This is a genomic window from Paraburkholderia sp. FT54, from assembly GCF_031585635.1.
Taxonomy (GTDB): domain Bacteria; phylum Pseudomonadota; class Gammaproteobacteria; order Burkholderiales; family Burkholderiaceae; genus Paraburkholderia.
This window is the reverse complement of the sequence record NZ_CP134195.1, coordinates 1367199-1424869: the sequence shown is the minus strand read 5'-3', so window position 1 is coordinate 1424869 and position 57671 is coordinate 1367199. Positions and strand designations below refer to the sequence as shown.

Here is a 57671-nt window from a genome sequence, read left to right as displayed (position 1 = left end):
CGCCGCTCGGCGACCGTTTCGACCGGCGTCGCCTGATCCTGTTGCAGATCGCGGCCATTTGCGTCGCGCTGGTCGTGGCGGCCGCGGCGCCGACGCTATCCGTGCTGATCCTCGCGAGTCTCGCGATCGGCGTGCTCGCCACCATCGCGCAACAAGCGGTGCCGTTCGCGGCGGAAATCGCACCGCCGTCGGAACGCGGCCATGCGGTCGGCACGGTGATGAGCGGTTTGCTGCTGGGGATTTTGCTGGCGCGGACGGCCTCGGGCGTGATCGCCGAATATTTCGGCTGGCGCACCGTCTTCGGCGCGTCCGTGGTCGCGTTGCTGGGGCTGGCGGTGGTCATCATTCTGCGTCTGCCGAAGAGCCAGCCGACGTCGACGCTGCCCTACGGCAAGCTGCTGATGTCGATGTGGCATCTGCTCGTCGAGCATCGCGAACTGCGCGAAGCGTCGCTCACCGGCGCCGGCATGTTCGCGGCGTTCAGCATTTTCTGGTCGGTACTGGCCTTGCTGCTGGCCGGCGCGCCGTTTCATCTCGGGCCGCAGGCGGCTGGGCTATTCGGCATCGTCGGCGCGGCGGGGGCGATGGCCGCGCCGCTCGCCGGCAAGTTTTCCGATCGGCGCGGACCGCGCGCGATCATTACCCTGTCGATCGCGCTAGTGGCGATTTCGTTTGTCGTATTCGGCGTATCGGCGCGGAGCATCGCCGGCCTCGTGGTCGGCGTGATCATTCTCGATATCGGCGTGCAGGCCGCGCAGATTTCCAATCAGTCGCGCATCTACGCCCTCAAGCCGGACGCGCGCAGCCGCGTGAATACGGTGTACATGGTGGCGTATTTCATTGGCGGAGCCATCGGCTCCGGCGTCGGCGCAGCGGTCTGGCCGGCGTTTGGATGGATCGGTGTGAGCGTGGCCGGAATCGTATTCGCGGGCCTCTCGGCGTGGAACCATCTGGGGCGTGCGGCACGCGCGAACAATTAACGCTCGCGTTGCGCGGAGTGCTTATTTGTTGCTTCGCGCAGATGCATAATCGTGCAGCGCATCGATCACGCGGTCGAATTCGAACGACTTGTCGTAAAAGTGGCGCACGCCATACTGCTCGCAACGCTCCCGATACGCGGGCAACGCATGATTGGTCAGCACCGCGGCGAACACCCGGTCGATCAATCCTTCACGCTGCAAGTAAGCGAGGACCGGCACGCCCGAGCCCTGCTTCAACTGCAAGTCGACGATCACCGCGTCGAACGACTCGTCGCTCAACAGGGCGATGGCCTGATCCGCGGAATCCGCATACGCGGCCACTTTGAGCAGACCGGAGGCGTCGATCGTTTCCACGAGGCTTCTGCGGATCAGCGGCGAATCCTCGATCAGCAACACACGCAACGGCGCGTGCTGGGCTGACGACTCGGCAACAGGGTTCGATTCGCTGTTCATCGGAATATCTCGATCGCGCACTATTCGATCAGGCCATTCTTGATCGCGTAATAAGTCAGATCGGCATTGTTCGCCAATCGCATTTTCTCCAGCACGCGAGCCCGGTAGGTACTCACCGTCTTCACGGACAAATGCAATTCCTCCGCGATCTCAGTGGGTATCTGCCCGGCCGCGAGCTTGCAGAAAATCTGGAACTCACGCTCGGAGAGCGCTTCGTGCGGACGCCCCGCCGCCGGCTTGTCGAGATTGTCGGCGAGCGTGTCGGCGACCGCCTCGGAGAGATAGCGATGCCCGCGCGCCACCGCGCGAATGGCCCGCACGATCTCTTCGGGCTCGCAGTCCTTGTTCAGATAGCCGTTCGCGCCCGCGCGCAGCAGATTGATGGCGTACTGACTCTCCGGATAGCCCGACAGAATCAGCACACCCTGCTCAGGACGCACCTGCTTGATCACGCGCAAGGTGTCGATGCCGTTCTTGTCCGGCATAGCGATGTCAAGCAGCACCACGTCGAAGGCCTGCGCGCGCACGAGGCTGATGGTTTCGTCGCCGGTGGCCGCTTCGGCCGCGACGCACATATCCGGCTCGTCGGCGACGAACTGTTTGAAGCCACCTCGGACGATCGCATGGTCGTCAGCTATCAACACTCGAATCATCGGTTTAGGTGTCCGTGCAATGGAATCGCTCCAGAGCAGACATTGTAATGATCTCCGGCGAGACTCCCGCCGGATTTGGAAAACCGGGCAGCGCATGCCGGCGCGGGAAACCTTCCAGACCCACCCGCGCCCGCTGCGTCGTCCGCCACGCTGCCTGAACCGGCTGAGCTGGCCGTGATGTATGGAGCCGCCGCTCGCCGTCGTGCTACGGTCCTTGCGTAAGCTGTTCGCTTCTACGCAGTGGCGCAAAAAAACGTAGAACGCTTACTCGCGGCCTGCGAGCAAATCCGCCATATCGTCGGCATGTTCTTCTTCGACGGCGAGAATCTCTTCGAACATACGGCGGGTCGTCACGTCCTTATCGCCGAGATAGCGGATGATCTCGCGGTACGTGTCGATCGCGATCCGCTCGGCGATCAGGTTCTCCTTGATCATGTCCGTGAGGTTCTCGCCTTCCTTGTATTCCGAATGCGAGCGCGTCTTCAAACCGTCGGGCGCGAAATCCGGCTCGCCCCCGAGTTGCACGATGCGCTCGGCGATGCTGTCGGCGTGTTCCTGCTCCTCCGCGGCATGTTGAGCGAACTCGGCCGCCACGGCCTCGGAGTTGATGCCCTTCGCCATGAAGTGATGCCGCTTGTAGCGCAGCACGCAGACGATTTCGGTGGCGAGAGCGTCGTTGCACAGCTTCAGCACTGTCTCGCGATCCGCCCCATACGTTTGCGTGACCGGACCGTCGGACATGTGCTTGCGTGCGTCTTCGCGGATCTTTTTAAGGTCCATCACGAACGGATCGCCAGATTGAGATGCCGCGCCCTGGGCGCCAGGTGACTTCGACATTGAATTTCTCCTTTATCCGGTATTGGGGGAACTGCGCATCACGCACGAATCGAGCCTGATGCGCTGGCACAAGGAACGATTGCTGCGAATGACAACCCGTCTACGTTCGGAATACGCCGAGCAACAGCGTGACCACGAATACGACGAGGAAAATGTAGAACAGGATCTTTGCAATTTCGGCCGCGCCCGCCGCAATGCCGGTAAAACCGAACACGGCGGCGATGATCGCAATGACGAAAAAGACAATGGCATAGTGAAGCATGGCGACTCTCCTTCTTGTTGTATCTGCGTGGCATTGGCGTACGACATCGACCGGCGAACCGTTCTTCCACCTTCGAAGCGCGGCTCGCGACTTCCTCACTGAGCAGCGCTAATCAACGATCTTTTTCGTCACCACGAAACCCAGCACGAGGAACACCACACACAGAATCACGAACACGATGAACAGGAACTTCGCGATCGCCGCCGCGCCTGCCGCGACACCGGTAAAGCCGAGAAGGCCGGCGATCACCGCGATGACGGCGAAGAACAACGCCCATTTCAGCATGATGGCTTCCTCCCGAAACATTGATTGAACGATCAGGTCCATCCTATCGACCAGCGAGGTCGGGCGCATTCCGACGCACGCCGGTTTTCGTGTGAGAATCCGCTTACATTGGATTACGGCAGCGTTACGGTGAGTGTGTTCGACGCGCCAGGCCGGCGTGCGGCACCGCGACCACCGCGCGAAGGCGGCCGCGTCGACACGGTGCCCGCAGCGTCGCCGGACGCGGCGGACGTTACACTAAAGCCCCATCCGAGGAGCCGAACGTGCCAAATGTGCAGAACATGCCGGACGCGGGCAATCCCGGGGCCACCGCCCGGCTGAGCGACTGGATGCGCAATCGCAGTTGGGCGATCGCCATGACGGTGGCGATCGTCATTACCGTGGGCGGCCTCGTGATTCTCGAGACCGCGCGCCAGCGCATTGCCGCCGAGTACGAGACCGCGCTCGAAGCGCGCGACGTCACCGTGCAACTGAGCACGCTCGCGAGCCAGCTATCGCGCCTGAGCGCCCAGCAAAGCGAGTTTCTTCTGACGAAGCAGGACGCCGCCGCGCACGACTTCTGCGCGACCGCCGCGGGCATTCGCCAGAGCGAGCAGCAGCTGAACCGCTTCTACCGCGGCGGCAAGGCGGACAGTGCCGAACTCGCCAGCTTCACCCAGATTCTTGCGCTGATCGAGGCGCGTATCGGCGCGGGCGCGTCCGCGCTGCAACGCGCGGCGCCGCATCCGCTCGACCTGTCCGCCTGCGGCGGCGCGAGCGAGGCCAGTCCGGCCGACGCGTCGCTGGTGGACAGCACGCTCACGCTGCTGCGCGACAACGAGGAGCGCCGCGCGCAACACGCGCTCGCCGCGAGCCGTGGCGATCAACGCATCTCCACGCTGTGCGCGGCCGGTCTGTCGGCGCTGAACATCGTGCTGTTCATTCTGCTGTTTCGCAATCTCGGCATTCAGATCGATCGTCAGGCGCGCGTGCAGCGTCAATTGATCACGCAACAGGAAGGCCTCGACCAGCTCGTCAACGAACGCACCCGTCAGCTCGAAGCGCTCGGCTGGCACTTGCAGGCGGTCAGCGAAAACGAGAAGACCCAGCTCGCCCGCGAGCTGCACGACGAACTCGGCGCGATTCTGACCGCGAGCAAAATGGACGTGACGTGGGCCAACCGCAAGCTGAAGGACAGCGAGCCGGACATCTCCGAGAAACTCAAACGGGCGCTCGCCAATCTGGACCAGGGGATCGCGCTCAAGCGCCGCATCATCGAAGACATGCGGCCTACTGTGCTGGCGAACTTCGGGCTGGTCACCGCCTTGCGCACGCTCGCCGACGAAGCCGCGCAGCGCAACAACTGGACGCTCGACCTGCATCTGCCCGCCGACGACATCAAGCTCGACGAGCAGACGGAAATCGCGCTGTTCCGCGTCGCGCAGGAGTCGCTCACCAACGCCGCGAAGTACGCGCGAGCCTCGAAGGTATCGATCGCCTTGCAGGTCGGCGACGGCCAGGTGGCATTGCATATCGCCGATAACGGCGTGGGCATCATGCCGGCCGATCTGAAGCGCACGCACACGCACGGGCTGCTGGGCATGCGCCAGCGCGTCGCCGCGCACGGCGGGCGCTTCGATATCCGGCGCGGCGTGCCGAACGGCACTGACATCCACGTGGAGATGCCGAGCGTCAGCACCGCGACGCCGTCGATCGATCTGCCGCCGGCGACGCCTTCGCGAACGTCCGCGTAGCAAGCCCGCGGAGAGCTTGTAGGAGTGCGCCGACGCAAACACCGGCGCATGCCTACAAGAAAATCGCAGCGCAGCCGACAGCGCCGCCCCCGCCCTTTTTTTACCATGCAATCAGACCGGATCGACTGGCGTAAGCCCCGGTCGGACGACAGCTGGCTCAGCTGGCGCGTGCCGGACAACATGGGCACGTCAACCGATGCATTCTCGACAAGGAGAACTCTCATGAATCGACTGATCGCTTTGCTTCTCATTGCAGGGACAGCTGCGCTCGCCGGTTGCAACACGATGGCGGGGGCTGGGCAAGATATTTCGAAGGGCGGAGACGCCATCACGAACTCGGCCGAAAAGGCCAAGTAAGAAGCAGCTAAGAGAAAGCAGACGCCCGGCGCTTTACGGCGCCCGGCTTACAGGATAGTGAGAGCCCGTCGCGGGTAACCGTGGCGGGTTTTTTTGCGCGCTCGATCTCGGCCTTCCTGGCGGATTCTTTAGCGATGCCCAAACAAAACGGCGACCCACTCGCGTGGATCGCCGCCCCGTCCTCCCCTGGACTTGCCGCCTGTTGCGTGCGCTTTGTTAGCGCCGCTGTTTGCGCTTCAGTTGGGGCTCATTGCCCGTTCAGCGTGTTAGTCAACTCGACGCTCGGCGTTTGCGTGTTGCCGTTCTGCGCAACCAGCAGATGGATCTGACCCGGCACGAGCTGGCTCAGCGCACCGGCGATCGGCACCGAGGTCACCAGCCAGTCGGCATTATTCGACAGCGTGAACGCCGGCGACTGGAAGATCGGCGTCTTGCTGCCGGCCGCGGTCGCAATCAGCACGTAGGTGCCGCCCGACACGTAGATCGAATCCTGGCCGCTTGCCGGCACCGCGTTCTTGAAGGCCACGCCGGCCATCGTCGGCGAGACGGTGGCGATGCTGGTGGACGTGGACTGGACCAGATACAGGTCGAGGTTGGTCGCGTTCGCCGACGCGTTGAAGCCGCGCAGACGCGCACTATTCGACAACAGGCCCTTGTCGAACGGATCGTCGATCAGACCGATGTCCGGCGCGGCCACACCCGGCAAGGCAAGCACGGTGTATTCGTGGCCCTTCGCGACATTCGGAAAGCTGCCGCTCGCGAGCGCCGTCGTCGTCGTGCCGGTCGCCGAGTAAGCGACGGTGGTCGCACCCGTGTTGATATTGGTGAAGTTCGTCACGCCCTTGTAGGCGATGTTCGTCTGTCCCGAGGGCGCGGTGCCGTTCACGAGAAAGTCGACGGCCGGGCCGCTGGGAATGGCATGGATGAAATGGATCTCCGGATTGGTCAGCCCGAGCTCCTTGCCCACGTCGTCCGAGCCGCCACCGCATGCGCTCAGAACGGATGCAACGGCAGCCATCGCCACCATGGTTCGGATCAATTTCATTATGTTCACCTGTATCGAATTGTCGGGCTCGCGGCCCATTGATTTTGTGGACGTCCCGCTTCGCACAACACGCCGTCTGACACCTTGTTCGTTGGTCATACGAACGGTTCAGGCCAGCTCGCGAAATGGAGCATCCCCTCCCTATCCCTGCTGCACATCGCGCCTCCTTGACGAACGGCGCTGTCCGTGTCGACGGACGCTCGCATCGAGCAATGCGTGTGCCGCGGACTTCGATATGGCCGGTGGCGGCTGAAAAATGTCTTGCGGAGCAACGAGTTGCGAGGATTAGAATTTTTCCTCGGAGGGTTGGCACGGCGGCCGGTGTATCGTTCGTGCGCGTCCAATACTTACACGGTCCTCCGCATGCCTTACCAACACCTGCTCGCCGAACTCGACCTCGGCTTCACTCGCTTGCGCAACCGCGTGGTGATGGGTTCGATGCACACGGGCATGGAGGACCGCTTCTGGAATTACCCGAAGCTGGCCGCGTATTTCCGCGAACGCGCGAAGGGCGGCGTCGGTCTGATCGTCACTGGCGGGATCTCGCCGAATCGCGAGGGTTGGCTGCTGCCTTTCGGCGGCACGCTGAATTCCGTGTTCGATCTGCGCAATCATCGGAAGTTGACCGAGGCCGTGCACGCCGAAGGCGGCAAGATCGCGCTGCAGATCCTGCATGCGGGCCGCTATGGCTATCAACCGTTCGTCGTCTCCGCGTCCGCGATCAAATCGCCGATCTCGAAGTTCAAGCCGCGCGCGCTGAGCATCGCCGGCATCGCGAAGACCGTGCGCGACTACGCGCGCTGCGCGCGCCTTGCTCAACGCGCGGGCTACGACGGCATCGAGATCATGGGCAGCGAAGGCTATCTGCTCAACCAGTTCCTGTGTCCGCGCACCAATCGGCGCACCGACGCCTACGGCGGCAGCGTCGAAAACCGTATGCGGCTCGCACGCGAGATCGTCGAGCGCGTACGCGCGGTGTGCGGCGAACGCTTTATCGTCATGTACCGCATCTCGTTGATCGATCTGGTGGAAGGCGGCAATACGTGGGACGAAACCGTGCAGGTCGCCCAGGCGCTCGAAGCCGCCGGCGTGACCATGTTCAACACTGGCATCGGCTGGCACGAAGCGCGGGTGCCGACCATCGTGACCTCGGTGCCGCGCGCCGCCTTCGCCGCGCTGAGCGCGCGATTGAAGTCCGCCGTCAAGGTGCCGGTGATCGTGTCGAACCGCATCAATACACCTGAGGTCGCCGAAGAATTGCTTGCACAGGGCGCAGGCGATCTGGTTTCCATGGCGCGGCCGCTGTTGGCCGATCCCGAGTTCGTCGTGAAGACTGCCGAGGGACGCACGCAGGAAATCAACACCTGTATCGCCTGTAATCAGGCCTGTCTCGATCATACGTTCAGGAACCAACGCGCGACCTGCCTCGTCAATCCGCGTGCGGGACGTGAAACCGAACTGGTGTACCGGCCGGTCGCCGGAGCGCGGGCCGCGCGTTCGGTCGCGGTCGTCGGTGCGGGTCCGGCCGGATTGTCGGCGGCGACCGTGGCGGCCGCGCGTGGGCATCGCGTGACGCTGTTCGATGCGAGCGCCACGATCGGCGGCCAGTTCAATCTGGCCATGCGCGTGCCGGGCAAGGAAGAGTTCAGCGAGACGATCCGTTATTTTCAGAGCCAGCTGCAGCGCCACCGCGTCGACGTGCGCCTCGACACGCGCGTCGATCCCGCGCTGCTCGCCGCCGGCGCTTACGACGACGTGGTCATCGCTACCGGCATCGTGCCGCGGCGGCTAGCAATTGCCGGCATCGACGGGCCGAACGTGCTCTCCTATGTCGACGTGCTGCGCGGTGCGCCGGTCGGCCAGCGCGTCGCCGTGATCGGCGCGGGTGGCATCGGCTTCGACGTCAGCGAGTTTCTGCTGCATCGCGCGGGCGAGCCGCTGCCCGTGCCCCGCGATGCGTGGCTCGACGAATGGGGTGTCGATCTTGCCGTGCGGGAACGCGGCGGCCTGAAACCACCCGCGCCGGCACAGCCGCCGCGGCAAATCTGGCTGTTGCAGCGCAAGGCCGGCAAGCTCGGCATGGGACTCGGCAAGACTTCTGGCTGGGTGCATCGCGCGACGCTGGCGAGGAACGGCGTGAAGATGCTCGGCGGCGTGTCGTATCGGGAGGTCAGCGCGCGCGGCTTGAAGATCGCGCGTGAAGGCGTCGAGGAGTGGCTGGAAGTGGACACGATCGTGGTGTGCGCGGGGCAGGAATCGCTGCGCGATCTGCATCCGCAGACAGCGACGCACGCGCAGTCGGGAAAAGCAATTCGGGCCAACGGTCCGCGTTATCACGTGATCGGCGGTGCGAAGGTCGCGACCGAACTGGACGCGAAGCGTGCGATTCGCGAAGGCGCGGAAGTGGCGGCGGCGCTGTAACCGGCCGTCGCCCGCTTCAGACGAAACTCAGAGGAAACTCAGGCGAGCCCCTTCTTCCGGTAATCGAACCAGAAAGACAGCCCGACGCTCGCCAGAATCACGATGGTCGCGATCACTGTCGAGTGAGTCACCGGCTCGCCGAGCAGCAGCGCGCCGAGCGCCACGGCCACCACCGGATTCACGTACATGCAGCTGCTGGCGATGATCGGGCTCGTGTGCCGGATCAGAAAACCGTACGCCACATAGGCGGCCATTGTCCCGATCAGCATCAGGTAGATGAACGCCAGCACCGGCAGAAAATGCACTTCGAGCATTCGCTCGCCCGAGAGCCACGCGACCAGCGTCGACATCGCGCCGCCCAGACCGATTTGCAGCGACGTCGAGAGAAACAGGTCCGAAGGCAGCTTCAGACGTCCGGCCAGATGCGCGCCGCCTGCCCAGAAAAGCGCGCCGCACAGAATCGCCAGGCTGCCGCTCGCCGAGCCGGGCGCGCTGTCGCCGTGGCTGAGAATCGCGATGCCGACCAGACCGAGGCCCACCGCGAACCACTCGCCGCGGCCGATCTTGCGCCCCGCCACGGCCGCGATCACGGTCGCGAACAGCGGCACGGTTGCGACCATGACCGCCGCGGTGCCGGTGCCGACCGTGCGCATCCCATAGGCGAGCATGCCGCTCGACAACCCGACCAGCATGGTGCCGACGAGCCCGGCGTTGCGGATCTCGGCGGCGCTCGGCCGAACCGGATTGCGGCGCGCCGCGAACACGAACAGCCCTACGCCGGCGAACAGATTGCGCAGCCCCGAGAGCAGCAGCGGCGGAAACGAACCCAGCGCGACGTGCACGGCGAGATACGTCGAACCCCACACGACATAGACGACGGCGAGCGCGAGCGCAATCTGCCCGTTGCGCGACTGCGGCAAACGGATCGGAAAACCACGCGAAAAACGGCTTGGAAGTTGCAGCGACATGCGTTCAATCCGCCCATGCCGCTCGAGGTGCTGCGCCCCCGCTGAAGACCCTGTGGCGGGATGGCGGACACCGCATCGGCGATGCGGTCTGACGGGCGAGGCTGGCGGACATGTCGGTGGAACGGAAGGACGATAGATGGCCACTGGGGCCACAATGCCGCGGCAATCGACAGGCATCGAGCCACGGCGAACACGCGCCAAACGTTTGGCGCGCATCGCATTATGCAGTAAGCGCCCACTGGGTCGCCTGAAAGAATCGTAACTTTTTGGCGTACTTGCAACAGAAAGCCGGGACGTCTCCCGGCTTTTCGTTGCGCCGGCCGCCGGCGCGTTCGAGCTATGCAGCTCGCATCGTCCGGACGGCTCAGTTGGCCATGGCGCCCGACGCTTCGTGCTTCATGCCCGTCGCATCGCCCTTTTTCATCTTGTCGTGCTTCATCGCGTCCTTCTTCGTGCCGCCCTTCGACATGCTGTCTTTGGACATGGAATCCTTCGACATCGAATCGTTGGACATGGCGCCGCTTGCCTGGGCGAAAGCGGTCCCGCCGCCGGTCAGGAGAGCGACGGCCAGTGCTGCGATTGCGAACTTCTTCATGAGATGACTCCTTGGTTGTGGGTGAAGCAGAACCGGCCATTCCGATAGCCGGCGTATTTCCGAAGCTTCTGCCGTCCGGGGTCGCACAGCCGTTCCAGCGGCGCCGACCCGCGCGCGTCAGGAGCCTCCGAACCAGTTGTAGCCCTGGTCGACCCAATAGCCGCCGGGATACGTGTTGGTGACGAACATCTCGACGATGTGCTTCGGATTCTTGTAGCCGAGCTTAGTCGGCATGCGCAGCTTCATCGGGAAGCCGTATTTCGCGGGCAGACGCTCGCCGTCGTACGAGAACGTGAGCAGCGTTTGCGGATGCAGCGCGGTCGGCATGTCGATGCTTTCGTAGTAGTCGTCGGCGCATTTGAAGCCGACGTACTTCGCGCTGGTGTCCGCGCCGATGCGCCGCAGAAAGTCGCTGAACGGCGTGCCGCCCCAGCGGCCGATCGCGCTCCACCCTTCCACGCAGATATGCCGCGTGATCTGCTCGGCGTGCGGCAGCGCGTACAACTCGGGCAAGGACCAGACGCGCTGGCCGGTCACGAGTCCGCTGATCTTCAGCCGGTAGTCGGCGCCGTTCACCTCGGGAACGTCGTCGATCCCGTAGAACGCGTTGAACGGAAACGGCCGCGTGAGCTGCGCTTCGGTGTAGGTCGGCGCGAGTTGCTTCGGATCGAACAGCGCGGCCTGCGCGCGGTCGTTCAGGCGCGAGACGGCGGTGAGAAACTGGTTGACCGAGTCGTCGTCGGTGAGCGAGCAGCCGGTCAGCAGCGACAGGCCGCCGAGCGTCAGAAGCCGCTTGCCGAACAGGCGCCGCGACGGCATCGCGAGTTCGCGGCGGGCGTCGATCAGGATCGATTCGCGGTCGAGTTTCGGGCCAATGGATCGAGTGGATTGTCGAGTAAGCTTGTTCATGATTCGGTATCCGTAACGTTCGCCTGGACGGTTGAGTGGCTCAGTGTCCGCGCAACATCGCGAGCAGCGAGCGCGGCACGAGCGCCACCATCACCAGATGCACGGCGATGAACGCGGCCATTAGCGACATCGCGCAGAAGTGGACGACGCGCGCGTTGTCGTAGCCGCCCATCAGTTCGCGCAGCAGCGGAAACTGCACCGACTTCCAGATCGCGAGACCCGAAAGCACCAGCACGATCAGATCGCAGACCACGAACAGATAGGCGAATTTCTGCACCGCGTTGTAGACGCGCAAGTCGGCGTGCGAGAGCTTGCCGGTTAACGCGGCGATGAAATCGTGCAGCACGGCGCGCGGCGACACCGGCAGAAACTTGCGCACGAAGCGTCCGCTCGCGAGATTCAACGCGAGATACAGCAGGCCGTTGAAGACCAGCAGCCACATCGCCGCGAAATGCCATTGCAGTGCACCGCCGAGCCAGCCGCCGAGCGTGATGGCAGGCGGAAAATGGAACGCCGGGAAGATCGGCGAGGCGTCGTAGATGCGCCAGCCCGAGAGCATCATCACGATGGCCGCGAGCGCGTTGAGCCAATGCGTGAGACGCACCCACAGTGGATGAATCGCACCGCTCTTCGGCATAGCCGGCGGCGCGCTGTCGCGAAGTGCATGATGGGTTGCCATGAGAATCTCCTGTGAACGAAGACGCGGCGATCAACGGCACGCGGCCAGTTCGGCCACCTGCAGGACATCGCCGGTCGCCGCGTTTTCGACGAAGGCGACCACGCCGAAGCGCTCGGCGGGCGCGTTGACGTTGGCATCCGCGGCGGCGTCCTGGATGCGGATATCGCGGCGAATCTGCGCGTTGCCCGCGACGAGCGGCACCGGGCCGATCCATTGCCGCACGACCCGTTCGTGATGCAGGGTGACGCCGCTGTTTTCGCCGGCGCCGACTTGCGAGCTCAGCGAGTTTTCATAAACGGCGAGGTAGGCGTCCAGTTGGTCTGCCGTGTCCGCCGCCTTGCTGGTGAATTGCGCCGCGACATTGAACGCGCCCGGCGTCTGCTGCGCTTTGAGCTCCAGCGCGACGTTCGCCTGTGCCGGTTCGGCGACGACCCTGCCGATGCGGTTCTGAAAACTGTCGCGCTGCGACCAGCTACGCAGTTCGCGTCCCGAGACAAAGATTTCCGGCGTGTAGATGGTGTGACCGCCTCCGAGATCGGTGAGCGCCTGCTGGCGTTCGGTGAAGCGATGTTGCGAGAAGCGGTCGGTCCAGCCGAGGCTGTTCCAATAGTCCACGTGCAGGGCCAACGGCACGATGCTTTGCGTCGCGCCGCTGTTTTTCCATTGGCTCAGCCAGTTATCGGCGGGCGGGCAGCTGTTGCAGCCTTCGCTGCTGTACAGCTCGACCAGCGCCACGCGATGCGCCGGGCTGTGCGCACTGCAGACGGCGCTGGCAGCGGTCGCGAGGCCGCTGGCCGCGAGCGTCGTCAGCGCGAGAGCCAGCGCGACGATGCGGGTGAAGGGCCGATAGCCTCGGCGGGGTCCGGCGGTTTGCATGACGTGCTCCGATCAGGATCTGCACGTTTGTCGAAGCGCGGGGCCAGTTATGACAGCCCGTTTGCAACTTTCTTCCTGAAACCCGAACAAGTCGAGAGACGTGCGACCCCGTGCTAACATTGAGCTTTCGATCGCGCCCATTCAGATTGATGGCGGCGCCCTCTTCACTCTCTTTCGTTACCTGCCGGCTACCTCGATGCGCTTTCCGACTTCCCGTGCCTTCTTCCGCTTGCGCCCCCGTCGCGCAACCGGCTGCGCGCGCGCGGAACGCATGCCGCGTCGCGCCGGCGAGCCGTCCCGAACGCTCCCGCTCCACGCCGCCCGGCGCCCGATCTAACGCTGCTCGCTCCATTTGCCTGAGCCGCGTCGTCGGGCTCCGGGCCGATCTCATCCGCACGCTGTTCCCTCAAATGCAGATCGAATTGGAGTACCCGTCGTGAAAAAGACGAAAACCTGTTACCTCACCGAACTCGACGTCACCCGTCTCGAGAAACACGCCGCCGCGCCCGGCGCCGACGCGCGTTTGCAGAACATGCTCGACGACGTGCTGGAACGCGCCGTGATCGTCGAGTCGCGCGAGATTCCGGCCAACGTCGTCACGATGAATTCACAAGCCACGCTGGTCGACGAAACCAGCGGCGAGCACATGACCTGGACCGTGGTCTATCCGCCCAACGCGGACTTCGCGCACGGCCGCCTGAATGTGTTCTCGCCGGCCGGCCTCGCGCTGCTCGGCGCCAAACGCGGCGAGCGCATCCGCTTCACGCCGCCGAGCGGCACGGAGAAAGTGCTCAAGCTGGAAAAGATCCTGTTTCAACCCGAAGCCGCCGACGATTTCACGCTGTAAGCAACGCTCGCGCGCAACACAAAACTTTTGCGCCGCTTCACGTTCTGCCGCCCTCTCAACAGAAGAATAGTACGTGGCGGCCCGCTGTTATCTCCGTCATCGGACTTTTCGAGATGGGTTGCCAAGCAGCGGGCGGCCGGTGTATCGTGTGCGCTGCTAACGCGGGGGTCCTGCGTCGCACGGAGGTTGGAGGTCCGTGCTGCGTGGGTGAGAAATACCCTTTGAACCTGATCTGGATAATGCCAGCGCAGGGAAGCGTACGGAATTCGCCACAGCAGCACCGTCTTATTCTCTCGGCGCATTCCGACAACTTCCGTCTCGTCTCCTGCTTAGCCGCCCCACATAGCTTTGCACTGGAGATACGATGAACGCCAATCCGAAGTTCCTTTCCGCCGACGCTCACGTCGATGAAGCCGCTGTCGCGCCGCTGCCGAATTCCCGCAAGGTCTACGTGACCGGCTCGCGTCCCGATATCCGTGTGCCGATGCGCGAAATCTCGCAGGCCGACACACCCGACAGCTTCGGCGGAGAAAAGAACCCGCCGGTCTATGTCTACGACACGTCGGGTCCTTACTCCGATCCGGACGCGAAGATCGACATTCGCGCCGGTCTGCCCGCACTGCGCCAGGCCTGGATCGAAGAGCGTGGCGACACCGAAGCGCTGACGGGCCTGTCGAGCGACTTCAGCCGCGAACGCGCCGCCGACACCGCCACCGCCGATCTGCGCTTCAAGGGCCTGCATCGCACGCCGCGCCGCGCGATCGCCGGCAAGAACGTCTCGCAGATGCACTACGCGCGCAAAGGCATCATCACGCCGGAAATGGAATACATCGCGATTCGCGAGAATCAGCGCCGCGCCGAGTATCTGGAAAGCCTGAAGACGAGCGGCCCGAACGGCGAAAAGCTCGCGGCGATGATGGGCCGCCAGCATCCGGGCCAGGCGTTCGGCGCGAGCGCGTTCGGTCCGAACGGACTCACGGCGATCACGCCGGAATTCGTGCGCGAGGAAGTGGCGCGCGGCCGGGCGATCATCCCGAACAACATCAATCACCCGGAAAGCGAACCGATGATCATCGGCCGCAACTTCCTCGTGAAGGTGAATGCGAATATCGGCAACTCGGCGGTGACGTCCTCCATCGGCGAGGAAGTCGACAAGATGACGTGGGCGATCCGCTGGGGCGGCGACACGGTGATGGATCTCTCCACCGGCAAGCACATCCACGAAACGCGCGAGTGGATCATCCGTAATTCGCCGGTGCCGATCGGCACGGTGCCGATCTATCAGGCGCTCGAAAAGGTCAACGGCAAGGCCGAGGACCTGACGTGGGAAATCTTCCGCGACACGCTGATCGAACAGGCCGAGCAGGGCGTCGACTACTTCACGATTCACGCAGGCGTGCGTCTGCAATACGTGCCGCTGACCGCCAAACGCATGACGGGCATCGTCTCGCGCGGTGGCTCGATCATGGCGAAGTGGTGTCTCGCGCACCACAAGGAAAGCTTTCTGTACGAGCACTTCGAAGACATCTGCGAAATCATGAAGGCCTATGACGTGGCCTTCTCGCTCGGCGACGGCCTGCGTCCCGGCTCGATCTACGACGCCAACGACGAAGCGCAGCTCGGCGAACTGAAGACGCTCGGCGAACTCACGCAGATCGCGTGGAAGCACGACGTGCAGACCATGATCGAAGGTCCGGGCCACGTGCCGATGCAGCTCATCAAGGAGAACATGGACCTGCAACTGGAATGGTGTGACGAAGCGCCGTTCTACACGCTCGGGCCGCTCACCACCGACATCGCTCCGGGCTACGACCACATCACCTCGGGCATTGGCGCGGCGATGATCGGCTGGTTCGGCACCGCCATGCTCTGCTACGTCACGCCGAAGGAACACCTCGGCTTGCCGAACAAGGACGACGTCAAGACCGGCATCATCACCTACAAGCTCGCCGCGCACGCCGCCGATCTGGCGAAGGGCCATCCGGGCGCGCAGGTGCGCGATAACGCGCTCTCCAAGGCGCGCTTCGAGTTCCGTTGGGAAGACCAGTTCAACCTCGGCCTCGATCCGGACAAGGCGCGCGAATTCCACGACGAAACGCTGCCGAAGGATTCGGCCAAGGTCGCGCATTTCTGCTCGATGTGCGGCCCGCACTTCTGCTCGATGAAAATCACCCAGGACGTGCGCGAGTTCGCCGCGCAACAAGGCGTCAGCGACGACGAGGCGCTGAAGAAAGGCATGGAAGTGAAGTCGATCGAGTTCATGAAGAAAGGCGCTGAGATTTATCAGCGGCAGTAAGGTTCGGCCTGCGGATCGAGCGTCGTGGTGACGCCACCCGATCCGCCAGATCACTACATTGCAGCATCGAAGCCCGCCACTGGCGGGCTTTTGCGTTCATGGCATCCAGGCACGCCGCATGCTGGGTGGAGGGAAACATTTGATTACGAAGCCGTCAGTTCGCTGACAAGCGCATACATCCTGATACGGGATGCGGCGATACCATCAAATGCAAGGACGGGAGTACTTCCAACCATAACTACTGGAGTCGACATCATGAAATCGATACGTCAAATCGGTACGTTCGCGGCCATCGTGGCAGTCGTGGTGAGCCTTTCCGCATGCGAAGGCATGAGCCGCCAGGGGCGCGATACGGCAATCGGCGCGGGCTTGGGTGGCGCGGCAGGCGCGGCCGTCGGAGGCAATGCGCTGTCGACGCTCGGCGGTGCGGCGGTGGGCGGCGTCGTGGGGCATGAGGTGGGCAAGTAAGACGTATGGCGGATCATCGCGCCATGTTTTTCGTGTTTGACGTGAGCGTTGGTCGGCCATTGTCCGACCAACGAATGACCCGCGAGGCTGCTCTCGCATGAGACCCGCGATAGCGCGTTCATCCAGGTCACGCAGTCCGCTTGCAATGAGGTGAAATAAGCCGTTACGGTTTTGCAATCCTGTTGGCAGCGCAGCGGCGTAAGCTGGTGCCGTGACGCCCCAATGGCGGCGTTCGATTCAACCAGGAGCGCGTCATGAAGTCCCGCCTCATCAACACGGTGTGCGCGATCGGCCAGCGGTTGCCGCTGCGCTTTGCCAGATCTCTCCCGCGTCTTTCGCACACAGGTATCGCGCTCGGTGGCGCGGTCTGCGTGCTTGCGCTGTCCGGTTGCTATTACCCATACGGTTACTATCCTGGCGGCTATTACCCGGTTTACGCCACGGTGCCCGCAGCCGGTACACAGCAGGCGGTGCCGGTCGGGCAAGACGATCCATCCGCGGCGCAACAGCAGCAACAAGGACAGACGGTGCAGCAAGGCTCGCCTCCGACCTACGCGGTCGCCGCCCCGCCTGTATATGTGGCGCCCGCGTATCCCGCTTACTATCCACCGCCGGTCTATCCGGCCTATTACGGCTATCCCGGCTGGTATGGACCGTCGGTCTCGATCGGCTTCGGTTTCGGCGGTTACTGTTGTGGCCACGGTGGAGGAGGCGGCCACGGGCATTGGCATTGACGCCTGCCGACACTGTTTGACTTCGTCGTTCTTCGCACGATGCGCCCGCACGGCAGGTTCGGCCGTGCAGTACCTGCGTGGCGCGCCACGCGCGGTGCCAGCCTCCATCTGCTGCGCCCGTAGTTTCCCTTCTTGACGCAGCCCGACGGGGCTCTATGCTTGCAGTACCTGTTTAAATAAGCGACCGGCCGTGTCCCCACGCGCCGCCGACGCCCATCCGTCATGCCATAGCGACGCGCTCCGTAGTGCGTAGTGCAGCGTCGAGTCCATACAACAACGAAGGAGACGTGATGTTTCACCAACTACTCACTCCGGTCGGCAATTCGCTATTGCCGTCGTTTCTCGTCGCGGCGTTGCCGATCATCGTCGTGCTGCTGCTGCTTGGCTGGGCGCGTCGGCCGGCATGGCAGGCGTCGCTAGCGGGGTTGATCGTCGGCTTGATCGTGGCGATTCTGGTCTGGCAATTTCCGGTGGGACTCGCCGTCGATTCGGTGGTCGCCGGCGCGGTGTTCGCCTGCTGGCCGGTCATGTGGATCGTGTTCACGGCGATCCTGCTTTACAACATCTCACAGCGCTCGGGCCGCTTCGCGGCCTTTCGGATGTGGATGATCGACAACCTGCCAAACGACCGGCGCGTCGTGCTGGTGGTGATCGGTTTTTCGTTCGGCGCGCTGCTCGAAGGGATTTCGGGCTTCGGCACGCCGGTCGCCATCACCAGTTCGCTGCTGATCCTGCTCGGCTTTCCCACGCTCGAAGCGCTCACCTTCACGCTCATCTTCAATACCGCGCCGGTGGCCTTCGGCGCGCTCGGCGTGCCGATCACCGTGCTCGGCGCGGTCACTCATTTGCCCGCCGATTCGCTCGCCAGGATGGTCGGCCGCCAGTTGCCGTTCTTCGCCTTCCTGCTGCCCTTCTATGTGATCAGCGTCTATGCGGGCTTTCGCAACATGCTGCGGGTGTGGCCGGTGCTGCTGGTGTCGGGCGCGAGCTTCGCGCTGACGCAGTTCGTCGCCTCGAACTACGTGAACTACAGCCTGACCGACGTGTTGTCGTCGATGGTCTCGCTCGTTCTGACAATCGCCTTCCTGCGCGTCTGGAAGCCCGCGGCGGACCCGAAGTTCGCGGTCAACATCGACCGTGTCGGCGAAGTGCGCGGCAAGATCGGCGGCGGCCAGGGCTGGTATCCGTGGATCATCGTGTCGGTGGTCGTGATCGTCTGGACTGTGGCGAAGATCTTCCTGGTCGGTGACGTCAAGGTGCCGTGGCCCGGACTCGACAAGGCCGTGTTCATCACGCTGTACAACACGCCGTACGGCGCGGTGTGGGACTTCCAGCCGCTCGCCACCGGCACGGCGATCCTCGTCGCCGCGCTCATCACCTCGTTCGTGGTCAAACTGAGCCCGCGCGAGTTCGGCGCGGCCATAGCCGACACGTGGGTGCAGACGCGCATCGCCATCCTGACGGTGGCGACCATCGTCGGCCTTGCGTATCTGATGAACTACTCGGGGCTCACGTACACGCTCGGCCTCGGCGTCGCCTCAGTCGGACCGTTCTTTCCGCTGGTGTCGGCGTTCCTCGGCTGGGTGGCGGTGTTTCTGTCCGGCAGCGACACGTCGGGCAATGCGCTGTTCGGTAACCTGCAGGTGGTGGCGGCCAATCAGCTGAATCTCAACCCGATCCTGATGGCGGCGACTAACTCGTCGGGTGGCGTGATGGGCAAGATGATCTCGCCGCAGAACATCTCGACCGGCGTAGCGACCACCGAACTCAAAGGCAAGGAAGGCGTGGTGTTCGCCAAAACCTTCAAACATTCGATTCTGTTGACGGTGCTGCTTGGTGTGCTGGTGTGGCTGCAGCAGAATTTCCTGCAGTGGATGATTCCGCATTGAAGCGAGTTGGGCGGGTTGCTCGGCTCCCACAACCCGCCTGATTGATGCACTCTCGCCAACCGGCGGCCGCGCGCCCGCTGGTTCGCGCCGCTTCAAGGATGCGAGGAGGAACGCCCCTGCGGTTCGCGGCGGATGCGCTGCCGCAAAATAATTCACGATTTTCGCTCAAACCCCACTCCTGCCCAAGCGTTCCAGCCCACTCCGCCCTCCAGATCGCAATTTTTCTCACAACAACGTGAGAATTGCTCGTTTTGCGCAGACCGCGGCTGCGCTTACGATGACCCGTTACAGACGCCTTTCCTCTCCCGTATCTTGCCGTTTCATTCCAGCCTGAAACGTTTCGCACGATTGCGCTGCTAGGATGCTCAGGCGTCTCGACTCAACCGCGCGCGGCGCCACCTCGATGAATGCCAAGAACCTGCTCCAGTTGCTGATCCTCGCCGCCCTGTGGGGCGCCTCGTTCCTGTTTATACGCGTCGGCGTCACTGACTTCGGCGTCGCGCCCTTGATGGCGCTGCGCGTCGGCATCGGCGCGGCGTTTCTCGCGATCGTGCTGATCGCGCGACGCCCGCTGCGCCAATCCGCGGCCATCCTGCGCACGCGAGCCTTCCCGCTGCTGGTGGTCGGCATTCTGAATTCGGCGGCGCCCTTCTGCCTGTTCGCCTATGCCGAATTGACGCTGTCGGCGGGCGTCACGTCCGTGATCAATGCGAGCACGCCACTGTGGGGCGCGCTGGTCGGCTTTCTCTGGTTGCGCGACCGGCTGAGCGCGCTGCGCACGCTCGGTCTTGTGATCGGCTTTCTTGGCGTGCTGATGCTGGTGTGGGATCAGATCGCCGCGCCGAACGGCACGCCGGCCACGCCGCTCACCACCGCGCTCGCGGCTGGCGCGGCGCTCGGCGCCACGCTGCTGTACGGCATCGCCGCCAACTACACCAAGCGCCATCTGACCGGCGTCGACGCCCTGACCGTCGCCACCGGCACCATGACCGGCGCCACGATCGTGCTGCTGCCGCTCGCCGTGATCTACTGGCCGGCGGCGCCGATCTCGCTGCACGCATGGGGCGCGGTGATTGCGCTCGGCGTCGCCTGCACCGGCGTCGCGTATATGCTGTTCTTCCATCTGATCGCAGTGGCCGGGCCGGCGCGCGCGATCACGGTGACCTTCGTCATTCCGATCTTCGGCATTCTGTGGGGCGCGCTGTTTCTCGGCGAAGGCGTCTCGCCCGGCATGCTGGAAGGTTGCGGCGTGATTCTGGTCGGCACCGCGCTCGCCACCGGCGTGATCAAACGTCTGCCGTGGATGGGAACGCGTCGCGCCGACACCTGAACCGCTTCATGTCGCGCGACGCTTCCCGGCGTCGCCGGCTCTCCTCTTTTCGGCCATCCGGCCGGCGCCGCAAAGAATCCCGAGCACAAAAAAATAGGCCGCACTCCATCGGAGTGCGGGCTAAACCGTTGCCGTACAAGGACAGGCGACGGACCCACCGAGGCCGCGCGCCACACGCGCAGGCCCTCGTCGGGCGAAGCAAGCGCCCGGACGAGGCAATCTCTTCCTGCTCGCGCCTCGAAACGCAGCCATAAAAAAACCCGCCCGGAGTCGCCTCCGGGCGGGTTTCAAGCCAGCAATCCAGCCTGCTGTGGCCTTGTTTAGTGCAACTGGTCGACCATCAGACTCATGATCTGCTTGGCCTGCGGGCTCTGATCGATCACGCCCTTGTCGTCAACGACGGCCACGCGCGTCTGATTAGGCGTCACCGCGCGCACGTTGACCATGTACTGCTTGGCAACCTTTTCCTTCTTGCCGTGGAAAACCTGGCTCCAGAAGCCCTGTTCCGCCGACGTCATATCCTTCGGATCGACATAGCGCACGAAGTACAGGCCACGGGTCAGATCGCGGTCGTCGACGGTGAAGTTGCTGCGGTCGAGCGCGAGGCCCACGCGCAGCCACGCGCGATCATACGGTTCGCCGAGCGTGAGTTCCGTTGACGAAAGCTGGGCGTCCGTGTTGTTCGCCGCGTCCGGATCCGGCATGGGCTGCTGGGCGGACAGCGCGACGTTTTGCGCCGCCGTGGCCGCAGCCGCCGACTTGGCCCCCGCCGCGGCCGCGTTCGGCGCGGTTTGCGCGCCAGCCGGCGACAGATCGGCGTTCTGCGTATCAGCCGGCTTCGCGCGCGAATCGGCCAGTGCCAGTGCCGCCATCAGCCGCTTCAGATATTCCTGTTCGAGGCCCGGATCGTTCGGCTTCGCCACCCACGTGCTCGAATCGTTATTCGTGCCGGTCAGCGCTTCGCGCATGCCCTTCTGGCTGATGAACACGTACGTGCCGCCGTTGGGCGCAGCTTCCAGACGCGTGCGGTACTTGTTGCGTTCCGAGGTCACATAGCTGTTGCCCATGGCCTTGGACAGCGTATTGCGGATCAGTCCTTCATTGATCTGCGCGTGCGTTTCATTCCAGTCGGTTTCCATCACGCCCTTGTCGCGCTGGTCGACCACCAGCAGGAAGCCCTGCTCCTGCCAGAAGCGGCGGATCTGTGCCCATGCCTGGTCGGGCGCCTTGTTGTCGATCACAAGCCAGCTTTCCGTGCCGTCACGCTGGATATGCATGCCGCTGACCGGCGGCACCACCACCACGGAATTGGCCGACGGGGCTTGCGCCTGAACCTGCTTGAGCGTGGACAACGAAGTTTCGCCGCCCTGCGGGGGCAACGAACGCTGATCGGCCGTCTCATCGATCATGTTTGGCGGTACGGCAAGTGACACTTGCTTCGATTTCGAGTCGCTCTTGTAGTCGATTTTGGTCGGCGACGAGGTGCCGCAGCCGGCGACCAGACCGCCTGCCATCAGCATTACTGCAAACCGCTTGGTAAGACGAAGATCAGTCATGTTCGGGGAATCCTTCCGCTACGCCACGGCAAGTTTCCGTGGATCAACCCAACATTTTACCGATCCCGGCGAGTCGTGTGCAAAAACCCGGGTTTGTCCGTGAATTGAGCACCGTGAGACGCGCGTAAAAGGCGCCACATTGACGCGCGCGGAGCGCGCCGGATACACCCCCTTCAGCCGATCTTTCCCTGGGTTGTGGGCGCCTCGCTTTCACGCCTGAAAAAGAGTCCGAGGCACCGCAAATTTAACAATTGCCCACATTTCCCAACGCACCGTCAGATACACCCTACGCACTCGTCAGAGCATTGATTCGACGGCCCTTTCCGGCGCCTTCGCACGGTCAATTTTGATATATCGAAATTGGCCGAACACCGCTCCCAGTAACGGTCAGAAAACTCAAGTGATATCTTGAAAATGGACATTTCAAGAAACCCTGGAGCACTCCAGCCTCGAGACCGACCGTCATGCGACTGCCTATCTTTACCGTCAATTTCACCGCCGCAGCGCTAGCGGCTGCCGTGTCGTGCACCGGCACCGAGGCGCGCGCCGAATTGGGCGGCGCCATGCCGGCGCAGGCGGATTCGAGTGCCAGCGCGCCGCGCACCGTGTTGAACGGCGCACTGCGGATGCGCACGCTGACCGACGCGGGTAACACGACCATCAACGAATACGCGGCGAACACCGGCCAGATCATCGCCTACGCGTGGCAAGGCCCAACTATGCCGGACCTGCGCGCGCTGCTCGGAAAGTACGCCGACTCGTATCGCGCCGGCGCCGCCGCGGCGACGGCGGACGGCAATCTGCATGTCTCGCGCGTGGTGCGGCCGGACGTGATCGTGGAATCCGGCGGCCCGATGCGTGGTTACGTCGGCCGCGCATGGCTGCCCGCGGCGCTGCCGCCCGGCGTCACGGCCGATTATTTCCAGTGATGCACAAGCCTCACGACCGCGCCTCGACGAGCACTCTCCACGCCATGAACCCCACCCTGCGCCTTTACGTTCCGCTCCTCGTCTGCGCTACCTTCGCGGGGTGCGGCGGCGGCGGCGGTGGCGGCGGCACGCCGGCCGCGCCGTCTCCGACGGGCCCGGCCGCTCCGGCCAGCAGCCCAGGAGCCGCCAGCGCGCCGGCAGGCGCCTCGACCGCCGGCGCGGCCGCTCCCGTGCCGCAGTCGAACACGCCGAACGTCCAGCCGATCGCCGTCACCACCGCGCCGGGTCTGACGCGCAACATGCTGACAACCAGCGTCACCGTGTGCCAGCCCGGCACCAGCAATTGCGCGACGATCGACAATGTGCAGGTCGACACCGGTTCGCATGGACTCAGGATTCTCGCGTCCGCGCTGCCGGCGAGCCTGCCACTCGCGGCGGTCGCGTCGGGCAGCGGGATCGCCGGTGAATGCGCCGTGTTCGGCGGCGGCTACACCTGGGGCGCGGTACGCAGCGCGGACGTCCGCATGGCCGGCCAGTTGGCCGCGTCGATCCCGATCCAGACGATTGCCGACCCGGCCGTGCCCACCGTGCCCGCCGACTGCGCAGGCTCCGGCCGGGCCATGCAGACCGTGGCGGGCCTGCGCTCGAACGGCATTCTCGGCGTCGGCCTGTTCGCGGCCGACTGCGGCAGCGGCTGCGTCACCGCCGCGCTGCCGCGCTGGTACTACAACTGCGACGCCAGCGGCGCTTGCGTCGCGAGCACGCAAGCGCTTGCGCAGCAGGTGACCAATCCGGTCAGCCGCTTTGCGCTCGACAACAACGGCGTGGTGATCGACCTGCCGGCCATCGCCGATGCCGGCGCGGCCAGCGTCTCGGGCTCGATGATCTTCGGCATCGGCACCCAGGCGAATAACACGCTGGGCGGCGCCAGGATCCTCAAGGCGAACACGGTGACGGGCTACGTCGTCACCACCAGCGGCGGGCAGACTTATTCGCAGAGCTACGTCGACAGCGGCTCGAACGGGCTCTTCTTCAGCAATAGCCAACTGCCGCAGTGCGGCTTCTGGTACTGCCCGCCTTCGCCACAAACCGCGAGTGCCGCGATCACCGGTATGGATGGCGCGTCGAACACGGTGTCGTTTGCGATCGGCAATTCGAGCGCGCTGTTCGCGTCATCGAATAACGCCTTCAATAATCTGGGGGGCGTGGCCAGCAGCGGCTTCGGCTGGGGCCTGCCGTTCTTCTTCGGACGACGCGTCTATACGGCGATCGCCTCGCGCGAGACATCGGCGGGCCCGGGTCCCTATTACGCGTTCTGAACGGATGGCTTCTTTCGACGCTGAAAATTCGCAATATCGCCCGCAGGACAAATTTGATATTCATCGGCTGCGATAATTCCGGTCCCCGGCTAACTCCGTTTCAATTAGTTAGTCATGCAAATCCTGGAATTGTCGGCAGATGGAAGAACCCACTTTTTCGCTCGATCATTTCGAGCAGCTCGTTTATACGCGGCAGCATGTCAAGGCCGTGATCCAGTTCATTGCCGCGCTGGCGCTTCTTCAACAGAAGCGCGGCAAGCTGGACGAGAGCTTTCTTGCCTCGGGCATCGCCGATCTGCCGCCTCACGAGCAACGCAAGCGCTTCTGTACACGCTTCGCGAGTGCGGCTTCAACGCTCTTCGCCGACCCAACGTTCCAGTTGCCGCACGAGTGTTTCAGATTGCTTCTGACACTGCACGAATGGGTCGGACTGGTGTTTGCGTCCACGGCGTTCGGCAACGCCGACCATCTCACCCGTCACCTGAACCCGCGTGGCCCGGACAACGCCCAGTTTCTGTCCGGCGACAGCTTCGTCGAAAAGCTCTGTGTGCTCTATTCGACCGAGTCCGAACTGGAACTCGACTTCGCCGCGCTGTGGGCGTACAACAAATCGCTCGCAGCCTGTCTCGCCCTCGTTTTGCTGGCGCCCGTCTTCAAAGGCTCGGCAAACGCGCACATCAAACGCGAAGCGCTGATTGAATGGCTCCCCGGCAAACTGCGGCAGATCGACGACCTCGACGACTTGCCGACCGCCTTGCTGCACAACGCGTACATGTTCTGCAGCTACGCGGACACGCCGCGGCGGCACGAGATCAAACGGGACATCAACGCATTGGTGCGCCGCAAGCTGGATCAATTGGGGCTGACCGACGTTCCCGCAGCAAAATTGACCCGCTCGAAAAGTCGCAAGCAACGTGGCAAAAAACCGCTCATGGTGGTCGTGCTCGAGTGGTTCGGCGGCGCCCATTCGATCTACCGCACGCACTCGCGCACGCTCGAAGCCGCGCGCGAGCATTTCGAAGTGGTGGCCTTCGGCTTCGGCTACGCGATCGACGACATCGGCCGGGCGGTGTTCGACCGTTTCATCGAACTGGAGGAGCCGGACTACATTGGCGAATGTCTGAAAACGATTCGCGACTTTGCCGAGGCCGAGCAGCCCGACGTGCTCTATATGCCGAGCGTCGGCATGTTCGCGCTCACGGTGTTCATGTCGAACCTGCGTATTGCACCGCTGCAGATCGCCGGCCTTGGCCACCCGGCCACCACCCACTCCGACAAGATCGACTACATCAGCGTCGAGGAAGATTATGTCGGCGACCCTGCCTGCTTCAGCGAACGCCTGCTGAAGTTACCGAAAGACGGCCAACCGTACCGGCCGTCGGTGGCGTTGCCGGACATCGTCGCCGAGATTCCGCCGTCACGCGCAACACTTGAGATCGTCATCACAGCCAGCGCGATGAAGCTCAATCCCGGCTTTCTCGAAGCGTGCCGTGAGATCGGCGCGCGCGCGGCGACGCCGGTTGAGTTTCACTTCATGAGCGGCGTGCCCTCCGGTTTGCCGCTCGAGCGCATGCGCGAGGTGATCCGCGAGGCGCTGCCGTGCGCCGTCGTCCACGGCTTCCACGATTACACGGACTATCTGGCGCGCGTCAATCGCTCCGATCTGTTTCTCAGCCCGTTTCCGTTCGGCAATACCAACGGTATCGTCGACGCGCTCACGCTAGGTTTGCCCGGCATCTGCAAGCGCGGTCCGGAAGTGTTCGAACGGATTGACGGCGCGCTGTTCGAGCGCGTGAGTATGCCGCCGTGGACCACGGCGGAGAGCGTCGAGGATTACATCGCCGCCGCGGTGCGGATGATCGACTCGCGCGATGAGCGCACGGCATTGCGGCAGCGTCTGATCGATACGCGGGCAGTGGAACGTTGCTTTGAAGGGCGGCCGCAGGCGTTCGGTGAACGCCTGCTGGAACTGGTGCGGGGAAGGCAACGCCAGCGCGAGGAAGCGGTGGGTTGAAATTCGCCGCAACTGAACGCGCTACTTGGTGGCGTTAGGGGTCGGCGGCACAAGATTGCCTGGCGCCAGCTAGCTGAATACGTTCAGCGACGAGTCGCCGAACATGCGCTCGGACGCGCTACTCGGTCGCGTTAGTTGCCGGCGTCACAAGATTGGCCGGGGCCAGCCAGCTGAATACGTTCAGCGTCGGGCTGTGGAACGTGCGCTCGGACGCGCTACTCGGTCGCGTTGGTTGCCGGCGTCACAAGATTGGCCGGGGCCAGCCAGCTGAATATGTTCAGCGTCGGGCCGTGGAACGTGCACTCGGCGGCGGCTGGCGTAACCGTCTTCCGGGGTTTGGCAGGTTTGAGCGAAAGCGCTGCGGTTGCCGAAGCGGCTGATGCACCAGCAGTTGCTGATGCATTAGCAGCGCCCGATGCACCGGCTGCGGCTGATGCACCAACGGCCACTGCCGAAGCCGGGCGCGCGCCCGATGCACCAACGGCCACTGCCGAAGCCGTCCGCGCACCCGATGCACCAACGGCCACCGCCGAAGCCGCCCGCGCACCCGAAGCCGCGAGCGGCGCACTCGCCGCCGAAGGCGCGGACGTTGGCGCCCCCACATGCTCGATCGACCCTTCGACCACCACCCGCGCGCCGTGGATGCCCGCGCCCGCATGGGTGATCTTCAACGTATCCGGCGACGTTTCCGCCAGCTTGCTTCGCATCAACTGTTCGCACGCGTCCGTGTTCTTATAGACGGCCGTGCAGGCCGCTAGCAGCGCAGCAGCGCCCACGACGCAGGTGATAGAGAGAATCCGAATCTTCATTGATGTTCCGTTTTTCAAGCCGTCGGCAATTGTAGCTTACGGCCTGCTTGACCGGCACCGGCTTCGAGCGCGGGCAGCGCGCGGGCTGTGTAAGGCGATCGACATCTTCACTGCTTATCGGCGCGCCCGAAACCCAGTGCCCCTTGACCGCGGCGGCTTGCATCGGCATCGTGTTGACCGGCTGCCATCGGACCGACGCGCTTCCTACTTTCCGACGGGGCCTCGCGATGACATCGCTTCGCCTTCTCACGCTTCATCACTGTGTGCCGACCGGCTTTCCTGCATGCTCAGCCTTGCCCTGCTCGCCATCGCGGGTTACACCGCCACCAACATCGACAACCTGTTCGTCCTGCTCGCCTTCCTGGCGGAAGCCGGCGGCGAGCGCCGTCGCGTGATCGCCGGGCAGTATGCCGGCTCGCTGACCTTGATCATGGGGTCGATGCTGCTCGCCGCATTGCTGAAGCATTTGCCGGTCGGTTATGTCGGTTTGCTCGGCATCTTGCCGGTCGGCGTGGGGCTCAGCAAGGCGTGGGAGCGCTTTGGCCCCGCCAACGCGCAGCAGCAGGAAACCACACGGGCCGGCCGCGAGCCGCCCGCATCGCGCGAATCGGCAAGCTCGGAGAATTGCGCTAGCTCCGCTGACGCAACTCATGCGGCAAATCAGGCGAGATCGGCCACGCCACCTTTTACACGCCGAGGCTCATCCTGGTGGGCGGTGGCCTGCGTGGCCGTCGCCAACGGATCCGACAATCTTGCCGTCTATGTGCCGCTGTACGCCAGTCATTCGCATAGCGAGGGCGCGTTCATCTCGCTGGTCTTTATCGTGATGATCGGGCTCTGGTGCGCCGGCGCGGTCTGGCTCGTGGAGCATCCGTTGCTCGGCGCGCCGATCCGGCGCTACGGCACCGCCCTGCTACCGCTGATCCTCGTGGGGATTGGCGCCTCGGTGATCGCGCACAACGATACGTTGCGGATCGTGTTCGGACTCTGAGCGATGCCGGTATATGGGCGGCACGCTGCCCATCGCCTCAAAAAGACAGCGAAAGAACGGTCCGTGCAGGGATGCGCTGCGCTCCGGCGCGATGCGGCACGGCCGTCGTGCACGCAACCGCTCACTTCGACGGCATTTGCGGTTGCACGTAGGTGCGCACGCCAGCGAGCGGTGAGCCATAGCCGCCGGAATTCGTGTGGTTCGGCAAGCCGTTGACCAGTTGCGCGCGCGGGTCGGTCGGATTCAGGTTCAATTCCCCTGCCTGCTGGTTGCCGTGCGTCGGATATTCGCTGCCGCGCGCCGCGTTGGGCATCAGACGCGTGCTGTTTTGCGGCGCGTACATGTCGTCCTGCGGGCTCAGGCCCTGCGCTCCCACCTGCGCGGCGATCGCGCACGCGGCCGCGCACAATAAAACCTGCCCTAACCGCGACATTCTCGATGTTCGTTGCATACCTGCCTCCGACAAAATGAAAATGAAGGGGATCAAGTCGCGTCCGGCCCAGAACGAGCCCGCGCGCGACGGCCAACGCTGATCACATCATTTATACGCGCCACGCCGCGCTTCGGATTCGCAATCTACGCGCGAGTCGCGGCAAACAGCGAAACTGGCGGAAACGGCCTTTTATTCCTGCTCACGGGCGGCCGCCACGCAAATCCAGCGAGCGCCTATTCTTATGCCGGTTACCGATTTCCTTCCAGCCCGATCGCGCCCGATAATGGACCTCATGAACCTACGACCGAACCTACGACCCAATCGCCAGGCCCGCACATTGCGCGCCACGCTCGCCTCATTGAGTACCGCGCTACTGCTGGCGGCCTGCGCCGGCCCATCGGCCTCGACTTCGGCGTCGGCGTCGGCTTCGGCTTCTGCCTCGGCCAGTCCGGCGCAGCTCGACGCCGCGATTTCCGGACCGCAGCGCGGCGACCAAGCCCGCGCCCGCGATATCTACCGCCATCCGAAGGAAACGCTGCAGTTCTTCGAACTCGCGCCGTCGCAAAGCGTGCTGGAGATCGAGCCGGGCGGCGGCTGGTACACGGAGATCCTCGCGCCCTATCTCCACGACCACGGCAAGCTCTACGAGGCGCAATACGACGGGCCGCAGGGAGCGCCGTCGGCGCAGGCACAGGCCAGCCGGGCCGCGTTCGCGCGCAAACTGGCGGCCACGCCCGCCGTCTACGGCAACGTCGTGGTCGGCACGCTGCACGCCGGGCAGTTCAGCGGTTTTCCGGCCGATGCCAGCGTCGACGAGGTGTTGACCTTCCGCAATATCCATAACTGGATCAAGGACGGCCAGATCGACGCGAACCTGCGCGCCTTCTACGCAGCGCTCAAGCCGGGCGGCGTGCTCGGTGTCGAGGAGCATCGTGCGGCGCCGGGCACTTCGCTGCAACAGACCATCGAAACCGGCTACGTCACGGAAGCCTACGTAATCGAACACGCGCGAGCGGCCGGCTTCGAACTGGCCGGCAAGAGCGACGTGAACGCCAACCCGCGCGACACCAAAAACTACCCCAACGGCGTCTGGTCGCTGCCGCCGAGCTTCGAGGGCGGCGACGTCGACCGGGCGAAATATGCGGCCATCGGCGAGTCGGACCGCATGACCTTGCGCTTCGTGAAACCGACGCACTGATCTCAGGCCGCATGGGGACGGCGCTTGACGCCGTCCCAATAATATGTTCCTATTGCGCACTATGTACCGCGCCCAGACCCTCCTATCGCTACTACTAGCCCCCTCTACCGGGCTAGGTCTGCTGCCGCGCGCTTCCATCTGAACACCTGAAGCTCCGCTGAATTCCCCAGTAACTGACCCAGCCCCGGTTTTCGACCGGCGGCGCAGTTATGTCTTTTCGTCGTCCGGTCGACTCCCAGCTAACTGGTCTCACCCACGGATGATGAAAATGTTGAAGAACCCCGCTACCAAATACCGCTCGTTCAAGCCCATCAACTTGACGGATCGCCAGTGGCCGTCGCGCACCATCACGCACCCGCCGATCTGGATGAGCACCGACCTGCGCGACGGCAATCAGTCGCTCTTCGAGCCGATGGACGCGCAGCGCAAGATGCGCATGTTCAAGACGCTGGTGCAGATCGGCTTCAAGGAAATCGAAGTCGCGTTTCCGTCCGCCTCGCAGACCGACTTCAATTTCGTGCGTGAGTTGATCGAAGGTGGCCATATTCCCGACGACGTCACGATCGAAGTCTTGACGCAAGCGCGCGACGACCTGATCGAACGCACCTTCGAATCCTTGCGTGGCGTGCCGCGCGCCATCGTCCACCTGTACAACGCGACCGCGCCTGAATTCCGCAAGATCGTCTTCAACCTGGAAAAGAGCGGCGTGAAGGAACTCGCGCAGAACGCGGCCCGCACGATGAAGCGGATCGCCGCGACCATGCCGGAAACGCAGTTCACGTTCCAGTACAGCCCGGAAGTGTTCAGCGGCACCGAAATCGAATTCGCCAAGGAAGTCTGCGACGCCGTGTTCGACATCTGGGAACCGACGCCGGAACACAAGGCCATCGTCAACTTGCCCGCCACCGTCGAAATGTCCACGCCGAACATCTACGCGGACCAGATCGAGTGGATGCACCGCAATCTCGCGCGCCGCGAATCGCTGATCATCTCCGTGCATCCGCATAACGATCGCGGCACCGCCGTTGCCGCCGCTGAACTCGCCGTGATGGCCGGCGCGGATCGCATCGAAGGGTGTCTCTTCGGCAACGGCGAGCGTACCGGCAACGTGGACCTCGTCACGCTCGCATTGAACCTCTACACGCAAGGCGTCGATCCGGGGCTCGACTTCTCTAACATCAACGAAGTCGCGCGCACGGCGGAAGAATGCACGCAGTTGCCGATCCATCCGCGTCATCCGTATGTCGGCGATCTGGTGTTCACAGCCTTCTCGGGCTCGCATCAGGACGCGATCAAGAAGGGCTTCGCGGCGCAGAAGCCGGACGCGGTCTGGGAAGTGCCCTACATGCCGATCGATCCGGCCGATCTCGGCCGCACCTATGATTCGGTGATTCGCGTGAACAGCCAGTCCGGCAAAGGCGGCATCGCGTATCTGCTCGAACAGGGATACGGCGTCGTGTTGCCGCGCCGCCTGCAAGTGGACTTCAGCTCGGCCGTGCAGCGCTTCACCGACGACAGCGGCCAGGAAGTCACGTCCGCGCAGATCTGGGAATTGTTCCAGCAGGAATATGTGCAGAACACAGCGCCGATTCATTACGTGGGCCACAGCCTGTCCGAGCGCGAAGGACGCGAGCACATCAAACTCACGGTCGACATCCATGGCACGCGGCGCGTGTTGACCGGCGAAGGCAATGGTCCGCTCGACGCGTTGATGCACGCGATCGGCGTGCCGGTGCGGATTCAGCACTATGAAGAACGCGCGTTGACGCAAGGAGCGGATGCCCGCGCGGTGGCGGTGGCCGAAATGGCCGGCGCCGATGTGACCGGCAGCGCGTTCGGCGTCGGCATCGACGCCAATCTGGTGACGGCGTCGATTCGCGCGGTGATCAGCGGCGTGAATCGCGCCTACGCTCGCGTGAATGCGCAGGCGAAGGAGCGCTTCTTCGACGCCGCCATGAACGACGCTACGGAGAGCGTGGGCGTTTAAGAGCCGATGAGCGTAGCTGCGGATTCGTAGCCGCGTTGTGCGAAGGGGGCGTTTCGACGCCCCCTTTGCCGTTGTATCACTGGATGGGCGCGTGATTGCGTTTGCCGCTCCGCGTCGCTCGATCCCGCCCGTCCCGCGCTGCTGTCGCGCTGCCCTATTGTCTTGCCGCTCCGCCCGATTCGGTCCACTCATCCGGCAGACTGTGCGTCAACGTCGACACGAAACGCTCGGTTTCCGGTGCGCGCGGCTGCATGAAGATCTCGCGCGACGGCCCGGCTTCCACCACTACGCCATTGTTCAGAAACACCACGTCACGCGCGATCGTCGCGGCGAGCCGCAAGTCGTGCGTGGCCATCAGCATGGTCATGCCTTCGGTGGCGAGTTGCTTGAGCACCTCCACCACTTCCGCGGCGAGACCGGGATCGAGCGCGGAGGTCGGCTCGTCGCACAACAGCACTTCCGGCGACGGCGCCAAGGCCCGCGCAATCGCCACACGCTGTTGTTGACCGCCGGACAGCGTCGACGGCCATGCATCCGCCTTTTGCGCGATGCCGACCTTCTCCAGCAATTCGTCCGCGCGAGCCCGCGCCTTGTCCTTGTCCCACTTCAGCACGGTCAGCAAGCCTTCCATCACGTTCTGCCGCACAGTGAGATGCGGGAAGAGCTGGAAATTCTGAAACACCATGCCCGTGCGGCGGCGAATCGTCAGCACCGTTTCGCGCGAGGGCCGGTGGTCGCGGCTGAATTCCAGCCGCTGATCGCCGAGTTCGAGCGAACCGGATTCGGGAATCTCGAGCAGATTCACGCAACGCAATAGCGTGCTCTTGCCGCTGCCCGACGGACCGATCAACGCGGTGACATTACCCGAGGCGAGTTGCAGATCGACCGACTTGAGCACTTGCTGCTCGCCGAAGTACTTGTCGATTTTTTCCAGTCGGATCATCAGTTGCCTGCCTGGAAAAGTGCGTGGCGGCCGAACTTGCGCTCGAGCCTAACTTGCGCCGACGACAATACCGAACTGAGGACCAGATAGACCAGCGCCGCCTCCGTGTACAGAATCAACGGCTCGTAAGTCACCGACGCGATCCGCTGCGCCGCCTGAAACACCTCAGGCACAGTGAGCACCGCGGCAAGCGAGGTGTCCTTCACCAGCGCGATAAACGAATTGGACAGCGGCGGCAACGCGACGCGCGCCGCTTGCGGCAGGATCGCGCGCCGCAAGGCCTGCTCGCGCGTCATCCCCATCGAATATGCCGCCTCCCACTGCCCTTTCGGAATCGACTCGATCACGCCGCGTATCACTTCGGAGTTGTACGCGCCGACATTCAGCGAAAAGCCGATGATCGCAGCCGTCAACGGATCGAGCACGATGCCCACGTTCGGCAAGCCGTAGAAGATCACGAACAGTTGCACGAGCAACGGCGAGCCGCGAAACAGCCACACGTAGAAGCGCACCATCGCCACGGCCCACTTCGGCCCGAACAACCGGACCAGCGCGACGAGGAAGGCGAGCGCGAGTCCGATCGCGAACGAGATCAGCGTGAGCGGCACGGTAAACACCAGCCCCGCATACAGCAGGGGCCACAGCGACTGCGCCATCAGATGCAACCATGCCGGCATGATTCAGACTCGCGGAAGGCGTTTACTGGGACACGTCTTTGCCGAAATACTTCTGCGAGATCTTCGCGTAGGTGCCGTCTTTCTTCATGTCGGCGAGCGCCTTGTTGATCGCCGCCTGCAATTCCGGGCTGCCCTTGCGGATCAGCACGGCGGATTTGTCGCTGCTGTCGGCCGAGGTATCGAGCGCGGCGATCTTCACCTTCGCATCCGGCTTGTGCTTCTTGAAGTCGAGGAACGACAGCGAGTCGTTGACGGTCGCATCGACGCGGCCCGAGGTCAGCAGATCGATCGATTCATTGAAGCCCTGCACGGGAATCACTTCCGCGCCGTGCGCGGCCGCGATCTTGCCGAAGTTGCTGGTCAGCGTATTGGCCGACTTCTTGCCCTTCAGGTCGTCGAAGTTCTTGATCGTGGTGTTGTTCGATTGCACGATCAGCGCCGCGTGCGACGTGATGTACGGGTCGGAGAAATCGTATTTGGCCTTGCGCGCGTCGGTCACGGCCACTTCGTTGATCACGGCGTCGTAGCGATTCACGTCGAGACCGGCGATCAGACCGTCCCATTTGCCTTCGACGAATTGCGGCTTGACGCCAAGACGCTGCGCGATCGCCGTGCCGATTTCGACGTCGAAGCCGGTCAGCTTGCCGGACTCGTCGTGGTACGTGAACGGCGCATAGGTGCCTTCGGTGCCGATCCGGAATACGCCGGCGGATTTGATCTGCGCGAGTTCGTCGGCGGCGAATGCGGAACTCACGGCCACGGCCTGGAACAACGCGATCAGCAGAATGGAACGAATCGATTTCATCAGGCGGCTCCGTCAAATGTGCCACGTCGGTGGCTGAGTCTTGTGTTGGACAGTCCCCGCCGGCGTTTGCGCCCGGCAGAGTGGGCGGACTGTAGCAAACGGCCTGCGTTTTTACAAAGGATCAGGTTTCCGATCGATATGCGCTTACGTGCTAAGCCAACAGCCGCGGCCTCTGGTATGACGCGGATTTCAACTCTACAGCAGATAGACAGACGCGGCATGCATCGCAACACGGAACCTATGTTGCGCGCCATCGGGGAAAACGCGACAGGTCTCGCCGCGGCGAACGCGCGGCAGGAAAAAAAACGGGCGGCGCCGCGTTGGAAACCGGCGCCGCCCGTGGCATTGCAAGTGGCTTACCGCTCCACCGGATGCGGTTCCTTGCGCTTGTTGGCAACGCGAATCGCGTCGAAGTAGGCGCCGTTCGGCGGGCGCTTCAGGTAACGGCCGGCGCCGCGCACGGCCCGCAGCTCACCATTGGTCCAGGCGAGCGCGCCGCGCGTGAGTGTGTGCATCGCCACGCCTTGCACCGTCATGCCTTCGAACACGTTGAAGTCGACCTTCTGATGATGCGTCTTCACCGAAATCGTCTTGCTCGCGTTCGGGTCCCACACCACCAGGTCGGCATCCGCGCCGACTCGCACCGCCCCTTTGCGCGGATACAGGTTGAAGATCTGCGCGGCATTCGTCGACGTGATACGCACGAACTCGTTCGGCGTGAGACGCCCCGAGTTCACCCCGTGATGCCAGAGCACCGCCATGCGGTCTTCCACGCCGCCGCAGCCGTTCGGAATCTTCGTGAAGTCCTCGCGGCCCATGGCCTTCTGCGACGCGCAGAACACGCAGTGGTCGGTTGCCGTGGTGTGCAGCTGGCCCGCTTGCAAACCGCGCCACAACGCCTCGCGATGCTCGGCCGAGCGGAACGGCGGGCTCATCACGTGGGCCGCCGCGCGGGTCCAGTCGGGATCGCGATACACCGCTTCGTCGATCACCAGATGGCCCGGCAGCACTTCGCCGAACACGCGCAGACCTTCGCTGCGCGCGCGTGCGATCGCGTCGACCGCGTCTTTCGAGGATACGTGCACGATATACACCGGCACGCCCAGCACCTGCGCGATACGGATCGCGCGATTGGCGGCCTCGCCCTCCACCTCCGGCGGACGCGACAACGGATGCGCCTCCGGACCCGTAAAGCCTTTCGCCAGCAACTGCCGCTGCAACTGGAACACCAGCTCACCGTTTTCCGCATGCACGGTGGGCAGCGCGCCGAGTTCGAGCGAACGCGAAAAGCTGTTCACCAGCACTTCGTCGTCGGCCATGATCGCGTTCTTGTAGGCCATAAAGTGCTTGAAGCTCGACACGCCGTGCTCCTGTACCAGCGTGCCCATGTCGCGATAGACCGAATCGTCCCACCACGTCACCGCGACGTGAAAGCCGTAGTCCGACGACGCTTTTTCGGCCCAGCCGCGCCATTCCTTGAAGGCGTCCATCAGCGGTTGCTTCGGGCTCGGAATCACGAAGTCGATGATGCTCGTCGTGCCGCCCGACAAACCTGCGGCCGTGCCCGTGTAGAAATCGTCGCTCGCCGTGGTGCCCATGAACGGCAATTCCATATGCGTGTGCGGATCGATGCCGCCGGGCATCACATACTGCCCGCCCGCATCGACGACCGTCGCGCCGGCCGGCGCCTCCAGGTCCGCGCCGATCTGCAGGATCGTGCCGCCGTCCTGCGGGTCCGCACACAACACATCCGCACGATACGTGTTCTCCGCGTCGATAATCGTGCCGCCGCGAATCAGGGTCGTCATGTTGCCGCCTCCTTATGAACTGCTGGTTTCGGTGCTACGTACTTCGTCCTTACTCGTGCGCTCGTCTCATGCACGCGCCACGCGCGCACTCGGTCCCTTGCTGAGTTTCATCCACGCGCTGTATACGATCGACGCCAACGCGAGTCCGACAAACCACGCATACGTGTAGAGCGTATTGAAGATCGCCGGCACGTTCGGGAACGACGCCGGAAACGCGGTGTGCAAAAAGCCCGGCAGATTCGGCAGCACGCCGATCACGAGCGCGACCACCGCGCCGATATTCCAGCCGCCGGTGTAGCTATATTCGCCGTGTTCGTCGAACAGTTCACGCGTGTCGAGCCGCGTGCCGCGAATCAGGAAATAGTCGACCATCAGAATGCCCGCCACCGGACCGAGCAACGCCGAGTAACCGACCAGCCACGTGAAGATATAGCCCTGCGTGGTGGCGAGAATCTTCCACGGCATCATCACGATCGCGATGGTCGCGGTAATCATGCCGCCCACGCGATACGAAATGCCCTTGGGCCACAGGCTCGAAAAATCGTAAGCCGGGCCGACGAGATTCGCCGCGAGATTGCAGCACATGGTGTCGAGCGTCAGGATGATCAGCGCGACGCCCACGCCGATGCCGGTCATGCGGCTCGTCAGGTCGATCGGATCCCAGATCGCCTTGCCGTAGATCACCACCGTCGCCGACGTGACGACCACCGAGATCACCGAGAGCAGCGCCATCGGCACCGGCAAGCCGACTGACTGGCCGATGATCTGATCGCGCTGCGTTCTGGCAAAGCGCGTGAAGTCGGGGATATTCAGCGCGAGCGTCGCCCAGAAGCCGACCATGGCCGTGAGGCCGGGCCAGAACGTGACCCAGAAGAGGCCCTCTTTCTTGCCGCCCGGCACGAATTGCGACGGCGCCGACAGCATCGAGCCGAGACCGCCCGCTTTCGACGTCGCCCACCACACCAGCGCAATGCACATCACGATCTTGATCGGCGCGGACCAGCTTTCCAGCCAGCGGATCGAATCGGTGCCATGCACGATGAAGTAGATCTGCAGTGCCCAGAACACCAGAAAACAAGCCAGTTGCGCGAACGAGATGTCGAGAAACGGCAATGCCGCGCCGTGCAGCGCGTTACCGGTGAGAATGTTGAGCAGCGTATAGATCGCGCTGCCGCCGAGCCACGTCTGAATGCCGTACCAGCCGCAGGCGACAATGGCGCGCAGCATCGCCGGCAATTTGGCGCCCTGCGTGCCGAATGAGGAGCGCACCAGCACCGCGTACGGAATGCCGTGCTTCGCGCCCGCGTGACCGATCAGCAGCATCGGCACCAGCACGATCAGGTTGCCGAGCAGCACGGTGATCACGGCTTGCCATGGCGACATGCCCTCTTCCGTCAAACCGGCGGCGAGCATGTAGGACGCGATGTTCATCACCATCCCAACCCACAGCGCGGCGAAGTGATACCACTTCCAGGTGCGCTGCGCGACGCCGGTGGGGGCAAGGTCGTCGTTGTAAAGACTGCTGCCCTGCGCGCCGGCCGCGAACTGCGGGTCGGCGGGTTGCGCTGTCTGCTTCATCTAAAGATCTCCACTCGATCGTTGAGGCCCGCGCGGCTTCTGTCGGTGCGTCGGGCCTTTGGGGAAATGACAGTTTCAGTACTAGCGCTGCATCTGTTTCAGTTTGCTTCCACCACGTCCTGTTTCAGGCGGCTTTTGCCGCGTGCGCATGAGCGTGTTCCGCAGTTGCGGCCGCGTCCGCCGTTGCGCTCTGTTCCGCGCCCACTCGCGCCGGGTTGTTCGGATGCGTGGTCCAGTTCGCGTACTCGCCGCTGTCCACACGCTCCATCGTGATGCACTGCTCGACCGGACACACATGCATGCACAGATTGCAGCCGACACATTCGGAGTCCATCACTTCAAAATGCCGGACGCCATCTTTTTCTTTCATGATCGCCTGGTGAGCCGTGTCTTCGCAGGCAATATGGCACAGGCCGCACTGAATGCACTTGTCCTGATCGATGCGCGCCTTGATGTCGTATTTGAGGTTCAGGTACTTCCAGTCGGTGACATTCGGGACGGCGCGGCCGCGAATGTCGTCGAGCGTCGCGTAGCCTTTTTCGTCCATCCAGTTGGACAGACCGTCCGCCAGGTCGGAAACGATACGGAATCCGTAGTGCATTGCCGCAGTGCAAACCTGCACGCTGCCCGCGCCGAGCACCATGAATTCAGCGGCGTCGCGCCATGTGGAAATCCCGCCGATGCCGGAGATCGGCAGATTCGGCGTTTCCACGTCGCGCGCGATTTCCGCGACCATGTTCAGCGCGATCGGCTTCACGGCCGGGCCGCAGTAGCCGCCATGCGTGCCCTTGCCATCGACCATGGGCAGCGGCGACATCGCGTCGAGATCGACGGCCACGATCGAGTTGATCGTGTTGATCAGCGACACACCGTCCGCGCCACCCTTATAGGCCGCGCGCGAACCGAGGCGAATGTCGCTGATGTTCGGCGTGAGTTTGACGAGGCACGGCAGCCTGGTGCCTTCCTTGACCCAGCGCGTGACCATCTCGACATATTCGGGCACCTGGCCGACGGCTGCGCCCATGCCGCGCTCGCTCATGCCATGCGGACAGCCGAAATTCAGTTCGACCGCATCCGCGCCGGTGTCTTCAACGAGCGGCAGAATCCACTTCCAGTCGCGTTCGTTGCACGGCACCATCAGCGAGACGATCATCGCGCGGTCCGGCCAGTCGCGTTTGACTTGCGCGATTTCCTTCAGGTTGACGTCGAGCGGACGGTCGGTGATCAGTTCGATGTTGTTCAGCCCCGCGATACGCTGACCGTTCCATTGCACCGCGCCGTAGCGCGAGCTGACGTTCACCACATGCGGGTCGAGGCCAAGCGTCTTCCACACCACGCCGCCCCAGCCCGCTTCAAACGCGCGGTTCACGTTATAGGCTTTGTCGGTCGGCGGCGCGGACGCGAGCCAGAAAGGATTCGGCGAAGTGATGCCGGCAATCGTACAGCGCAGATCGGCCATGTTCGGCTCCTTGGGGACTGCTGTTTTTTGTCTGGTATGACGCTTCGTTTGGCTTGGCTCGATTCGCTTCAGGCGGCTTTCACCGCTGTACGAGCGAACTGCGCATCGATCGCGGCAGCGGCGACCTTGCCGTCCTGCACCGCCTGCACCGTGAGGTCGATACCGCCGGTTGCCGCGCAATCGCCGCCGGCCCACACGTCCGCCAGCGAGGTCTGCCCATTCGCATCGACCGCGATACGGCTGCCGTCCAACGTCAGCAACTCACGCTCGATGCCGACCGGCACAAGCGTTTGACCGATCGCCTTGAGCACCATGTCGGCTTCGACCACGAAGCGCTCTTCTCCACCATCTCTCGACGTGCGCGCGAATTCGACACCTGTCACCACGCCGCCGTCGCCGATCAGACACATCGGCGCGGCATGCGTGACGAGCGTGACGCCGCTGGTCTGCGCGAAGTCGCGTTCGGCCCAGGTGGCGCTCATCGCTTCGACGCCGCGCCGGTACACCATCGTCACCGACGTCGCGCCGAGCTTGCGGCTTTGCACGGCCGCATCCACCGCCGTATTGCCGCCGCCGATCACGACCACGCGGCGGCCCACCGGCACCGTGCCGAGGTCGCTCGCGCTGCGCACCTGTTCGATGAAGTCCACCGCGTTCATCACGCCGCCGAGGTCTTCGCCTTCCATGGCAAGCGCCCGCACGCCCGTGAGGCCGATCGCGAGAAACACGGCGTCGTGCTGCTTGCGCAGCGTGTCGAGATCGACATCGCGACCGAGCGCGACGCCGTGTTTGATCTCGATGCCGCCGACGGAACACAGCCACTCCACTTCACGCTGCGCAAAATCGTCGACGGTTTTATAAGCGGCAATGCCGTATTCGTTCAGACCGCCGGCCTTTTCGCGAGCGTCGTAGATCGTCACGTTGTGGCCAGCCAAAGCAAGGCGGTGCGCACAGGCGAGTCCGGCCGGACCGGCGCCGACCACCGCGACATGCCGTCCGGTTTCAGCCGCGCGCTTGAAGAGCACTTCGCCGCGCGCCATGGCCCAATCCGTGGCATGACGTTGCAGCGCGCCGATCGCCACCGGTTTTGCATCCTGATGGTTACGCACGCAAGCGCCTTCGCAAAGAATCTCCGTTGGGCAGACGCGCGAGCACATGCCGCCCATCGGGTTGGCCGACAGAATATCCACGGCCGCGCCCTTCAGATTGCCGTTGCTGATCTTGCGGATGAAGCTGGGAATGTCGATCTGCGTCGGGCACGCGTTCACGCACGGCGCGTCGTAACAGTAGTGGCAGCGGCTCGCCGCCGCGGCCGCGGCGCTTGCGTCGAGCAAGGGCGCGATGTCGGAGAACTCGCACGAGAGCTGCTCGGGCGACAGCCGCCGCGCGGCAATGTCGCCGGTTTGCTTGATGGCCATACTCGTTCCTTCTTCGATGTGAGGACGTAGCCGTTCCTGCCGGCCGCGCTTCGAGCGGAGCCGGGACGGCATGTTTTATGGGCACTACGGTAAAGCGGGTCAAACGGGTTGATTAGGACCGCAACCGCTAAAGCGTTATGAAACCGGCTCGCACGCACGTTCCAGCATGGCGTGCAGCAACACATTGGCGCCGGCTTCGATCCATTCGAAGGTGGCGTCCTCGATCTCGTTGTGACTGATGCCGTCCACGCATGGCACGAACACCATCGAGGTCGGCGCGACTTGCGACAGATAGCACGCATCGTGTCCCGCCCCCGACACCATGTTGCGATGCGGATAACCGAAGCGTTCAGCGGCCGCGCGCACGGACTTCACGCACGCTTCGTCGAAAGCGACGGGCGCGTAATAAAAGATCTGCTCGAGTTCGGTTTCCAGACCGATGCCGTTTGCGATATCCGCCACGCCTTGACGCAAAACGGCATCCATCCTGGCGAGCACTGCATCGTCCGGATGACGGAAATCGACGGTGAAGAACACGCGGCCCGGAATCACGTTGCGTGAGTTCGGATAGACCTGCATCATGCCGACCGTCGCACAGCCGAACGGCGCGTTGTCCAGACCGATGCGGTTGACCAGATCGACCACGCGCGCGGCGCCGAGCAAGGCGTCGCGACGGCGCGGCATGGGCGTCGGGCCCGCGTGCGCCTCCTGCCCTGTCAGCGTGATTTCGTACCAGCGCTGACCTTGCGCGTCGGTCACCACGCCAATGGTTTTCTGTTCCGCCTCGAGAATCGGCCCCTGTTCGATGTGCAGTTCGAACGCCGCGTGCAGCGGCCGCCCGCCGCATGGAACATCGCCCGCATAGCCGATGCGTTTGAGTTCCTCGCCGATGGTCTTGCCGTCCACGTCCTTGCGCGAAAGGCCGTAGTCGAGCGTGAAGACGCCGGCGAACACGCCCGATGCCACCATCGCGGGCGCGAAGCGCGAGCCTTCCTCGTTGGTCCAGATCACCACTTCGACCGGATGCTCCGTCTCGATACCGTGATCGTTCAGACTCCGAATCACTTCGAGGCCGCCCAGCACGCCGTAGATGCCGTCGAAGCGGCCGCCAGTTGGCTGCGAGTCGGCGTGCGAACCGGTCATGACCGGCAGCGCGTCGGGATTGCGCCCGGCGCGGCGCATGAACACATTGCCCATCTGGTCGACACTGACCGTGCAGCCGGCTTCCTTCGCCCAACTGACGATCAGGTCGCGTCCTTGCTTGTCGAGGTCGGTGAGCGCCAGGCGGCAGACGCCGCCTTTGGGCGTCGCGCCGATCTTCGCCATCGTCATCAGGCTGTCCCACAGCCGCTTGCCGTCGACCTTGATCGACGTGGTGGGTTCAGCGTGCTTCAGCGCTTCGGATACCGCGTTCATTCGTCTCGCTCCTTTCGGTGAACCGACATGAAACTGGTGCATCGGCGGCGGATTTTGGGGCATGCCCGCACGGGGGCGGTGCACACTCGACGCCTTCGATCGCCTCTTATACAGAGGGCAAACCCTGGGGCATCGGCCGCCCTTCCAATCCTGTCCAGTTGGACAGGTTGTAGACGATTAAGCTCGCCAAATCAACACCTTTCGTGCGGTGAGAAACATAGCGAGAAGCGTGCCATTGCAGCGCAGCATGCCTTCGGCGCGTGAGACGAATGCGCGTGTGGGCAACGCGCCAAACGACTAGAATGAAGCGCGACGCGGCGCCCATGCCGCCGAAGGCGAACATGAGAGACGACGACGTGGCAGCCGACATCACGGAAAACGAGGAAACACGCACACCTTTGCGGCGGCGCAAGGCGCACATTCGCGAGTCGAATGAAGCCCATCTTCTGGCGTGCGCCGAGGCGGTTTTCGCCGAGCGCGGACTCGACGGCACCAGCACCGCGATGATCGCGGAACGCGCGGGCTTACCGAAAGCCAACGTGCATTACTACTTCCCGACAAAGCTCGCGCTCTACCGGCGCGTGCTGGAAGACCTGTTCGAAGACTGGCATCGTGCGGCGGATACGTTCGAATGCAGCGACGACCCGGTTGAAGCGATTGGTGGATATGTGCGCGCGAAAATGGAATTGTCGCGTCGCCGTCCGCTCGGTTCGAAGGTGTGGGCGAGCGAGATCATTCACGGCGCGGAGCACATGGAGGACATTCTCACGGAGCGCGTGAAGCCGTGGCTCGATAGCCGCGTCAAGGTGATCGACGACTGGATCGCGCGCGGGCTGCTCGCGCCGGTGAACGCGCAGACGCTGATGTATATGATCTGGGCGACGACGCAGCACTATGCCGACTTTGATGCGCAGATTCGCGCACTTAAAGGCAAGCGCGCGCTGACGCAAAAGGCATTCGATGCGACGACGGAGGAAGTGGTGCAGTTGGTGATTCGGGCGTGTGGGGCGGTGTCGCCGGGGAAGGCGGACTTGTCCCAGTCCAACGCATAAGTCGATACCTCTGTTTTCATCGCTATAGATATTTCGGTTTCCATCTTATAATTATGACTATAGACATCTGACTATAGGTACATATCATGCCGGGAAATCTGGTATCGAAATCGGAATTCAAAGCCAAAGCGCTCGAATTCTTCAGGCAAGTGGAATCTTCGGGGGAAAGTGTGATTGTTACGGACCATGGCAAACCCGCGGTGGAAGTGCGCCCTTATCGCGGCGTCGAACGCAGCCCGCTCGAGGTGTTGCGAGGCACGGTTTTGCGTTACGACGATCCGACCGAGCCTGTGGGAGAAGACGACTGGGAGTCCGCGCAGTGATCGTTCTGGACACCCACACTCTGGTTTGGTGGGTCGCGGGCGATCCGACTTTGAGCAAGAAAGCAAAAACGGCTATTACGCACGAATTGGCAGGCGGCGAAATCCTCGTCTCAGCCATCTCCGCATGGGAGATTGCCATGCTGGTGGAACGGGAAAGGCTCGCGCTGTCCATGGACGTGACCAGTTGGCTCGCCACGGTTTCCGCGATTGAAGCAGTACGCTTAGTACCGGTCGATGTTGAAATCGCAACGAAGTCAGTCGATCTGCCGGGCGAGTTCCACAAAGACCCCGCTGACCGAATGATCGTTGCGACGGCGCGCAAGTTTGCAGTTCCGCTCATCACGAAGGACGAAAAGATCCGCGCCTACCCGCACGTCAAGACCATCTGGTGACATACCGCGCGGGCAAACAAAGCCCGTGCCGCGATTCGCGACCGGACACCATCCGGTCAATACGTCTCCAGATGCAGCCTCCCCTCCTTCTTCAACTTCACCCACAGCGCTTCCCAATCCAGTTGATGCTGCTCGCCAATCTCCTTGAGCGCCTGCAGCACGCCATCCTCCATGCCCTTCAATCCGCACACGTAGATATGCGTGTTGTCGTCCTTGAGCATCTGCGCCACGTCCACCGCGCGCTCGCGCATAGCGTCCTGAACATAACGCTTCGGCTGACCCGGCGTGCGCGAAAACGCCAGATTGGTATCGATGAAATCCTTCGGTAGATTCGTAAGCGGCCCGAAGTACGGCAACTCTTCTTTGGTCCGCGCGCCGAAGAACAGCATCAGCTTGCCGGTCGCGCCCTTCAGGCGGCGCCTGCGGCGATACTCGGTCATTGCGCGCATCGGCGCTGAACCCGTGCCGGTACAGATCATCAGCAGATGCGAGTTCGGATGGTTCGGCATCAGGAACGTGCCGCCGAACGGGCCGATCACGTTGACGACGTCGCCCTTCTTCAGATCGCACAGGTAGTTCGAACACACGCCGTCAGTCGAATCGCCGTGTTGCTGCGAGACGCGCTTGACCGTCAACGAGACGTTGTTATAGCCGGGCCGTTCGCCATCGCGCGGACTCGCAATCGAATACTGGCGCGCGTGATGCGTACGGCCGTCGGCGCTCGCGCCCGGCGGCAAAATGCCGATCGACTGGCCTTCCAACACCGGAAACGGCATCGAGCCAAAATCGAGCACGATATGATGAATATCGCTGTCGGTCGAACCATCGGTGAGCCGGTAGTTGCCGACCACCATCGCGGTAGTCGGCTCCTTGTGCGTGTAGAGATTCACGTACGGCTTCGCGGCCGACCACGGCGGCACGACCGAGCCGCGCACGGTATCCACTTCGATGCCGCTCGCCTCGGCCGGCGTATCGCCCGATGCGCCCGCACCCGGCGACTCGTCCGCGGCGGGCACGGCCATCGTGTTCTGTTCCGGCAGGACGTCCCACGTGAACTGCTCTTCGATCGGATACGCGTCGGCCTTCAGCACCGTGCGCCAGTTGTCGATCGCGCCGGTCGGACACGGCGGCACGCACGCCATGCAGCCGTTGCAGATATCCGCCTTGACCACATAGTTGTTGTCGTCGTGCGTGATCGCATCGACCGGGCAAGTCTCTTCGCACGTATTGCAGCGAATGCAGATTTCCGGATCGATCAGATGCTGCCTGAGAACTTCGATCGATACTGGGCCGTTCATGACTTCCTCCACCTTGAGATGCGGCGTAAGCCTGCCACGCGCCGCGCGCGCACTCAGTTAAAGCGCACGTATTCGAAATCGACCGGCTGACGGTTGACACCCATCGCGGGCGGCGCAATCCAGTTGGCGAATTTGCCCGCTTCCGTGACGCGGCCCATCAGCGACGCGACGTAAGCGCGGTCTTCAGGCGTGGCGAGCCATTTCGCTTCGTTGGCGGCCCATTCGGTTTCGCTGACCACGCGGCCGTCGGGCGACACACGCGTACCCGCGAACGTGCCGATCTGCCGATTGAACGCTTTATGCGGCACCGTCATGCGGAAATCGATGCCGGCCTTTTCGAGCACCTTGTTCCAGCGCCCCACGCCCGCCACCGAATCCTTGATGTAGTCGTCGCGCAGCACTTCGTTCATGGCGTTGAGCATCGGCACTTCGCGCTCGACCAGCTTGCCGTCCTGCACATCGAGCAGCTTGTAGCTCTGGCCGTTCAACTGATGATCGTCGTCGCGCTTGTTTTCTTCGTAGCGGCCCTTGAGGCCCGAGCTATAGAACGTGGCCGCGTTGGACGAATGATCCGCGCCGAACAGGTCGATCGTGACCGAGTAATGGAAGTTCAGATAGCGCTGAATGGTGGGCAGATCGATCACGCCGGCCGCGCGAATCTTCGCGACGTCGTCCGTGCCGAGTTCGTTCATTACCTGGGCGGTGCGCTGGATCACGCGAGACACACCCGACTCGCCGACGAACATATGATGCGCTTCTTCGGTCAGCATGAACCTGGTGGTGCGCGCGAGCGGATCGAAGCCCGACTCCGCAAGCGCCGACAACTGGAATTTGCCGTCGCGATCGGTGAAGTACGTGAACATGAAAAACGCGAGCCAGTCGGGCGTTTTCTCGTTGAACGCACCGAGAATGCGGGGATTGTCGTCGTCACCCGAACGGCGGCCGAGCAATGCCTCGGCTTCCTCACGGCCGTCGCGGCCGAAGTAGCGATGCAGCAGATACACCATCGCCCACAGGTGGCGGCCCTCCTCCACGTTCACCTGGAACAGGTTGCGCAAGTCGTACATGGAGGGCGCCGTCAAACCGAGGTGACGCTGCTGCTCGACCGAAGCCGGTTCCGTATCGCCCTGCGTCACGATGATGCGGCGCAGGTTCGCACGATGCTCGCCGGGCACGTCCTGCCAGGCCGCTTCGCCCTTGTGTTCGCCGAAGTGAATCTTGCGGTCCTGCTCGCCGGGCGTCAGAAAAATGCCCCAGCGGTACTCGGGCATCTTCACGTGATCGAAATGCGCCCAGCCGCCCGCGTCGACGCTCACCGCGGTGCGCAGATACACGTCGTAGCCGTGCGAGCCTTCCGGGCCCATATCGCCCCACCACGCGAGGAAATTCGGCTGCCATTGTTCGAGCGCGCGCTGTAGCGCCCGGTCGCCGGCGAGGTTGACGTTGTTCGGAATCTTTTCGCTGTAGTTGATCGATGACATGGTCGGTTCCTGGTTCGGAAACTGCAATGACGGTGAGGGGCGCGTATCGGGCCGGTGGCGTCCTGTCTCGCGCTCGTTGCGTGGGTGGCGTTCAGACGCCCATCAAGCGCGCATCAGATGCCGCATCAGATACGCATCAAACGCGCGAGACGTCGAATTGCGCCTTGCTGCCCTTGCCGTACACCTTGAGCGCGCCCTTTTCGCCCACTGCGTTCGGCCGGTTGAAAATCCAGTTCTGCCACGCGGTGAGACGGCCGAAAATGCGCGTCTCCATCGTTTCCGGGCCGTTGAAGCGCAGATTCGCTTCGAGTCCAGTCAGGGCATCCGGCGACATCGCGGCGCGCTCTTCGAGCGCGATACGGATTTCGTCGGCCCAGTCGATGTCGTCGGGCGATGCGGTCACAAGACCGAGACGCTCGGCTTCGACCGGTTTGATCGGCTGACCGATCAGGGCGCGCACGGCATCGAGCGGCTCGGCTTCTTCGTAGAAACGCCGCGCGAGACGCGACTGATGCGTGACCATCGGAAAGAGGCCGAAGTTGACTTCGGACAGCGTGATGGCCGGCTCTTCCTCTTCATTGCTCGGCAGCGCCGCCATGTAAGTGCGATCGGCGGCGAACGCGAGTTCCGCGAAGGTGCCGGCGAAGCATGAACCCGGCTCGATCAGCGCGAACAGCGACCGCGACGAGACGTCGATACGCGCCAGCGTGCGGCGCAGCAGGCCGATGGTCTCGCGCACGAACCAGTGGTCCTTGTGTTGCATGAGCGAGGCGTCCGCGGCGAGCAGATTGCGGGCGTCGCCTTCCGTCCTGAAGACCCACGTGCCCACCGCGAGGTCGTTGGTACGCATGCACAGGATCGCGTCGTCGAGTTCGCGGGCGAATTGCAACGGCCACCAGTTCACGCCGGCCGCGACGATGGCGTCGATATCGGCGGGCGGTTCGGTTTGCGGCGCCCTGGCCGTGAACGTCGCGATGCGCCTCGGGCGATCGATCGTGACGTCGAGCGTCTTATAAGTGAGGCCGTCTTCGCGATCGGTGCGTTCGATACGCGTGAGCACAACGCCCTGTGCGTCCGCGGGACGATCGCTCTGCTCGGCGAGTTCGAGCGCCCGCGCCTGGATCGCCTGATCGAACTGGTTAGGCTTCACGACTTCATCCACCAGACGCCATGCTTTCGCGCGCTCGCCGCGCACGCCTTCGACCACCGTGCAGAAGATGTCGGCGCGATCGTGCCGCACCTTGCGTTTGTCCGTGACGCGCGTGAGGCCGCCCGTGCCGGGCAGCACGCCGAGCAGCGGCACTTCCGGCAGCGAGACCGACGACGAACGGTCATCCACCAGATAGATCTCGTCGCAAGCGAGCGCGAGTTCATAGCCGCCGCCCGCGCAGGCGCCGTTCACGGCCGCCAGAAACTTCAGGCCCGAATAGCGCGACGAGTCTTCCAGGCCGTTGCGCGTTTCGTTGGTGAACTTGCAGAAGTTGACCTTCCACGCATGCGTGGAGAGACCCAGCATGAAGATGTTGGCGCCCGAGCAGAACACGCGATCCTTCAGGCTCGTCAGCACCACGGTTTTCACTTCGGGATGCTCGAAGCGGATGCGCTGTATTGCGTCGTGCAATTCGATGTCGACACCGAGGTCGTACGAATTCAGCTTCAGCTTGTAGCCGTCACGAATGCCGCCGTCCTCGGCGATATCAATGCCGAGCGTGGCGACGGGACCGTTGAAGCTCAGCTTCCAATGCTTGTACTGCGAGGGATCGGTGCGGTAGTCGACCGGCGCGACGGCGTTTTCTGCTGTGGACATGGGGCGTCTCCTGACTGGACGATGCAAACTCTGTTTTTGAACAATAGTGCATAGCCAAACCCATGTAAAGCACTTTAGTGCATGTTCGCTCGTAAACCCTGGCACCAAAATGCACGCTAGCTCACGCGCGCCTCATCTGGCGATTCCGCGGCGAGTCTTGCCGCGAGGCGGTCGCGCAGCTGCAAGTAGGCGTCGGCCAAGGTTTTTTCGCTGGTGTCGAAGGTCATGTCGGCGCGGCCATATAGCTCGCCGCGCCCCGCCAGGATGCGCTTCAGGTCGTCCATCGCCTCCTTGTTGCCGGACATCGGCCGCAGATCGCCTTGCGCGACGACGCGGCGCATATGCTCTTCCGGCGCGGCCTGCAGCCACACCGTATAGCAGTGCGACAGCAACGTATTGAAGGTGCCCGACTCCGACACCAGCCCGCCCGGCGACGCGATCACCGCGCGCTCGTGCTCCTGAATCACGGCTTCGAGCGCCCGGTGTTCATAACGCCGATAAGCGGCCGCCCCGTATAGCGAATGAATCTCCGACGGTGGGCAGCCGGCCAGTTGCTCGATCACGCGCGTGAGCTCGACGAACGGCACCTTGCGCTCCTGCGCGAGCATCCGCCCGAGCGTCGACTTGCCGGCGCCGCGCAGGCCGATCAAGGCAATCCGGTCCTTGCGATGCGGGTCGCGCGGCGCCTGCGCGAACATCTCGGCGAGCGCCACGCGGGCGCGCTGCAAGGCTGCCTGATCGCGGCCCTGCAGCAATTCGCGGATCAGCAGCCATTCGGCGGACGCGGTGGTTTCGTCACCGATCACCTCGGCCAGCGAACAGTTCAAGGTGCCCGCGATCTGCCGCAGCACCAGCACCGACGCGTTGCCCACGCCCGATTCCAGATTCGCCAGATGCCGCTCCGACAGGCCGGTTTCCGTTGCCAGTGTCTTGCGCGTCATGCCGCGGCGCGCGCGCAGCAGGCGCACGCGTTCGCCCATCGCCGTGAGAAAGGGATCGCGTTCCTCGCGTTCGCCGCCGCGCTCCGGCGCGCGTTCCGCGCGGCCGGCTTCGTCGTCGGTGGAATCGTCCAGCGGCGCAGGAGTGTAATTTGGGTTCATGTTTTGCTACCTCTTAACTGCGATACATGTACTATAGTGCTTGACAGACACTGAGTGAACGGTTAATTTTCGCCAAATATTGATCCAATAACAAACGCTGTCGAGATTTTTCGGCAGCGTCACGGAGATGGCGCAACGGCTCGCATGCATTAACGTGCGTGTGGTGGTCAAACGCCGATCTGGAGGCTCGCATGTCCCCACATGAATTCCAGCGCCTGATTGCGGGCGTCACGGAACAACTCGCCTGCCGGCCGCTCGACGGCAAGCTGGCGGCCTGGCTGAATGACGCCTATCCCGCCGACGGCGACACGTTCCGCGAGCTTGCCCAGGCATGCCGAACCGGCGTCGCCGAAGGCTGGCTGTGCAATCGCGAAGGCGCAGGCATTCGCTACGGCCGCGTCTTCAAGGCGCTGCCCGAGACGCACGGCTTTTCCGTCGACGTCGTCGATATGAAGGATATTGCCGGGCCGCATCATGTTCACCCGAACGGCGAGATCGATCTGATCATGCCGCTCACCGACTGCGCCACGTTCGACGGCCATCCGGCCGGCTGGTGCGTGTACGGGCCCGGCTCCGCGCATCGTCCGACGGTGGCGAACGGCGAGGCGCTCGTGCTGTATCTGCTGCCGCAAGGCGCGATCGAATTCACTCCCACCTGAGCGCCGCCATGACCGAACTCCTGAAGAACCATGTGGCCGGACGTTGGATCGCCGGCGGCGGCGCAGGCGTCACGCTCACCGATCCGGTGACGGGCGTTGCGCTCGTGCGCGTATCGAGCGAGGGCCTCGATCCCGCACGCGCCTTCGGCTTTGCGCGTGAAGACGGCGGCGCCGCGTTGCGTTTATTGACCTACGCCCAACGCGCCGCCCGTCTCGCCGATATCGTCAAGCTGCTGCAGGCAAAGCGCGACGACTACTACGCGATCGCCACCGCGAACTCTGGCACCACGCGCAACGACTCGGCTGTCGATATCGACGGCGGCATTTTCACGCTGTCGTATTACGCGAAACTCGGCGCGTCTCTCGGCGAGGTGCATGCACTGCGCGACGGCAACACCGTCTCGCTGAGCAAGGATCAATCGTTCAGCGTGCAGCATGTGCTCACACCGACACGCGGTGTCGCGCTTTTTATCAACGCGTTCAATTTTCCGTCGTGGGGTTTGTGGGAAAAAGCCGCGCCGGCCTTGCTCTCGGGTGTGCCTGTCATCGTCAAGCCCGCCACGGCAACCGCCTGGCTCACGCAACGCATGGTCGCCGATGTGGTCGACGCGGGCATTCTGCCGCCCGGCGCGCTCTCGGTGATTTGCGGCAGCTCGGCGGGCCTGCTCGATCAGATTCAATCCTTCGACGTGGTGTCGTTCACAGGCTCCGCGGATACCGCCGCCACCTTGCGAGCGCATCCGGCATTCGTGCAGCGCGGCGCGCGTCTGAACGTCGAAGCCGATAGTCTGAACAGCGCGATTCTGTGCGCCGACGCCACGCCCGACACACCTGCCTTCGACCTGTTCATCAAGGAAGTGGTGCGGGAAATGACCGTGAAATCCGGGCAGAAATGCACGGCGATCCGTCGCGCGTTCGTACCCGAAGCGGCACTTGAAGCCGTGCTCGAAGCACTCAAGGCGAAGCTCGCGAAAATCACCGTCGGCAATCCGCGCAACGACGCCGTGCGCATGGGTTCACTCGTGAGCCGCGAGCAATACGAGAACGTGCTGGCCGGCATCGCGGCGCTGCGCGAAGAAGCGGTGCTCGCCTACGACGGCTCGGCTGTGCCGCTCATCGACGCGGACGCAAACATCGCCGCCTGCATCGCGCCGCATCTGTTCGTCGTCAACGATCCGGATAGCGCGACGCTGTTGCACGACCTCGAAGTATTCGGACCGGTGGCGAGCGTGGCACCCTATCGCGTCGCCACCGACGCAAACGCACTGCCCGAAACGCACGCAGTCGCTCTCGCGCGACGCGGCCAGGGATCGCTCGTCGCCTCGATCTATTCGAACGACGACGCGCATCTCGGCCGCCTTGCGCTGGAACTCGCGGATTCGCACGGCCGCGTGCATGCCATTTCGCCCTCGGTCCAGCAGAGTCAAACCGGTCACGGCAACGTGATGCCGATGTCCCTGCACGGCGGCCCTGGGCGCGCAGGCGGCGGCGAGGAACTCGGCGGCTTGCGCGCGCTGGGTTTCTATCACCGGCGCTCGGCTATCCAGGCGGCGAGCGCGGCAATCGACGCACTGACGCAAACGACTCACTTACCCGCGGCCTGACAGCGCACGGGTTTAGCGACAAGGACCGGGCACGCCCACTAGCCTGCAAGCATCGAGCGGATCATGAGCACAGAACAGCCGGACCGCGCCCACCCGATGGAGGAGACACATGGAAGCCCTGTTGGACAAGACGGCGAACCAGGCCGCCGCGACAGTCGAACCGCCGCCCGCGCTATTCAATTTCGCGGCCTACCTGTTTCGACTGAACGAGACGCGCGCCGCCAAGACCGCCTATATCGACGACACCGGCAGCACCACTTACGGTGAACTGGAAGAACGCGCGCGACGCTTCGCGAGCGCGCTGCGCACGCTCGGCGTGCATCCCGAAGAGCGCGTGCTGCTCGTGATGCTCGATACCGTCGCGCTGCCGGTGGCCTTTCTCGGCGCGCTCTACGCGGGCGTCGTGCCGGTCGTCGCGAACACGCTGCTCACACCGGCCGACTATGTGTACATGCTCACGCATAGCCACGCACGCGCCGTGATCGCCTCGGGCGCGTTGCTGCAGAACGTGACGCAGGCGTTGGATTCCGCCGAACATGACGGTTGTCAGTTGATCGTCTCGCAGCCGTGTGAGGGCGAGCCGCTTCTCGCGCCCTTGCTCGAAGAACTGATCGATGCCGCCGCGCCCGCCGCCAAAGCCGCCGCAACGGGTTGCGACGACATTGCCTTCTGGCTGTATTCGTCCGGTTCGACCGGCAAGCCGAAGGGCACGGTCCACACCCATGCGAATCTGTACTGGACCGCTGAGTTGTATGCAAAGCCGATCCTCGGCATCGAAGAGAGCGACGTGGTGTTCTCCGCGGCCAAGCTGTTCTTTGCGTACGGTCTCGGCAATGGCTTGACGTTTCCGCTGTCGGTCGGCGCCACGGCGATACTGATGGCGGAGCGCCCCACCGCCGACGCGATTTTCACGCGCCTCGTCAAACATCGCCCGACGGTGTTTTACGGCGTGCCCACGCTCTACGCGAACATGCTGGTGTCGCCCAATCTGCCCGCGCGCGCCGACGTCGCGATGCGCATCTGTACGTCGGCGGGCGAAGCGTTGCCGCGCGAAATCGGCGAGCGCTTCACCGCGCACTTCGGCTGCGAGATTCTCGACGGCATCGGCTCGACCGAAATGCTGCATATCTTCCTGTCTAATCGCGCGGGCGCGGTCGAATACGGCACGACGGGCCGCCCGGTGCCGGGCTACGAAGTCGAGTTGCGCGACGATGCCGGTCATGCGGTGGCCGATGGCGAAGTCGGCGATCTGTACATTAAAGGGCCGAGCGCCGCGGTGATGTACTGGAACAACCGCGAGAAGACGCGCGCCACCTTTCTGGGTGAATGGATCCGCAGCGGCGACAAATACTGCCGGCTGGCGAACGGCTGCTATGTCTACGCGGGCCGCAGCGACGACATGTTGAAGGTCAGCGGCCAATACGTCTCGCCCGTCGAAGTGGAAATGGTGCTGGTGCAACACGACGCGGTGCTCGAAGCGGCAGTGGTTGGCGTCGATCACGGCGGCCTCGTCAAGACTCGCGCGTTCGTGGTGTTGAAGCGTGAATTCGCGGCGTCTGAGATACTCGCGGATGAGTTGAAGGCCTTCGTGAAGGACCGTCTCGCGCCGCATAAATATCCGCGCGATATCGTGTTCGTCGACGATCTGCCGAAGACCGCAACCGGAAAAATTCAACGCTTCAAACTGCGCGAGCAGTCATAGGGTGATTTATGCAGAACCCCGCCATGGGCAACGTTGCCGACACGACCGCCGCCAGCGACTTTGCTGATTTGCCCGCTACCGCGTCGCAAGGGCCGTTGCGCATCGAGTATCGCTGGGTGAATGACGCGGCCGGCGACGCGCCGATCGCCGTCTTCCTGCACGAAGGCCTCGGTTCGATCGCGATGTGGCGCGACTGGCCGCAAGTACTGTGCGAGCGGCTCGGCATGCGCGGGCTCGTTTATTCGCGACCCGGCTACGGGCTCTCCACGCCGCGCCCGCATGAAGTGAAGTGGCCCATCGATTTCATGACAGCGCAGGCGCGCGATATCCTGCCCGCCTTGCTCGACGCACTCGATATCGACATGCATGAACGCGGGCGCATGTGGGTGATCGGCCATAGCGACGGCGGCTCGATCACGCTGCTGTACGCGGCGCTCCATCCCGACGAACTGGCTGGCGCGGTGGCGATCGCGCCGCATGTCTTCGTCGAAGATATTTCGGTGGAAAGCATCGCGCAGACCCGACAGCTCTACGAAACCACCGACCTGCGCGGCAAGCTCAGCCGCTATCACGCGGACGTCGATTCCGCGTTCTATGGCTGGAACGACATCTGGTTGAATCCGGCCTTCAGGCAATGGTCGATCGCGGAAGAATTGGCCTCTATTCGCAAGCCGTTGCTCGCCGTGCAAGGGCATGACGACAACTACGGCACGATGGCCCAGATCGATACCATCGCCCTACACGTGCCGCATGCGCGCCTGGTCAAGCTCGACGCTTGTGGACACTCGCCGCATCGCGACGCGCCGGGGCCGTTGAACGAAGCCATTGCGGCATTCGTTTTGAATCAACGCTAGCCGCGCAATTCTCAACAAATACCCAAATTTCCACGTATTCACAAAAGTTACACAGGTAAGCGACTATTCTCTCGCATCGCTGACCTGGGCACACCGAAGCCCTCGCGCATCTTCCCTGTGCCGGAGACATTGCCATGTCTGTTGCGTCGAACCCATCAATTACCTTGCAACGCAAACGTTTGGCAGGTGCACTGGCCGCCATGTCGCTGTGCATGTTGCTCGGCGCATGCGGCAACGACGACGACAAAGCACCAGGCACGAGCGCGGCTGGTTCTACCGAGAGCCCTGCCGGCAACGGCAACCCCACCGCCGTGCTGTCGGCGAATCCGTATTCCGCTTCACCCGCTCCTGCCGCACTGATGATTCAAACGCCTGCCTTACCTGCATCAAGCGTTGACCCGGCATTGTCCGCCGCCGCGTCGACGCCGCTCGCCACACCCGTCATTCACACCGTCGACTGAGTTTCGCGCGTCACGCGACGCGCGGAAAGGCTCGCACGTCGCGTGCATCGTTCCTTCACCGAAGATCGAAAGCCAATACCATGACTTCAAAAAATCGCCGTGATTTTCTGCGCTCCGCCGCGCATGCAGCCGGGTCCGCCACCGCGCTGAGCATGTTGCCGCTGGGCATCCGCAACGCGCTCGCCATTCCCGCCAACAACCAAACCGGCACCATTCGCGACGTGGAGCATATCGTCGTGCTGATGCAGGAAAACCGCTCGTTCGACCACTACTTCGGCACGCTCAAGGGCGTCCGGGGTTTCGGCGACACGCGTGCAATCAATCTGCCGAACGGCAAGCCTGTCTGGTATCAACCGCTCGCGGCAGATGCCGGCTTCGTGCTGCCGTTCCGCCCGACCGCGCCCAATCTGGGTCTGCAATTCCTGCAGGATCTCGCGCACGACTGGACCAGCACGCACGCTGCGTGGAACGGCGGCCGCTACGATCAATGGGTGCCCGCCAAGAGCGCCACAACGATGGCCTATTTCACGCGCGAAGACATTCCGTTTCACTATCAGCTCGCCGATGCCTTCACGATCTGCGACGCGTACCACTGCTCGCTGATGGGATCGACGGACCCGAACCGCTACTACATGTGGAGCGGCTGGGCCGGCAACGACGGCAACGGCGGCGGTCCCGTGATCGACAACGCCGAGCTCGGCTACGGCTGGTCCACGTATCCCGAAGTGCTGCAAAACGCGGGCATCTCGTGGAAGATCTATCAGGACATCGGCATCGGTCTCGACGCGAACGGCGCCTGGGGCTGGACGCAGAACCCGTACATCGGCAACTTCGGCGACAACTCGCTGCTCTACTTCAATCAGTACCGCAACGCGCAGCCCGGCAATCCGCTGTACGACAACGCGCGCACCGGCACCAACGCCGCGAAGGGCGACGGCTTCTTCGATATTCTCAAGCGCGACGTGCAGAACAACGCGTTGCCGCAAGTGTCGTGGATCGTCGCGCCCGAAGCGTATTCCGAGCATCCGAACTGGCCGACGAACTACGGCGCGTGGTACATCGATCAGGTCTTGCAGATTCTCACGTCCAATCCCGAGGTGTGGAGCAAGACGGTTCTGCTGATCAATTACGACGAGAACGACGGCTTCTTCGACCACGTGTCGCCGCCGTTCGCACCGTCGTCGAGCGCGAACGGGTTGTCCACCGTCGACACCAGCAACGAAAACTATCCAGGCAATGCGAATATTCCCGCCGGCCCATACGGACTCGGACCGCGCGTGCCGATGCTGGTCGTGTCGCCGTGGTCGAAAGGCGGCTACGTCTGCTCGGAACTGTTCGACCACACGTCGGTGATCCGCTTCATCGAAAAGCGTTTCGGTAACGAGAGCAATCTCGGCGAATCGAACATCACGCCGTGGCGCCGCGCGGTCTGCGGCGACCTGCTGTCGGCGTTCAACTTCAGCAATCCCAACGAGGCCTTCCCGACGCTGCCGGGCACGAGCGGCTACGTGCCGCCGGATCAGGATCGCCATCCGGATTACGTGCCGATGCCGCCGGCAATCCAGGCGGTACCGAAACAGGAACCCGGCGTGCGCCCCGCTCGCGCGGTGCCATACGAGTTGTTCGTGCGCGTGCATGGCGAAGGCGCGACGAACCAGCTCACGATGCGTTTCGTCAACACGGGCCGCGCCGGCGCGGTGTTTCTCGTCTACGCCGCTCAAAGTCTCGACGCGCCGCGCACCTATACGGTCGAAGCCGGCAAGCGACTGCAGGATCAGTTGCCGTTGAACGCCGACGGTAGCTACGATTTCACCGTGTACGGCCCGAATGGCTTTCTGCGCCGCTTCGCGGGCAAGCCGGTGTCGCGCAACTGGTGGAGCGGCTCCGACATCGCGCGGCCTGAAGTCGAGGAAGGGTATGACGTCGCGAACGGCAATCTGCAATTGCGCCTCGAGAACGTGGGCAGCGCGCCTTCCCAGTTCAAGATCGTCAACGCTTACGATCCGGACAACGTAATCAGGCAGACGGTGCGCGGCGGGGATACCGACCAGGTCTACCTCGATCTGCGCAACGCCCACGGCTGGTACGACCTTGCCATTACGGTCAATACGGATCCGCTGTTCGCACGGCGCTTTGCCGGACACGTCGAGACCGGCAAGAGCAGCATGAGCGATCCGGCGCTGGGCAGTTAAGCCTCAGCCGAACGTTTCGGTGAAATACAGCGGCCGCTGCGATCGAGAACGCAGCGGCCGTTTTTTCATGCTGCTTCCCTGGTGCTCAGGCCACACGCGTGTGCGCTTACGACTCGAAGTCGAGTCCGCCGATCAAGGCCACCGGATCGGCCTGCGTATGCGAGAGAAAATCCAGTTCGCGCGCATGGTTCCAGGCCGCGAGCTTGCGCGGCAGCGCCGCCAGATAGCCGGCGAAACGCGCCTGCCCTTGCGCGTCCATCAGTCTCTCGATTTCGTCGCTGTCCCAGGTCAGATACAGATTCAGCGGATGCGGATATTGGCGCATGTCTTCGATGGGCGTTGCATGAATCCGCAGGCGCGTGGGATGCCCATGACCGCCGTACGGGAGCACTTCGGTATGCACGGTAGTAGCGAAACAGGCGGCAATCGCCTCGGCGATGCGAGGCGCGAACTCTTGATCGAAACGGGCGGCACTCTCCGGACGCATCCAGGTCTCCAGCTTTACGCGTGATCAGCTGAACATCCTAGCACGCGGGCAGGCACCCGCCGCTTGTGTCGCGGCATCTCCGCCTCGCGCCCATGGAGGCGCAGCGGCTTCGTATTTGCCCTCTGGCTTCAAACCGTCTTCAGGATCCGCGGCTTCGTTTCGTTCAGCGCGGCCGCGGGCTCGGGCACCGCATCAGGTGCACTGGCACCCTTCTCCGTGCGCATCGACAGATAGCGCAAACAGCACACCCGCAAAAACGACGCGAAGTTAGTCGGCATCTCGCCACGCAGCGCGATCAGTTC

53 protein-coding genes and 1 riboswitch (2 of these 54 cut by a window edge) are annotated in these 57671 nt (G+C 63.4%); of the genes, 25 read left to right on the top strand and 28 right to left on the bottom strand.

Going from position 1 to position 57671, the window contains the following annotated elements; translation table 11 throughout:
- On the top strand, positions 1–980 hold the 3' portion of the coding sequence (locus RI103_RS06790; RefSeq protein WP_310814610.1) for an MFS transporter. Its footprint begins 220 nt before the window's first position; the window shows 980 of its 1200 coding nt (coding positions 221–1200); its start codon lies off the left edge, out of view; its stop codon occupies positions 978–980.
- Between the two features lie 21 nt (positions 981–1001).
- Here RI103_RS06790 and RI103_RS06785 read toward each other — a convergent pair whose 3' ends face one another.
- The 5 genes from RI103_RS06785 to RI103_RS06765 all read right to left on the bottom strand — a co-directional run bounded on the left by RI103_RS06785 (position 1002) and on the right by RI103_RS06765 (position 3470).
- Positions 1002–1433 carry a response regulator gene (locus tag RI103_RS06785; protein ID WP_310814609.1) on the bottom strand — a complete coding sequence of 144 codons (432 nt, stop codon included), beginning with the start codon at positions 1431–1433 and terminating at the stop codon, positions 1002–1004.
- A 20-nt stretch (positions 1434–1453) separates the two neighbouring features.
- Positions 1454–2086 (bottom strand): response regulator transcription factor, encoded by a 633-nt coding sequence (locus RI103_RS06780; RefSeq protein ID WP_310814608.1) that lies wholly within the window; start codon positions 2084–2086, stop codon positions 1454–1456.
- 264 nt (positions 2087–2350) lie between these two features.
- Entirely contained in the window at positions 2351–2923 is a 573-nt protein-coding gene (locus RI103_RS06775) for a ferritin-like domain-containing protein (RefSeq protein WP_310814607.1), read from the bottom strand.
- Positions 2924–3023: 100 nt separating this feature from the next.
- The gene (locus tag RI103_RS06770) at positions 3024–3185 is read right to left on the bottom strand and encodes a DUF1328 domain-containing protein (RefSeq protein ID WP_006052455.1); all 162 of its coding nucleotides are present in this window, start codon (positions 3183–3185) and stop codon (positions 3024–3026) included.
- Positions 3186–3293: 108 nt separating this feature from the next.
- Positions 3294–3470, bottom strand: coding sequence for a DUF1328 domain-containing protein (locus RI103_RS06765; RefSeq protein WP_132373772.1), 177 nt, complete (start codon positions 3468–3470; stop codon positions 3294–3296).
- A 263-nt stretch (positions 3471–3733) separates the two neighbouring features.
- Here RI103_RS06765 and RI103_RS06760 point away from each other — a divergent pair, with 263 nt between their 5' ends.
- Entirely contained in the window at positions 3734–5203 is a 1470-nt protein-coding gene (locus RI103_RS06760; protein WP_409076967.1) for a sensor histidine kinase, read from the top strand.
- 222 nt (positions 5204–5425) lie between these two features.
- Positions 5426–5560, top strand: coding sequence for an entericidin A/B family lipoprotein (locus RI103_RS06755; protein ID WP_091792786.1), 135 nt, complete (start codon positions 5426–5428; stop codon positions 5558–5560).
- A gap of 247 nt (positions 5561–5807) precedes the next feature.
- On the opposite strand, the gene RI103_RS06750 is transcribed toward RI103_RS06755, so the two are convergent.
- Complete coding sequence (locus RI103_RS06750; protein ID WP_310814606.1) at positions 5808–6605, bottom strand: DUF4397 domain-containing protein; 798 nt, start codon at positions 6603–6605, stop codon at positions 5808–5810.
- 363 nt (positions 6606–6968) lie between these two features.
- Between RI103_RS06750 and RI103_RS06745 the strand changes: the two genes are divergently transcribed.
- The gene (locus tag RI103_RS06745) at positions 6969–9026 is read left to right on the top strand and encodes an NADPH-dependent 2,4-dienoyl-CoA reductase (protein WP_310814604.1); all 2058 of its coding nucleotides are present in this window, start codon (positions 6969–6971) and stop codon (positions 9024–9026) included.
- Positions 9027–9064: 38 nt separating this feature from the next.
- Here RI103_RS06745 and RI103_RS06740 read toward each other — a convergent pair whose 3' ends face one another.
- From RI103_RS06740 to RI103_RS06720, 5 genes are all read right to left on the bottom strand, one after another.
- Complete coding sequence (locus RI103_RS06740) at positions 9065–9994, bottom strand: EamA family transporter (protein WP_310814603.1); 930 nt, start codon at positions 9992–9994, stop codon at positions 9065–9067.
- 364 nt (positions 9995–10358) lie between these two features.
- Positions 10359–10589, bottom strand: coding sequence for a pentapeptide MXKDX repeat protein (locus RI103_RS06735; RefSeq protein WP_310814602.1), 231 nt, complete (start codon positions 10587–10589; stop codon positions 10359–10361).
- Positions 10590–10706: 117 nt separating this feature from the next.
- Positions 10707–11498, bottom strand: coding sequence for a molybdopterin-dependent oxidoreductase (locus RI103_RS06730; protein WP_310814601.1), 792 nt, complete (start codon positions 11496–11498; stop codon positions 10707–10709).
- A 40-nt stretch (positions 11499–11538) separates the two neighbouring features.
- Positions 11539–12177: a cytochrome b/b6 domain-containing protein gene (locus RI103_RS06725; RefSeq protein WP_310814600.1), complete on the bottom strand. Its 639-nt coding sequence runs from the start codon at positions 12175–12177 to the stop codon at positions 11539–11541.
- A gap of 30 nt (positions 12178–12207) precedes the next feature.
- Complete coding sequence (locus tag RI103_RS06720; protein ID WP_310814599.1) at positions 12208–13053, bottom strand: DUF1223 domain-containing protein; 846 nt, start codon at positions 13051–13053, stop codon at positions 12208–12210.
- 436 nt (positions 13054–13489) lie between these two features.
- On the opposite strand from RI103_RS06720, the gene RI103_RS06715 reads away from it, so the two are divergent.
- The 6 genes from RI103_RS06715 (at position 13490) to RI103_RS06690 (ending at position 20617) form a co-directional block, all read left to right on the top strand.
- On the top strand, positions 13490–13900 hold the full coding sequence (locus RI103_RS06715; RefSeq protein WP_310814598.1) for a GreA/GreB family elongation factor: 411 nt from the start codon (positions 13490–13492) through the stop codon (positions 13898–13900).
- A gap of 153 nt (positions 13901–14053) precedes the next feature.
- Positions 14054–14172: riboswitch (TPP riboswitch) on the top strand.
- Positions 14173–14264: 92 nt separating this feature from the next.
- A complete protein-coding gene (thiC, locus tag RI103_RS06710; protein WP_310814597.1) occupies positions 14265–16196 on the top strand; it encodes a phosphomethylpyrimidine synthase ThiC in 1932 nt (643 codons plus the stop codon).
- A gap of 255 nt (positions 16197–16451) precedes the next feature.
- Complete coding sequence (locus RI103_RS06705) at positions 16452–16664, top strand: glycine zipper 2TM domain-containing protein (protein WP_310814596.1); 213 nt, start codon at positions 16452–16454, stop codon at positions 16662–16664.
- 254 nt (positions 16665–16918) lie between these two features.
- Positions 16919–17398 (top strand): hypothetical protein, encoded by a 480-nt coding sequence (locus tag RI103_RS06700; RefSeq protein ID WP_310814595.1) that lies wholly within the window; start codon positions 16919–16921, stop codon positions 17396–17398.
- 290 nt (positions 17399–17688) lie between these two features.
- Positions 17689–19287, top strand: a complete 1599-nt coding sequence (locus RI103_RS06695; protein ID WP_310814594.1) for an L-lactate permease — start codon at positions 17689–17691, stop codon at positions 19285–19287.
- Positions 19288–19690: 403 nt separating this feature from the next.
- Positions 19691–20617 (top strand): DMT family transporter, encoded by a 927-nt coding sequence (locus tag RI103_RS06690; RefSeq protein WP_310814593.1) that lies wholly within the window; start codon positions 19691–19693, stop codon positions 20615–20617.
- 320 nt (positions 20618–20937) lie between these two features.
- On the opposite strand, the gene bamC is transcribed toward RI103_RS06690, so the two are convergent.
- Positions 20938–22173 carry an outer membrane protein assembly factor BamC gene (gene bamC / locus RI103_RS06685; RefSeq protein WP_310814592.1) on the bottom strand — a complete coding sequence of 412 codons (1236 nt, stop codon included), beginning with the start codon at positions 22171–22173 and terminating at the stop codon, positions 20938–20940.
- A gap of 464 nt (positions 22174–22637) precedes the next feature.
- Between bamC and RI103_RS06680 the strand changes: the two genes are divergently transcribed.
- From RI103_RS06680 to RI103_RS06670, 3 genes are all read left to right on the top strand, one after another.
- Positions 22638–23102, top strand: coding sequence for a DUF2844 domain-containing protein (locus RI103_RS06680; protein WP_310814591.1), 465 nt, complete (start codon positions 22638–22640; stop codon positions 23100–23102).
- A 44-nt stretch (positions 23103–23146) separates the two neighbouring features.
- Complete coding sequence (locus tag RI103_RS06675; RefSeq protein ID WP_310814590.1) at positions 23147–24421, top strand: DUF3443 domain-containing protein; 1275 nt, start codon at positions 23147–23149, stop codon at positions 24419–24421.
- Positions 24422–24560: 139 nt separating this feature from the next.
- Positions 24561–26435, top strand: a complete 1875-nt coding sequence (locus RI103_RS06670) for a glycosyl transferase family 1 (protein ID WP_310814589.1) — start codon at positions 24561–24563, stop codon at positions 26433–26435.
- 215 nt (positions 26436–26650) lie between these two features.
- On the opposite strand, the gene RI103_RS06665 is transcribed toward RI103_RS06670, so the two are convergent.
- Positions 26651–27244, bottom strand: coding sequence for a hypothetical protein (locus tag RI103_RS06665; RefSeq protein ID WP_310814588.1), 594 nt, complete (start codon positions 27242–27244; stop codon positions 26651–26653).
- Between the two features lie 283 nt (positions 27245–27527).
- Here RI103_RS06665 and RI103_RS06660 point away from each other — a divergent pair, with 283 nt between their 5' ends.
- A complete protein-coding gene (locus RI103_RS06660; protein ID WP_310814587.1) occupies positions 27528–28235 on the top strand; it encodes a cadmium resistance transporter in 708 nt (235 codons plus the stop codon).
- A 121-nt stretch (positions 28236–28356) separates the two neighbouring features.
- Here RI103_RS06660 and RI103_RS06655 read toward each other — a convergent pair whose 3' ends face one another.
- Positions 28357–28686, bottom strand: coding sequence for a hypothetical protein (locus RI103_RS06655; RefSeq protein ID WP_310814586.1), 330 nt, complete (start codon positions 28684–28686; stop codon positions 28357–28359).
- 265 nt (positions 28687–28951) lie between these two features.
- Between RI103_RS06655 and RI103_RS06650 the strand changes: the two genes are divergently transcribed.
- Positions 28952–29866 (top strand): methyltransferase, encoded by a 915-nt coding sequence (locus tag RI103_RS06650; protein WP_310814585.1) that lies wholly within the window; start codon positions 28952–28954, stop codon positions 29864–29866.
- Positions 29867–30134: 268 nt separating this feature from the next.
- Positions 30135–31853, top strand: coding sequence for a 2-isopropylmalate synthase (gene leuA / locus RI103_RS06645; protein WP_310814584.1), 1719 nt, complete (start codon positions 30135–30137; stop codon positions 31851–31853).
- Between the two features lie 154 nt (positions 31854–32007).
- Here leuA and RI103_RS06640 read toward each other — a convergent pair whose 3' ends face one another.
- From RI103_RS06640 to RI103_RS06605, 8 genes are all read right to left on the bottom strand, one after another.
- Positions 32008–32796, bottom strand: a complete 789-nt coding sequence (locus RI103_RS06640) for an amino acid ABC transporter ATP-binding protein (RefSeq protein ID WP_310814583.1) — start codon at positions 32794–32796, stop codon at positions 32008–32010.
- Entirely contained in the window at positions 32796–33473 is a 678-nt protein-coding gene (locus RI103_RS06635; protein WP_310814582.1) for an amino acid ABC transporter permease, read from the bottom strand. Before RI103_RS06635 ends, RI103_RS06640 begins: the two co-directional genes overlap by 1 nt.
- Before the next feature lie 22 nt (positions 33474–33495).
- Positions 33496–34278, bottom strand: a complete 783-nt coding sequence (locus RI103_RS06630; protein ID WP_310814581.1) for an amino acid ABC transporter substrate-binding protein — start codon at positions 34276–34278, stop codon at positions 33496–33498.
- 356 nt (positions 34279–34634) lie between these two features.
- Positions 34635–36086: a dihydropyrimidinase gene (gene hydA, locus RI103_RS06625; RefSeq protein ID WP_310814580.1), complete on the bottom strand. Its 1452-nt coding sequence runs from the start codon at positions 36084–36086 to the stop codon at positions 34635–34637.
- Positions 36087–36152: 66 nt separating this feature from the next.
- Complete coding sequence (locus RI103_RS06620) at positions 36153–37664, bottom strand: NCS1 family nucleobase:cation symporter-1 (protein WP_310814579.1); 1512 nt, start codon at positions 37662–37664, stop codon at positions 36153–36155.
- Between the two features lie 124 nt (positions 37665–37788).
- Entirely contained in the window at positions 37789–39123 is a 1335-nt protein-coding gene (gene preA / locus RI103_RS06615; RefSeq protein ID WP_310814578.1) for an NAD-dependent dihydropyrimidine dehydrogenase subunit PreA, read from the bottom strand.
- Positions 39124–39191: 68 nt separating this feature from the next.
- Positions 39192–40541 carry an NAD(P)-dependent oxidoreductase gene (locus tag RI103_RS06610; protein WP_310814577.1) on the bottom strand — a complete coding sequence of 450 codons (1350 nt, stop codon included), beginning with the start codon at positions 40539–40541 and terminating at the stop codon, positions 39192–39194.
- Positions 40542–40676: 135 nt separating this feature from the next.
- Positions 40677–41957 carry a Zn-dependent hydrolase gene (locus RI103_RS06605; RefSeq protein ID WP_310814576.1) on the bottom strand — a complete coding sequence of 427 codons (1281 nt, stop codon included), beginning with the start codon at positions 41955–41957 and terminating at the stop codon, positions 40677–40679.
- A gap of 302 nt (positions 41958–42259) precedes the next feature.
- Here RI103_RS06605 and RI103_RS06600 point away from each other — a divergent pair, with 302 nt between their 5' ends.
- The 3 genes from RI103_RS06600 (at position 42260) to RI103_RS06590 (ending at position 43724) form a co-directional block, all read left to right on the top strand.
- A complete protein-coding gene (locus RI103_RS06600) occupies positions 42260–43009 on the top strand; it encodes a TetR/AcrR family transcriptional regulator (RefSeq protein WP_310814574.1) in 750 nt (249 codons plus the stop codon).
- An 86-nt stretch (positions 43010–43095) separates the two neighbouring features.
- Entirely contained in the window at positions 43096–43332 is a 237-nt protein-coding gene (locus RI103_RS06595) for a type II toxin-antitoxin system prevent-host-death family antitoxin (RefSeq protein WP_310814573.1), read from the top strand.
- Complete coding sequence (locus RI103_RS06590) at positions 43329–43724, top strand: type II toxin-antitoxin system VapC family toxin (protein ID WP_310814572.1); 396 nt, start codon at positions 43329–43331, stop codon at positions 43722–43724. The genes RI103_RS06595 and RI103_RS06590 overlap by 4 nt, the downstream gene beginning before the upstream one ends.
- Positions 43725–43780: 56 nt before the next feature.
- Here RI103_RS06590 and boxA read toward each other — a convergent pair whose 3' ends face one another.
- The 4 genes from boxA to RI103_RS06570 form a co-directional block, all read right to left on the bottom strand.
- Positions 43781–45022, bottom strand: coding sequence for a benzoyl-CoA 2,3-epoxidase subunit BoxA (gene boxA, locus RI103_RS06585; RefSeq protein WP_310814571.1), 1242 nt, complete (start codon positions 45020–45022; stop codon positions 43781–43783).
- Positions 45023–45075: 53 nt separating this feature from the next.
- Positions 45076–46503 (bottom strand): benzoyl-CoA 2,3-epoxidase subunit BoxB, encoded by a 1428-nt coding sequence (boxB, locus tag RI103_RS06580; RefSeq protein WP_310814570.1) that lies wholly within the window; start codon positions 46501–46503, stop codon positions 45076–45078.
- Between the two features lie 136 nt (positions 46504–46639).
- Complete coding sequence (gene boxC, locus RI103_RS06575) at positions 46640–48310, bottom strand: 2,3-epoxybenzoyl-CoA dihydrolase (protein ID WP_310814569.1); 1671 nt, start codon at positions 48308–48310, stop codon at positions 46640–46642.
- A gap of 116 nt (positions 48311–48426) precedes the next feature.
- A complete protein-coding gene (locus RI103_RS06570) occupies positions 48427–49410 on the bottom strand; it encodes a helix-turn-helix transcriptional regulator (protein ID WP_310814568.1) in 984 nt (327 codons plus the stop codon).
- Positions 49411–49601: 191 nt separating this feature from the next.
- Between RI103_RS06570 and RI103_RS06565 the strand changes: the two genes are divergently transcribed.
- The 6 genes from RI103_RS06565 to RI103_RS06540 all read left to right on the top strand — a co-directional run bounded on the left by RI103_RS06565 (position 49602) and on the right by RI103_RS06540 (position 56882).
- Positions 49602–50069, top strand: coding sequence for a DUF4863 family protein (locus tag RI103_RS06565; protein ID WP_310814567.1), 468 nt, complete (start codon positions 49602–49604; stop codon positions 50067–50069).
- Positions 50070–50077: 8 nt separating this feature from the next.
- The gene (locus tag RI103_RS06560; protein ID WP_310814566.1) at positions 50078–51673 is read left to right on the top strand and encodes a 3,4-dehydroadipyl-CoA semialdehyde dehydrogenase; all 1596 of its coding nucleotides are present in this window, start codon (positions 50078–50080) and stop codon (positions 51671–51673) included.
- Positions 51674–51782: 109 nt separating this feature from the next.
- The gene (locus RI103_RS06555; protein WP_310814565.1) at positions 51783–53375 is read left to right on the top strand and encodes a benzoate-CoA ligase family protein; all 1593 of its coding nucleotides are present in this window, start codon (positions 51783–51785) and stop codon (positions 53373–53375) included.
- Positions 53376–53383: 8 nt separating this feature from the next.
- Positions 53384–54229 carry an alpha/beta hydrolase gene (locus RI103_RS06550; protein WP_310814564.1) on the top strand — a complete coding sequence of 282 codons (846 nt, stop codon included), beginning with the start codon at positions 53384–53386 and terminating at the stop codon, positions 54227–54229.
- Positions 54230–54363: 134 nt separating this feature from the next.
- Positions 54364–54690 carry a hypothetical protein gene (locus tag RI103_RS06545; protein ID WP_310814563.1) on the top strand — a complete coding sequence of 109 codons (327 nt, stop codon included), beginning with the start codon at positions 54364–54366 and terminating at the stop codon, positions 54688–54690.
- Positions 54691–54770: 80 nt separating this feature from the next.
- On the top strand, positions 54771–56882 hold the full coding sequence (locus tag RI103_RS06540) for a phosphocholine-specific phospholipase C (RefSeq protein WP_310814562.1): 2112 nt from the start codon (positions 54771–54773) through the stop codon (positions 56880–56882).
- 106 nt (positions 56883–56988) lie between these two features.
- Here RI103_RS06540 and RI103_RS06535 read toward each other — a convergent pair whose 3' ends face one another.
- Complete coding sequence (locus RI103_RS06535) at positions 56989–57369, bottom strand: DUF5594 family protein (RefSeq protein WP_310814561.1); 381 nt, start codon at positions 57367–57369, stop codon at positions 56989–56991.
- Positions 57370–57497: 128 nt separating this feature from the next.
- A protein-coding gene (locus RI103_RS06530) for a ribbon-helix-helix domain-containing protein (RefSeq protein ID WP_310814560.1) crosses the window boundary here: on the bottom strand, positions 57498–57671 show its 3' end. Its footprint extends 177 nt past the window's final position; 174 of the gene's 351 nt are visible here — the last part of the coding sequence; its start codon lies beyond the right edge, outside the window — the gene reads right to left on this strand; the stop codon is at positions 57498–57500.

Coding starts and splice junctions, on each gene's coding strand:
- RI103_RS06785 (WP_310814609.1), bottom strand. CDS start 1,433: ATGAACAGCGAATCGAACCCTGTTGCCGAGTCGTCAGCCCAGCACGCG.
- RI103_RS06780 (WP_310814608.1), bottom strand. CDS start 2,086: ATGATTCGAGTGTTGATAGCTGACGACCATGCGATCGTCCGAGGTGGC.
- RI103_RS06775 (WP_310814607.1), bottom strand. CDS start 2,923: ATGTCGAAGTCACCTGGCGCCCAGGGCGCGGCATCTCAATCTGGCGAT.
- RI103_RS06770 (WP_006052455.1), bottom strand. CDS start 3,185: ATGCTTCACTATGCCATTGTCTTTTTCGTCATTGCGATCATCGCCGCC.
- RI103_RS06765 (WP_132373772.1), bottom strand. CDS start 3,470: ATGCTGAAATGGGCGTTGTTCTTCGCCGTCATCGCGGTGATCGCCGGC.
- RI103_RS06755 (WP_091792786.1), top strand. CDS start 5,426: ATGAATCGACTGATCGCTTTGCTTCTCATTGCAGGGACAGCTGCGCTC.
- RI103_RS06750 (WP_310814606.1), bottom strand. CDS start 6,605: ATGAAATTGATCCGAACCATGGTGGCGATGGCTGCCGTTGCATCCGTT.
- RI103_RS06745 (WP_310814604.1), top strand. CDS start 6,969: ATGCCTTACCAACACCTGCTCGCCGAACTCGACCTCGGCTTCACTCGC.
- RI103_RS06740 (WP_310814603.1), bottom strand. CDS start 9,994: ATGTCGCTGCAACTTCCAAGCCGTTTTTCGCGTGGTTTTCCGATCCGT.
- RI103_RS06735 (WP_310814602.1), bottom strand. CDS start 10,589: ATGAAGAAGTTCGCAATCGCAGCACTGGCCGTCGCTCTCCTGACCGGC.
- RI103_RS06730 (WP_310814601.1), bottom strand. CDS start 11,498: ATGAACAAGCTTACTCGACAATCCACTCGATCCATTGGCCCGAAACTC.
- RI103_RS06725 (WP_310814600.1), bottom strand. CDS start 12,177: ATGGCAACCCATCATGCACTTCGCGACAGCGCGCCGCCGGCTATGCCG.
- RI103_RS06720 (WP_310814599.1), bottom strand. CDS start 13,053: ATGCAAACCGCCGGACCCCGCCGAGGCTATCGGCCCTTCACCCGCATC.
- thiC (WP_310814597.1), top strand. CDS start 14,265: ATGAACGCCAATCCGAAGTTCCTTTCCGCCGACGCTCACGTCGATGAA.
- RI103_RS06705 (WP_310814596.1), top strand. CDS start 16,452: ATGAAATCGATACGTCAAATCGGTACGTTCGCGGCCATCGTGGCAGTC.
- RI103_RS06700 (WP_310814595.1), top strand. CDS start 16,919: ATGAAGTCCCGCCTCATCAACACGGTGTGCGCGATCGGCCAGCGGTTG.
- RI103_RS06695 (WP_310814594.1), top strand. CDS start 17,689: ATGTTTCACCAACTACTCACTCCGGTCGGCAATTCGCTATTGCCGTCG.
- RI103_RS06690 (WP_310814593.1), top strand. CDS start 19,691: ATGAATGCCAAGAACCTGCTCCAGTTGCTGATCCTCGCCGCCCTGTGG.
- bamC (WP_310814592.1), bottom strand. CDS start 22,173: ATGACTGATCTTCGTCTTACCAAGCGGTTTGCAGTAATGCTGATGGCA.
- RI103_RS06680 (WP_310814591.1), top strand. CDS start 22,638: ATGCGACTGCCTATCTTTACCGTCAATTTCACCGCCGCAGCGCTAGCG.
- RI103_RS06675 (WP_310814590.1), top strand. CDS start 23,147: ATGAACCCCACCCTGCGCCTTTACGTTCCGCTCCTCGTCTGCGCTACC.
- RI103_RS06670 (WP_310814589.1), top strand. CDS start 24,561: ATGGAAGAACCCACTTTTTCGCTCGATCATTTCGAGCAGCTCGTTTAT.
- RI103_RS06665 (WP_310814588.1), bottom strand. CDS start 27,244: ATGAAGATTCGGATTCTCTCTATCACCTGCGTCGTGGGCGCTGCTGCG.
- RI103_RS06660 (WP_310814587.1), top strand. CDS start 27,528: ATGCTCAGCCTTGCCCTGCTCGCCATCGCGGGTTACACCGCCACCAAC.
- RI103_RS06655 (WP_310814586.1), bottom strand. CDS start 28,686: ATGCAACGAACATCGAGAATGTCGCGGTTAGGGCAGGTTTTATTGTGC.
- RI103_RS06650 (WP_310814585.1), top strand. CDS start 28,952: ATGGACCTCATGAACCTACGACCGAACCTACGACCCAATCGCCAGGCC.
- leuA (WP_310814584.1), top strand. CDS start 30,135: ATGTTGAAGAACCCCGCTACCAAATACCGCTCGTTCAAGCCCATCAAC.
- RI103_RS06640 (WP_310814583.1), bottom strand. CDS start 32,796: ATGATCCGACTGGAAAAAATCGACAAGTACTTCGGCGAGCAGCAAGTG.
- RI103_RS06635 (WP_310814582.1), bottom strand. CDS start 33,473: ATGCCGGCATGGTTGCATCTGATGGCGCAGTCGCTGTGGCCCCTGCTG.
- RI103_RS06630 (WP_310814581.1), bottom strand. CDS start 34,278: ATGAAATCGATTCGTTCCATTCTGCTGATCGCGTTGTTCCAGGCCGTG.
- hydA (WP_310814580.1), bottom strand. CDS start 36,086: ATGACGACCCTGATTCGCGGCGGCACGATTATCGACGCGGAGAACACG.
- RI103_RS06620 (WP_310814579.1), bottom strand. CDS start 37,664: ATGAAGCAGACAGCGCAACCCGCCGACCCGCAGTTCGCGGCCGGCGCG.
- preA (WP_310814578.1), bottom strand. CDS start 39,123: ATGGCCGATCTGCGCTGTACGATTGCCGGCATCACTTCGCCGAATCCT.
- RI103_RS06610 (WP_310814577.1), bottom strand. CDS start 40,541: ATGGCCATCAAGCAAACCGGCGACATTGCCGCGCGGCGGCTGTCGCCC.
- RI103_RS06605 (WP_310814576.1), bottom strand. CDS start 41,957: ATGAACGCGGTATCCGAAGCGCTGAAGCACGCTGAACCCACCACGTCG.
- RI103_RS06600 (WP_310814574.1), top strand. CDS start 42,260: ATGAAGCGCGACGCGGCGCCCATGCCGCCGAAGGCGAACATGAGAGAC.
- RI103_RS06595 (WP_310814573.1), top strand. CDS start 43,096: ATGCCGGGAAATCTGGTATCGAAATCGGAATTCAAAGCCAAAGCGCTC.
- boxA (WP_310814571.1), bottom strand. CDS start 45,022: ATGAACGGCCCAGTATCGATCGAAGTTCTCAGGCAGCATCTGATCGAT.
- boxB (WP_310814570.1), bottom strand. CDS start 46,503: ATGTCATCGATCAACTACAGCGAAAAGATTCCGAACAACGTCAACCTC.
- boxC (WP_310814569.1), bottom strand. CDS start 48,310: ATGTCCACAGCAGAAAACGCCGTCGCGCCGGTCGACTACCGCACCGAT.
- RI103_RS06570 (WP_310814568.1), bottom strand. CDS start 49,410: ATGAACCCAAATTACACTCCTGCGCCGCTGGACGATTCCACCGACGAC.
- RI103_RS06565 (WP_310814567.1), top strand. CDS start 49,602: ATGTCCCCACATGAATTCCAGCGCCTGATTGCGGGCGTCACGGAACAA.
- RI103_RS06560 (WP_310814566.1), top strand. CDS start 50,078: ATGACCGAACTCCTGAAGAACCATGTGGCCGGACGTTGGATCGCCGGC.
- RI103_RS06555 (WP_310814565.1), top strand. CDS start 51,783: ATGGAAGCCCTGTTGGACAAGACGGCGAACCAGGCCGCCGCGACAGTC.
- RI103_RS06550 (WP_310814564.1), top strand. CDS start 53,384: ATGCAGAACCCCGCCATGGGCAACGTTGCCGACACGACCGCCGCCAGC.
- RI103_RS06545 (WP_310814563.1), top strand. CDS start 54,364: ATGTCTGTTGCGTCGAACCCATCAATTACCTTGCAACGCAAACGTTTG.
- RI103_RS06540 (WP_310814562.1), top strand. CDS start 54,771: ATGACTTCAAAAAATCGCCGTGATTTTCTGCGCTCCGCCGCGCATGCA.
- RI103_RS06535 (WP_310814561.1), bottom strand. CDS start 57,369: ATGCGTCCGGAGAGTGCCGCCCGTTTCGATCAAGAGTTCGCGCCTCGC.